Raw genomic sequence first — 47238 nt, 5'->3', positions numbered from 1 at the left:
GGCAATCCGCCGCGCCGCCGGGGCGACCTGCCGCCGCCGCACCCCCAGCCCAACGTCCGCTACCGCGAACGGGATTCGAGCCGCACCGACCGACGCAGGCCCGAGAACCTCTAGCCGCGGCCACTCAGTTACTCAGTCCGCCTGCGAACGGCATCGACCGCCAGTACTCGATGGACGGTGTCAAAGCCTCGGCGAGCATCGGCAGCTGCGGCACCACCGCGAGACAGGCCAGCGTTCTGGCCATACCTACGGCGTTGATGAAACGCATCAGGCGTTCGTCCAGCGGGCGCAAGCCGCGCTGCTGCGCCGCGGCGTTGTACGCGGCCTCGCATTCGGGGCCGAGAAACGCCAGATCCCATTCGACCGGCCCGAGCGTGGTCAGCTCGAAGTCGGCATACAACGGTCCACCCGGGGTGGGCACGACGTTGACCGCCGGAGCGTCCCCGTGGATCGGCTGGAGGTCGATACCGGGGAACTCCGCCTCGAACGCCGCGCGCGAGCGGATGACCGGCTCCAGGATCTCCCATTCCCGCTGCGCACGGTCCAGATCTGCGGCGTCGATTAGGTCGGGACTCTGCGCGAGGGCGGCCAGGCTCTCCGTGACCACCGCCGGTTCGGCCGAGGACAGGAACGGCAGCTCACCCGGGTAGCCGCGCAGCGCGGCGTGCAGGTCGGCGATCAGGCCGGAGTTGTGCACATAGTCGGGCTCGACACTCGCGTCCACCTCGACGAACTGCCAGAACGTCATCGAGAAACCGTTGCGTCGCACGGGTTCCCGCGGCACGAGAGGGCTCGGTGGAATCACCGGGACGCCCTGTTCCGCGAGCCACGCCACCACCTCGAGCTCCGAACGCTGGCGTGTCGTTTGCGGATCGAGGTCGGGCGAGAGCAGGACCGTGGGCACCCGAACCACCACCGGTGTCGGAGCGAGGTGCACAACGACAGAGAACGCGTCGTGCAGGACCTTCGGGTCGGCCACCGTCAGTCCGAGGTCACGGCCCGCGTCGACCGCCGCAGCAACCGCTCGGGTGGTGCGGGCGGCGAGCTGGTCGGATGTCATGGCTGCTGGCATGCGGCGATGGTGTCAGGCCGGGCAGCCACGGCGCGACATATTTATCGTGCCGCGCGCCCGGAAGCGGCTTCCGACGCTGATCCGACACAACGCAGCCGCGCTTAGTCGGCCGAATGGCTAGGCGCAGCTCAACTCCGGACGGTTCAGCGCAGCTCACCACCGGGCGGCCCGCCGCGGCTCAGCGCCGGATGGTCCGCCGCAGCTCAGCGCCGGATGGTCCGCCGCAGCTCAGCGCCGGATGGTCCGCCGCAGCTCAGCGCCGGGCGGTCTACCGCAGCTCAGCGCCGGGCCGTTCGCGCGTAGCGGCAGGCGTCAGGCGCTTACGCGACCAACAGCGGCACCGAGCCGGGCCATGCCTCCGCCACGTCCCCCTCGCGCATGCCACCAGCGGCCAACGGGACACCACGGCGGCAACCACCGAGTGACGCCGCCACCTTGTCCCATTCGTGCGCAGCGCCGGTGGCGACGGAGACATGGCGGCGCGCGTCAGGCGCTTACAGCGATCAAAGCGGACACAACGGTCGGCATCGAGCGGGTCGGCCGCGACCACTTCCCACCCGCGAACACCGTCCACCCCACGGGACACCACAGCGGCAACCACCGAGTCGACCCGCCACCACGTCCCCCTCACGAACGCCACCAACGGCCAAAGGGACACCACGGCGGCGATCACCGAGAGATGCCGCCACCACGTCCCGTTCGCACGCAGCGTCGATGGCGGCGGGGACATGGCGGCCGCTGTCAGGCCCTTACGGCGATCACAGCGGACACCGCGACGGGGACCGAGTGGGTCGGGCCGCCACCACGTCCCACCCGCAAACGCCATCCACACCAACGGGACACCACAGCGGCAATCACCGACTCGACCCGCCCCCATGCCCCCCCTCACGAACGCCACCAACGGCCAAAGGGACACCACGGCGGCGATCACCGAGTGACGCCGCCGCCATGTCCCGTTCACGCGTAGCGCCGGTGGCGGCGGGGACATGACGGCGGGCGTCAGGCCCTTACGGCGATCAAGCGGACACCATGGCGGCATCGAATGGGTCGGCCCGCCACCACGTCCCATCCGCACACGCCATCCACACCCAGCTCGACGCCGAATGGTTCGGCGCAGTTCGCCGCCGAATGGTTCGCGGCAGCTCAACACCGCATGGTTCGCCGCAGCTCAGCGGCGGGTGGTCCAGCGAGGGACCCGCCCCGGATGGTCGGGCGGAGGGTCAGCGCCGGGTGGTGCGCAGTTCGCGCGGCAGCGAGAAGACCAAGGTCTCGTTCGCTGTGGTCACCGGCTGAACATCGGCATAACCGTGCTCCTCCAGCATGTCCAGCACACCGCGGACCAGGATCTCCGGCACCGAGGCACCCGAGGTGATGCCGACGGTGCGGACGTCGGTGAGCCACGCGGGGTCCACCTCGCGGGCGTAGTCGACCAGGTACGAGGCTTTGGCACCGGCATTGAGCGCGACCTCGACCAGGCGCACCGAGTTCGAGGAGTTGCGCGAGCCGACGACGATCACCAGATCGCATTCGGGCGCCATCGCCTTCACCGCGACCTGACGGTTCTGGGTGGCGTAGCAGATGTCGTCGCTGGGCGGATCCTGCAGCGCCGGAAAGCGCTCGCGCAGCCGCTGCACCGTCTCCATCGTCTCGTCGACGCTCAGTGTCGTTTGTGAGAGCCAAATCACCTTCGACTCGTCGCGGACGGTGACCTTGTCCACCGAGGCGGGGCCGTCCACCAGCTGCACGTGCTCGGGCGCCTCGCCCGCCGTGCCCTCGACTTCCTCGTGGCCTTCGTGGCCGATCAGCAGGATGTCGTAGTCGTCGCGGGCGAACCGCTTGGCCTCCTGGTGCACCTTCGTCACCAGCGGGCAGGTCGCGTCGATGGTGTGCAGGTTGCGGGCGGCGGCCGAGGTGTGCACCGCAGGTGAGACACCGTGTGCGGAGAACACGACCACCGAGCCCTCGGGCACCTCGTCGGTCTCGTCTACGAAGATGACGCCCTGCTCACGCAGCGTTTCCACGACGTGGCGGTTGTGCACGATCTCCTTGCGCACGTAGATCGGCGCACCGTGCTTCTCCAGCGTCTTCTCGACGGTTTCCACCGCTCGGTCCACGCCGGCGCAGTACCCCCGCGGCTCGGCGAGCAGCACCCGCTTGCCGCCGACGGGATCGACGGTTCCGGCACCCGCTGAGCGGGTGATTCCGACGTTCAAGGGTATGGCCGAGGACATGCCGACAGCTTACGTGCGCCGACCGACTATCCGCCGCCCGGGCAGTACGCCGAAGTCGCTACCGTGCGGCGAGGCGAGGTCCGCGCGCGCCGTGACATACGCCAGAATCACTCTCGTGAGCCCCGACCTTTGCATAGCACACCATTTCGGGCAGGCTAGGACCATGTTTCGACCACCGTTCCTGGCCCGGGTAGCCGCCGGGGCCGCCGTTTACGCCGTTGAGGAAACTCGTCGGCTACCCACGGCCGCAATGAATTTACCGATCACCGCCATCAGCCAGCTGCTGCAGACGACGATGCACGTCCAGCAGTTCGTGACGAGCCTCGCGCTCAAGGGCGACGCGGTCTTCGATCGATTGGCCAATTCTCCGGAGGAACAGCCGGAGTGGGCCACCTTCGACGAGGACCTCGACGCGGAGCCGACCCAGAGCGGCAGCACGACGCGCACCAGCCGCTTCGACCTGTACGCCACCGACGAGCCCGAGCCTGCCACCTATACGGCTCGCGAGACACTGCCCGCCGAAGCCGCCGCCCGTGCTGCCGAGGGCAACGGCCACAGCACCTCGGTATCGAGCACCGACGAGCCGGAAACCACTGAACCGGTGTCGGAGACAAAGCTGGAGATCGTCCCCGCGGCCGACCCCGCGCCGGAGATCAGCGTGCCCGAAGTCGCCACCCGCTACGACTACGGCGGCATGACCCTGGCTCAGCTGCGCGCCCGCCTGCGCATGCTGACCGTCGAAGACCTCACCGCGCTGCTGGACTACGAGCAGCAGACCCGCAACCGGGCGCCGTTCGTGACCATGCTGACGAATCGGATCGCCACCGTGCAGGCGCAGTGACCGAAACCATGCGCGTGCGCCTCCTCGGGGTGCCCAACCTCGGGTGCCACGCACACCTTCGTCGACGGTTGGCCGGGTGACCCCCGGTCAACCGGAGCGCACCGGCCAACCGCCCGCGCAGGCCCCCGCCGCGCCCGCGAGTTCCGCCGCGCCCGCCAACTCCGCCGAGCAGCCGTATCCGGTGCGCTCCGTCGCGATCAAGGTCGCGCAGTGGATCGACCGGCTCGGCAGCATCTGGGTCGAGGGCCAGATCACCCAGATCAATCTGCGACCGGGCACCCGCACGGCGTTCCTGGTGCTGCGTGATCCGTCCGCGGACATGTCGTTGTCGGTGACCTGCGACCCGGACCTCATCCGCAAGTCCCCGATCCCGCTGCAGGAAGGCAGCCGGGTCGTGGTCTACGGCAAGCTCTCGTTCTTCACCGGCCGGGGCACACTGTCGTTGCGTGTCATCGAGATTCGCCCGGTCGGCATCGGCGAACTGCTCGCCCGCATCGAGCGGCTGAAGGCCCTGCTCGCCGCCGAAGGCCTCTTCGACGTGCGACTCAAGCGGCCGCTGCCGTTCCTGCCCAAGACCGTCGGCCTGATCACCGGCCGGGCCAGCGCCGCCGAACGCGACGTTCTGACGGTGGCCAGAAACCGCTGGCCCGCAGTGCGTTTCGAGATCCGCAATACCGCTGTGCAGGGTCCGACCGCGGTGCCGCAGATGCTCGAGGCCCTCGCCCAGCTCGACCGCAACCCGTCCGTCGAGGTGATCGTGCTCGCCCGCGGCGGCGGCAGCGTGGAGGACCTGCTTGCCTTCTCCGACGAGGCACTGTGCCGCGCCATCGTCGCCGCGACCACCCCCATCGTGAGCGCGATCGGCCACGAGCCGGACAACCCGCTCAGCGATCTCGTCGCCGACCTGCGCGCCGCCACGCCCACCGACGCCGCCAAGCGCGTGGTGCCCGACGCCGCCGCGGAGTTGGCCGGTGTGCGCGATATGCGCGCCCGCTCCGCCGCCGCGTTGCGCGGCTGGGTCGACCGCGAGACCCGCGCGCTGACCCAACTGCGTTCGCGCCCCGTGCTCGCCGATCCGCTGCGCGAAATCGACCGGCGCCGTGAGGAAATCGAGCGCCTGCGCGCGTCGACCCGCCGCTGTGCCGAGCAGTTCATTCGCACCGAGGCCACCGCGACCCGCCACCTGCGCGAGAAGCTGACCGCGGTGGGCCCGGCCGCCACCCTGGCCCGTGGCTACGCTGTCGTGCAGCGCGTCGCCGGCCCGGAACGGCACGTGGTGCGCACGATCGAAGACTCACCCGCGGGCAGCCAGCTACGCATCAGGGTCGCCGACGGCGCGGTCACCGCGGCCGCGCTGGGCACCCAGGCACTAGGCCCCCGCCAGGACAAGACCGACGACACCGCAACAAGGAGGAGCTGACCTTGGCCGAGCCCGGCAAGGATGCCGAGACCGAATTGGCTGAGATCGCCACCTTCGGTTACGAGCGTGCCCGCGACGAACTGGTCAATGTCGTGAAGATGCTCGAACAGGGCGGCCTCGACCTCGATGAGTCGCTCGCCCTGTGGGAGCGCGGCGAAGCGCTGGCCAACCGCTGCGAGGAGCACCTGGCCGGTGCCAGGAGACGCGTGGAGGACGCGCTGTCACGCACCGACCTGGAGGCCGAGAAATGACGATCCGCCGGGCGACGCCGGACATCCACACCACCGACATCGAGCGCAGCCGCGACTTCTATCGCCTGCTCGGCTTCGAGGAGGCGATGGACCTCGGCTGGGTCGTCACGATGGCCTCCCCCGCCAACCCCACCGCCCAGGTGCTGCTCATCGGCCCCGGCGCGGAGAAGTTGCAGCCGAATATGAGCGTCGAGGTCGAAGACGTGGATGCGGTGCACGCGGCGATGACCGCCGCGGGCGCCGACATCGTCTATCCGCTGACCGACGAACAGTGGGGCGTGCGCCGCTTCTTCGTCCGCGACCCCAGCGGCACCATCGTCAACGTGGTCAACCACCGCTAGGGAAACGTGCAGGCGGGGCCGCCGCCGGAGCTGTCGACCCACCCGGCGCGCAACATCTTCAGCAGTCTGCACAGGTATTCGCCGGCCGAACCGGTCGCGGCGGAACCGCTGTCGGCGACGAGCGTCGCGGGAGGGTGATCGAGCGGAGTGGCGGCGGTCGCCGTCGCCGGTGCCAGCAGCATGGTGGCGACCGCAAGGCCTGCAATGGTTTTTTTCATAGCTCTGTCCGAGTTCGTCCGAATCCCCGCCCAGCAAGCAGTATTCGACGACTTCGTCCGCTGCGCACGACCCCATTCATCAGGGCTCGATGCGCACGCGGGGTCAGGGCTTGATCGGCGGTGCCGCGGTGATGGCCTGTGCGAGCGTGACGAAAGACTCACGCTGACCGGCGCCGGTGATGAGCACCCGCGCCTGGCCGAGGTCGGTGATCCAGGCCGATTCCGAGCCGGGCTCGGCGTAGACGATCCATTTCTGGTCGCCGATCTGCTCGGTACCGGTGGCATAGCGGGAGCCCAACACGAATCGGGACAGGGCTTCCTCGGTCGCGCTGCTCTGGCTGAAACGCATGTAGGCGCCGTGGTTAGTGATATAGCCGACAGTGCTGATCGGTCCGCCGCCGTTGCCGCTGATGTTCTCGCGGCTGCCGGAGTTGGGGGTCCAGTCGGTGGGCACGGCCGGGTTCCGGATGGGGAACGGCAGGCTGCGCGCGTCGGAGGTGAGCGCTGCCTTCGCATCGAAGTGCGGGATCTGCCCCTGCGTCGGACCCTTTGCGGCGAAACTGCATTGGCTCGCCAGGCCGGCGAAAACCACGGCGATCAACACGAGGGGGATCAGCGACCAGAACAGATCCCGGTAGTCGTTCATGATGCGTGGCTTTTGCGGGGACACGCACTCAGTATCCACTCGCGCGTCCGGTCCGTCCGCACGCACCCCGATCGACCGAGCAGGGTGTACGCCCGTCTCAGTTCGAGTGAGACAATCGTCCGGACCGACGCGCGCGGTCATGCAGCTTGCGTAACCACCCAGGACCCCGCGCGCGGCGCACAGCTTTTGTACCGACGCACAGGAGGCACCCCGCAATGACGGCATCTTCCCCGACACCGAGCCGCCGCGAGGCGCCGGACCGCAACCTCGCGCTCGAGCTGGTCCGCGTCACCGAGGCCGGTGCGATGGCCGCAGGGCGCTGGGTCGGGCGCGGAGACAAGGAGGGGGGCGACGGCGCCGCGGTCGACGCGATGCGCCAGTTGGTCAACTCGGTCTCCATGCGCGGCGTGGTCGTCATCGGCGAGGGCGAGAAGGACGAGGCGCCCATGCTGTTCAACGGCGAGCTCGTCGGTGACGGCACCGGACCCGAGGTCGATTTCGCGGTCGACCCGGTCGACGGCACCACGCTGATGTCGAAGGGCTCCCCCGGTGCCATCGCGGTGCTCGCGGTCGCCCAGCGCGGCGCGATGTTCGACCCGTCCGCGGTGTTCTACATGAGCAAGATCGCGGTCGGCCCGGACGCCGCCGACGTGATCGACATCTCGGTCCCCATCGGCGAGAACATCCGCCGGGTCGCCAAGGCCAAGGGCCTGTCGAAGTCGGACCTGACCGTCTGCATCCTGGACCGGCCCCGGCACGCCGAGCTGATCCAGCAGGTCCGGGACGCGGGCGCGCGCATCCGGCTGATCTCCGACGGCGACGTCGCGGGCGCCATCGCCGCGGCCAGGCCCGACTCGGGCACCGACATCCTGGTCGGCGTCGGCGGCACCCCCGAGGGCATCATCGCGGCCGCCGCGATGCGCTGTATGGGCGGCGAGCTGCAGGGCATGCTGGCCCCCACCGACGACGACGAGCGGCAGAAGGCGATCGACGCGGGCCACGATCTGGATCGGGTACTCACCACCGAGGATCTGGTGGCGGGCGACAACGTCTTCTTCTGCGCCACCGGCGTCACCGACGGTGACCTGCTGCGCGGCGTGCGCTACTACGGTGGCGGCGCGTCCACCCAGTCGATCGTGATGCGCTCCAAGTCCGGCACGGTCCGGATGATCGACGCCTACCACCGGCTGACCAAGCTGCGCGAGTACTCCTCGGTCGACTTCATCGGTGACGAGCACGCGGTGCCGCCGCTGCCCTGATCCGGCACCATCGAGAACACCGAGACGCGCAGGTATCCCCTGCGCGTCTCTGCTTTTGCGGGCACATCGAGGCAAGCCGAACGGTCCCGCGCCGCGACCTGTCGACCACCCCGCGGATATTCCGGGTGCGACGCAGCCGCGGATGTGCGAATCACTACAGGCGTGGCAGCCCCATGACGGTCGTCTCGGGCATATGGTCGGAAACATGACGGAGGAGACGCAGTACCGCATCGAGCACGACACCATGGGCGAGGTCAGGGTCCCGGTGGACGCGCTGTGGCGGGCGCAGACCCAGCGGGCCGTGGAGAACTTCCCGATCAGCGGACGCGGCCTGGAGCGCGCGCAGATCCGCGCGCTCGGCCTGCTGAAGGCCGCCTGCGCCAAGGTGAATCGGGATCTGGGGCTGCTCGACCCCGCGAAGGCCGACGCCATCATCGCCGCCGCCGACGAGATCGCCGCGGGCAAGCACGACGACCAGTTCCCGATCGACGTTTTCCAGACCGGCTCGGGCACCAGCTCGAACATGAACGCCAACGAGGTGATCGCCTCGATCGCCAAGGCGAACGGCGTCACCGTGCACCCCAACGACGACGTGAACATGTCGCAGTCGTCCAACGACACCTTCCCCACCGCGGTGCATCTCGCCGCGACCGAGGCGATCATCACCGACCTGGTGCCCGCGCTCGAGCACCTGCGGCTGGCCCTGCTGGACAAGTCGACCGAGTGGCGGACCGTGGTCAAGTCGGGCCGCACCCACCTGATGGACGCGGTGCCGGTGACCCTCGGCCAGGAGTTCGGCGGCTACACCCGCCAGATCGCCGCGGGCATCGACCGTCTCATGGCGACCCTGCCGCGCCTCGGCGAGCTGCCCATCGGCGGCACCGCGGTGGGCACCGGCCTCAATGCGCCGGACGGGTTCGGCGGCAAGGTCGTTGCGGAACTGATTCGTTCGACCGGCCTCGACGCGCTGCGCGAGGCCACGGATCACTTCGAGGCGCAGGCGGCCCGGGACGGACTGGTCGAGGCGTCGGGCGCGGCGCGCACCGTCGCGGTGAGTCTCACCAAGATCGCCAACGACATTCGCTGGATGGGCTCGGGCCCGCTGACCGGCCTCGGCGAACTCCAGCTGCCCGATCTGCAGCCCGGCAGTTCGATCATGCCCGGCAAGGTCAATCCCGTGCTGCCGGAGGCGGTTACGCAGGTCGCGGCGCAGGTGATCGGTAATGACGCGACTGTCGCGTTCGGCGGCGCGAACGGCGCCTTCGAACTGAATGTCTATATCCCGGTGATGGCGCGGAATCTGCTCGAGTCGATTCGGTTGCTCGCCAATGTTTCCCGGCTCTTCGCGGACAAGTGTGTGCGCGGACTGGTCGCCAATGTCGATCATCTGCGCACCTTGGCGGAGTCCTCGCCCTCCATTGTGACCCCGCTGAATTCGGCGATCGGTTACGAGGAGGCGGCGGCCGTTGCCAAAGAAGCATTGAAGCACAAGAAGACAATTCGCCAGACGGTTATCGATCGCGGTCTGCTCGATGAGAAGCTCACCGAAGAAGAACTCGACCGCCGATTGGATGTGCTGTCCATGGCGAAGGTCGAAGACAAGAAATAGCAATTACTTTCGACGCCGCGCGAGCGCCACGTCGGACACCCTCATACTGGTCCGACGTGACGCTCGGCGGAGCGTGGGCGTGGGTAGCTCGGCGTGGCCGAATACCCACGCGGGGGACATCAGAAGACGATGCCGAGTGCTGCGAGGAACGCCTTAGCGCCGACACCGAAGAGGGCGACCATGCCCTCGACAATTGCTTCAACCATGATTCTTTCCTTTCTCGCTTCCGCATAATGCGGATGTACACAGCTAATCGCTGGCGACATCGCGTGTGTTTCATCACAACTACGCGAAAAAGGAAAAAATCCGGTCGGCGCGGTAAATCCACGCGCCGACCGGGGGTAATTCAGTCGCGCAGATGCGCGAGTTCGGCGCGAGCCGCTTCGCCCGCTTCACCGAGGTCGGTCCGAGTGAAGACGTTCCACCGCTTCAGCAGCGGCTTGAAGACCAACTCGTTCTCCTTGGCCGGGTCGTAGATCCCGGCTACGGCGAGCACCTCGTCGCTGGTGCGGCCGTCGGCCAGCGTCACCGAGGGCACCTTGAAGTCGGCGACCTGGTCGGCGATGGCGCGCATCGCCTGATCGGGCGCCACGTTCAGGCCTGCCTCGACCAGCTCGGCGAACACGACCGCCTGCATCTCGTCATCGAGCGCGATGCGCTCGGCGATCGCTGTGACCATCGGGCTCTCGCCGAGCGCCGCGGTGTTGCGATGCCGGATGGCGGCGGCGACCTCTTCGAAGGCGCAGGCGGCCAGCACGTCGAGCAGGTGCATGCCCGGGCGGCGGAAGCCGTCGGTCATGTGCTTCATCCGCATCCGCTCCAGCTCGACCGGGTCCACCGCCCGAGTCACCATGAGGAAGTTGCGGATCATGATCTCGTGGCGGTTCTCCTCGGCGGTCCACCGGCCGACCCAGCGCCACCACGCGCCGGTGCGCAGGTACTTGCCCAGCTCCCGGTGGTACGAGGGCAGGTTGTCCGCGATCAGCACGCTGACGGTCAACGCCAGCTTGGCGACCTCGCTGAGCTCGGACTGCTCCGGCGCCCAGTCGGTCCCGTGGAGGAACGCGAAGTTACGGCCGTCGTCCCACGGCACGAAGTCGTGCGGCTGCCATCCGTCGGCGGCGTCGATGTGGCGACGCAGAATGGATTCCACGTCCAGCGCGAGGGATTCGAGCAACTCGCGATCGGTCAAGAGAGTTTGCACCTAGCCAACCTAGCGGTTGAGCCCGAAATACGGGCATTCATTGGATAAGACTGGACGGGCGCCCGGGACCGGCTCAGCCGCCCCGGGCGCCGAACCGACTACCTACTTCGGCGTGACGGTCGTCTTGCCGTCGACCCAGGTGATGGTGCCACCGGAGAAGTCGCTCTCCTTGCCGCCCGCGATGTCCTTCTCGTCGCTGGTGGGGTAGCCGAGCTTGCCCTTGGCGCCGCCGTTGTCTTCCCACGCCTTGCGGATCTCGCCCCAGATGATGTGCGGCTGGCCGTCCTTGGCCTTGTAGATCGTGCCGCCGACGAAGTCCTGGTACTTGCCGTCGTCGGGTCCGTCTTCCTGCGCTTCCAGCGGAGCGCCGAGCGGGCCGGTCGGGCCGCCGGTCTGCACGTACTTGTCGAAAATGTGCCCGGAGACGGCGATGTCACCACGCTGCGTCGCGATCTTGGTCTCCTCCGCGGCACCGGAGGTGTGCTCCTCGGTGGTGCCCATCGGGACCGTGGTGGTCATCAGCGCCGAGGCCGCCGACGCTCCCGCCGAGGCCGCGCTGTCGTTCTTGTCGTCGTCGTCATTGCTGCTGCAGCCGGCGATGATCAGGCCGGTGGCGGCGAGCAAGGCAGTGTATCCAGCCGTTCGTCGAGCGAAGTGGTGCATTTCCATCCTCTCGAAAGTGGCTACCGAAAACGTCGCCGACTCGGTGACGCCGCTGGCAGCCTAGGCCGATGTTCAGCAATGACCCGGCGAATCCACCAGGGACACGCCGGGTCATACCGAACAGCTATCGCCGGGATATTACCCGGCAACTGTGCGGGGAAACACACCAACCGACTCAGGCGTTGGGGCCGTACTCCTCCAGCATCTCGGTCACGAGCGCCGCGATCGGCGAGCGCTCACTGCGGGTCAGCGTGATGTGGGCGAACAACGGGTGACCCTTGAGCTTTTCGATCACCGCGGCGACACCGTCGTGCCTGCCGACCCGCAGGTTGTCCCGCTGGGCGACATCGTGGGTGAGCACCACCCGCGACCCGGTGCCGAGCCGGCTGAGCACCGTGAGCAGCACATTGCGCTCCAGCGACTGGGCCTCGTCCACGATCACGAACGAGTCGTGCAGCGACCGGCCGCGAATGTGGGTGAGCGGCAACACCTCCAGCATGTCGCGGGCGAGCACCTCCTCCATCACCTCACGGCTGGCCAGCCCGTCGAGGGTGTCGAAGACCGCCTGGGCCCACGGCCCCATCTTCTCGCTCTCGCTGCCCGGCAGGTAACCGAGCTCCTGACCACCGACCGCGTAGAGCGGACGGAAGACAACCACCTTTCGCTGAGTTCGCCGCTCCAGCACCGCCTCCAGGCCCGCGGTCAACGCGAGCGCGGATTTGCCGGTACCGGCCCGGCCGCCGAGCGAGACGATGCCGATGCTCTCGTCCAGCAGCAGATCGAGCGCGATGCGCTGCTCCGCGGAGCGGCCGTGCAGGCCGAACGCTTCGCGTTCGCGCACCAGCTGAACCCGCTTGTCCGGGGTGACCCGGCCGAGCGCGCTGGAGCTGCTACCCAGCAACCGGATTCCGGTGTGGCAGGGCAGTTCCCGGGCGTCGTCGATGTCCAGCACCGACTCCGAGTAGAGCTGGTCGATCTGCCCCGAGCTGACGTCGAGCTCCACCATGCCGGACCAGCCGGAGGTGACGACGTCCTGCGCGTGATATTCGTCGGCTTGCAAGCCCACCGCACTCGCTTTGACCCGTAGCGGAATGTCCTTGGACACCAGCACCACCTGACGGCCCTCGGCCGCCAGATTGAGTGCACAGGCCAGGATTCGGGAATCATTGGTGTCGGTGCGGAATCCGACCGGAAGGACCGCGGGATCGGTGTGGTTCAGTTCCACCTGCAGCGTTCCACCCTCGGTGCCGATCGGCACCTGCTGATCCAGCCTGCCGTGCAGCAAGCGCAGATCGTCCAGGTTGCGCAGGGCTTCCCGCGCGAACCAGCCCAATTCGTGGTGATGCCGTTTGCCTTCGAGTTCGCTGATGACCACCAGCGGAAGCACCACATCGTGTTCGCCGAACCGGGTGAACGCCCAGGGATCGGACAACAGGACCGACGTGTCGATGACGAAGGTGTTGGCGAGGGAATGCGAGGGGTGTGCACCCTTCGCGGCGGTTCCGCCTTTCGCGGAACGGGATTGCGCCGAGGGAGCGGGAACGGAGCGTGAAGCAGTCACGGTGGGCTCCTCTTTGTCCGCACGGCACCCGCACGAACGATCTCGCTGGACCGGTCCGTCCTGATGGGACCTGACGTTGCCGTCAGATGCCACGAGGGCCGGGTGCCGGCCCCCTCGTACTGAATAGCTCAGTCACGGTCAGGACCTCCCGTACGAGCCACACCGCCGCGGCCCGCACCATCGACGCTACCGCCGAACTACGCTTCCCCGCTCCCGCACAGGTAGGCGTGTCCGTGAATTTGTCGTTAACCTCACTCGCCGACGCGAACGACCGGGCCGTGGCCGCCGCGCCGGGGCGCCGGTTAGAGTCGCTGGCATGGCCGGTAACGAGGACCTGGAGAAGCTGTCGTCGAAGGAACTGCACGATCGCGCGGTGAAGCTCGCCGTGCGGCACGGGGACGTCAAGTTCCTGTGGCGGTTGCTCACCTCGATCCCGGCCGCCGAGGCCGCCGCGGGCAACCTCGGCGAGAGCGAAGCCGACATCAAGTACGTGCTGCCGATGATCGACGACTACATCCACGCTGGCGACGGTGAGGTCGCCGAGGTGCTGCGGCCGTTCTATCTGGAGTATCTGAACGAGCACAGCTGAGTCACCGGTCAGGTGTGATTTATCCCACCCGACCTGCGATTACGATGCTCCGTCCGGAACGATGTCGATGGCGCCGGACGGGCAAGCGTGCTCCGCCTCTCGTGCCACCGCATGCCGAGCGGGCTGCGGCGCGGGGTCGAGCAGCCGTACCTTTCCGTCGTCGGTGTCCTGATCGAAAACCTCGGGTGCGAGCAGTGCGCACATGCCCGCACCGATGCAGCGGTGCCGGTCGATCGTGATCTTCATCGGTGCCCGCCCCTTACCAGGTGACCGGGAGCCGGTGCACGCCGTAGATGTCCATGTCGTGCCGCAACGGGACCTCGTCGGCCGGGACGGCCAGCCGCAACGTCGGGAAGCGACGCACCAAGGCGGGCAACGCGACTCGCATCTCGACGCGGGCGAGTTGCTGACCGAGGCACTGATGGACGCCGTGCCCGAAGCCGACGTGTCCGACGGCGTTGCGCCGGATGTCGAAGGCGTCGGGATCGTCGAACTTGGCCGGGTCGCGGTTGGCCGCCTGGGTCGACAGCGCGACCGTCTCCCCCGCCTTGATCAGCTGACCGTCCAGCTCGACATCCGCGAGCGCCACCCGCGACGAGGTGTGCACGATGCTCAGGTAGCGCATGAGTTCCTCGACGGTCTGGTCGGCGAGTTCGGGCCGGGCGCGGAGCTCGGCGAGCTGGTCGGGATGCGACAGCAGGGCGAAGGTGCCGAGCGCCAGCATGTTCGCCGTGGTGTCCAGGCCTGCGCCGAGCAGCAGGGTGCCGATGACGGCGAGCTCGTCATCGGTCAGATCGGTGTCGGTGAGGTCGCTCAGCAGGTCGTCGGCGGGTGCGGCGCGCTTGGCCAATACCAGTGTGCGCAGGTACTTCTCGCCGTCGGCGAAGGCCGCCACCCGCTCGTCGACGGACGCGGCCATGTCGTTGGCCACGGCGACGAACTCGCGGAAGGTGTCGCGCTCGGCGGACGGAACGCCGAGCAACTCGCAGATGGTCAGCGCGGGTACGGGGAAGGCGAACGCTTCGATCAAGTCGACCGGTCCGCCGTCGCGGGCCATGGCGTCCAGATGGTCGGTCGTGATCTCCTGGACGCGCTCGGTGAGCATGGCCATGCGGCGCACGGTGAACTTGCCGGACAACAGTTTTCGATAGCGCGTGTGTTCCGGCGGGTCGACACCGAGCAGGTCACCCGGCGTGGCGGGCGGCATCGGGCCGCCATCGGCCAGCGGGTTGTGCCCCAGTTCGTAGCGCACGCTGAAGCGCGGGTCGGCGAAGACCGCGCGGACGGTCGCGTGCCCGGTGGCGAGCCAGCCTTGATGGCCGTCGGGGAAAGTCATACGCACCAGCGGGCGCAGCGCGGCCAGTTCCGCGGGCGGGTCGAAGGGGCAACCGGCTGGGCGCGTGGTGGGGAGTTCGACGGATTCGGAGAGTGGTCGATGCACCATGATTCCTACTTCGTTCGAGTTTTGGATATGCCCGAACGCTACGTTGCATTCAATTGTTCTCCAACGATGAGAGCAGGCTATCAAGCCATATCAGCAGGTAGATTCCAGAATTGAATTGCAATGAATATGCCACTGAATGCACCTCGCTGAGCGAGGTATTGCAATGGCCTGCCACTGAGCGCAATACTCGCGGAATGGTTCGGCACGACGAACCATTCGATCGCGAGGGAGGCGGCGGCTCATGCCGGGTGGCAGGTTGACCCAGGACGATCGCAGGCAGATCGCCGAGGGCATCGCGGAAGGTCTCGGGTACGCCGAGATCGCCAGGCAGCTGAACCGGCCGACCTCCACCGTCAGCCGGGAAGTCATCCGCAACGGCGGACCCGGTCGCTACCACCCTGGGCGAGCGCACAGAGCGACCGAGTTGCGCGCGCGTCGCCACCGATCGCGCGGCGCGTCGGCCGAAAGCGCCCCGGCGGCAGGCGATGTGGTGCTCGACGAATTCGTGACGCAGTTCGTCGCGCAGATCACCAGGACCGGAGTTCCGCGCACCGCGGCGGCCGCGCTGGCCTGCCTCTACACCACCGACAGCGGCAGCCTCACCGCCGCCGAACTGGCGCAACGACTTCGGGTCAGCCCGGCCACCATCTCCGCGGCCATCAACATGCTCGAAACCCAGGGGCTCGTGCAACGGGAACGCGATGCTCGCAGCCGCCGGGATCGCTACTTCGTCGACGACAACATCTGGGTCCACGCGACAATGGTCAGCGCACGACAGGTATGCGAGCTGGCCGCGGTGACCCGGCGCGGCGCCGAGTTGCTCGGCAGCGACACACCGGCTGGCGTGCGCGCGTACAACACCAGCCGATTCCTCGACTTCGTCGGACACGACATGGTCGAATCCGCCGAACGCTGGCGGAAACTGCTCCAGCAGCAGCGGACTCAGGACTAGGCCTGCCGGTTCAGTCGCGGGAGAACACGGCGCGCCATACCCCGACGGCGGTGCCGCGCAGGAAGTTCTCCCAGCTGAAGTGATCGTGCCACAGGATGATTCGGCCGTCGCGCAGCTCGAAGGTCCCGGTCACCCAGAACCCGATCTTCAGCGGACCGAACTGCAGGAAGTCGGTGCGGTCGGTGAGCACGATGCTGCCGTCGGCGGCGATGTGGTGCACGTCGACCTCGAAACCGAACGGGTCCCGATTCAGGTTCCGCAGGATCTTGCGCGCCAGCCCGCCGCCGACGTCGGGCAGCGAGGTGTTCTTCCATACGACGTCCGGGTGCAGCAGTTCCAACGCCTCGTCGACGGCGCCGAGTTCGAGCGCGGAAAGGAACTCCCGCACCGTGGTGATCGCGTCTTGCTGAAGTTCCAGGTCCTGGGTCATGGTCCGACGATAGGCCCTGGCCGGGGGCGATGGGGAGTCCCCGTTGGTCGATTCAGCGGCCGGTTCGACGGGCGATCAGGACGCCCAAACCGTCCAGCACGCGTTCGATACCGAAGTGCAGGGCGTCGTTCGGACCGCCGGAGTTCGGCGGTGCGCCCATTGCCGCCGCCTCCGCCGCGAAAGCGGCGGTGACGGCCGGGTAGCGATCGCCCGCCACGCTCATCATCTCGGCGATCTGCCGGGTCGGGTCGTCGCCCAGGGGTTGGGTCTGCTGGACCAGGCTGCGGACGTGGCCGTTGACCAGCACGATGCTGTCGAGCTGCTCTGGACCGGTGAGTCCGGTGTCCGCGAGCGCGACGAGGGCGCTTTCCAGCCAGCCCATTTCATTGGGGCCGAACGGACGCGCACCGACGGTCAGTTCGATCACCCAGGGATGCGCGCTGTAGCGCTGATAGATCTTCTCGGCCCACCGGCGCAGCCCGGCTCGCCAACGTTCGGCGGACGGATCATCTTGCACCGCAGTGACATCCGGCGGTGTGCCCATCGCGGCGTCGAGCATCAGCGCGGTCAGCTGCTCCTTGCCCGGCACGTATCGGTACAGCGACATCTTGGTGAAACCGAGCCGCTCGGCCAGCCGCTGCATGGACAGGTTCGCCAGGCCTTCGGCATCCACGAGGGCGATCGCCTCGGCCACGATCCCGTCTAGTGAAAGCGAGGGCTTCGGGCCGCGCTTGGGCCGCTGCTGGGTGCCCCACAGCAGCTGCACGGTGGTCGGGGTCGGCATGACCGGATCCTTTCGAGGCAGCTTGACTCGGAAACTGTGTCTACCATACGCTGATCTGCGTCCGACGGAAACAGAATCCTATAGACACAGATACTTGTGGATGGAGCACTCATGCGTAACCAGACCGTTCTCATCTCCGGCGCCAGCGTCGCGGGCCCTGCCCTCGCCTACTGGCTGCACCGCTACGGCTTCGCCGTCACCGTGGTCGAGCGGGCCCGAGGCCTGCGGTCGGGCGGTCAAGCCATCGACTTCAAAGGCCGCACCCAGGTGACCGTGCTGGACCGCATGGGCCTGCGCGACGACCTCGAGCAGCGCAGGACCGGCACCACCGACACCGTCTTCGTCGACGCGAACGGCAACCGGCTCGCCACCATGTCCGGCGACTTCACCGGCGGAGACCTGGAGATCCTGCGCGGCGATCTCGCCGAAATCATGTACAAGCACACTGCGGAACACTGCGAATATCTGTTCGGCGATTCGATCAGCGCGCTCACCGAGTTCGCCGACGGCGTGCACGTCGAGTTCGAGCACGGGCCCGCGCGCACCTTCGACCTGGTCTTCGGCGCCGACGGCATCCATTCCCGGGTGCGCGGACTCGTCTTCGGACCGGAAAAAGACTTCGTCGAATACCTCGGCCACTACTACTGCATCGCGGGCGCGGCCCCGGCCAACGCCGACACGACCGGACCGAAGGCACGCGCCACCTCCTACGGCCACAACGCGCCGGGCAAGCTCGCCATCAGCGGCGGTCCGAAAGCGCAGCAGTTCTACATGTTCGCGTCCCCCGAACTCGACTACTCCCGCGACGACACCGCCGCCCAGCGGCGCATCATCGAGCAGGTCTTCGCCGACGTGCGCTGGGACGTACCGCAGATGCTCAGCGAATTGGCCGACTTCGACGACATCTACCTCGATTCGCTCAGCCGGATGCGGTTGACGGGCGGCTACACCAAGGGGCGGGTCGCGCTGGTCGGCGACTCGGCCTACGGAAACACGTTGGCGGGCTTCGGCTCCGGGCTCGCACTCATCGGCGCGTACGTCATCGCCGGCGAACTCGCCGTCGCCGACGGCGATCACGCGGTGGCCTTCGCCCGCTACGACGAGATCATGCGGAGCTACGCCAAAATCGCCGACAACAACAACACGGGCAAGTTCCTCGCGCCGAAGACGGCCCTCGGTATCCGGGTGCGCAACTGGTTTCTCGGATCGTGGCTGTTCACCCTCATGGCGAAGTACGCCGACAAGGCTGCCAACGACATCGACCTGCAGGACTACCCGGCCATGGTGCGGCAACGCGAGATCAACTGAAAGCGTTGGCCGCAGGGAGTTTTCGATCTTTCACACGGATTCGAGGCCGACCGGTATGCGCAGTCGATGCGCCGATCCGGTCGCACCGGAGAATCCGCTGTGTTTCGATGGAACCGAAGTCGGGCGGGGCGCGTCTATAGGGTCAGAGGCACTCATGAAAGGGGACGGTGATGGCGGTGGACAGCCCGTTTCCCGGGTACATCGAGGATGCGAAGGCCGGGGCGTTGACGGTGCGGATGGATCCGCAGGGGTTCATCGATATCGACAAGGCGTGTCAGGAGTTGATCAATCAGCTCACCGGCATCCGGGCCGACGCGCGTGACCTCGGCGAGAAAACCTCCTGGGGACTCGGCGAGAGCAATCCGCGCCTGTCGTCGGCCGTCGAGCTCGTACAACTGTTCCGCGAGAAGGCATTCGGTGGACCGAACAACGCCTACGACACCCTCAGCGACTACGTCACGGTCGCCGAGGAGATCCGGGCGATGTTCAAGACCATCTGCGAGACCTACCAGCGCACCGATGCCGAATTCGCGGCAAAGTTGCGGGAGATCAGCGCATGAGCGTTGTCCAGCATGGGAGCCGTTCGCCAGGAATTGGTTTCGCGGCTGCGGCACTCCTGGCGGCGCTGCTGGCGGGATGCGGCACCGAGGCGAAGACGTCCGGCACACCGACAACGCCGACGGCGACCGCGCCATCTACCACCGAGACAACGGGATCCGATCCACAAGCCGCCTTCGATCCGTGCGCCGCGCTCACACCGCAATTCCTCGGCACGCACCAGTGGGACGCGTTGCCGCCCTCGCCGAAGCAGAACACCGCGGGCGGCATCAGCTGGAAGGGCTGCCGCTACGTCGCCAAGGCCGGCTACGGCTTCACCGTCGAGACCACCAATGGAACCCTCGATCAAGTACGCGACAAGTTCCCTGCCGCCGTAGACATCTCGATCAACGGCCGCAAGGCGCTGCGCTATGCAGCCAGACCGGACGTTCCCGGTGGATGCTCGATCAACGTCGAGATGAAGAGCGGCTCGCTGTATCTGCTCGTCGACGACCCGACCGGCAAGCATCCACGCAAACTGTCGCCCTGCGACACCGCCACCGAAATCGCCCAAGCAGTCGCACCACTGCTGTCCGCGGGCAGCTGAACAACCCCACGGGGGAGCGATCATGAGACAGACCGACGGCCGCGCGATCACCAATCCCGAGAACGCGCAGAGCTTCACGCACGCCGAGATCAAGCAGGCGGCCGACGAGATGAACCCGGCCGGGCTCGGCAGCGCGTTCGACGCCTGGTCGAAGATCGCGGCGGCGGTGACGAATGCCGGTCACCAATTCGAGACGGCCATCAAGCAGGCGGTCGAACAGCATTGGGAGGGTGCGGCGGCCGACAATGCGGTGCGCGGCATCCGGGACTACGCGACCAGGGTCGGCGAGTTCGGCGAGACGCTCAACGCGCAGAGCACGCCCCTGTCGCAGGCGGCGAGTGCGGCCGCGAAGTTCAAGATGTCGGTGCCCGACGTGGTGGACACTTCGACCAATCCCCGCGGAGCCGAGTTGCGAAACTCGAGCGAAGAGCAGGCCCGCGACGAGATGACCACCCAGTACATCCAGCCGTACGGGACCACCGCCCCCGCCATTCCGACACTGCCGCCGCCGATCAGCCCGATCTCCATACCGACGCCCGGCGGTGACAGCAGTATCGACCCCGGTACCACCCCCGGCACGAGCACGAGTCCCGCCGAGAACGGCTCGGGCACCGGGGATTCCGGCAAGCAGGCCGCGACAGCCGAGGCCGCCGACCCCACCGAAGCCGGTACGCCCGAAACCGAGCCCACATCGGAAGAGACCACTCCGCAGGCGGTTTCGCCGGAGCAGGGCAACAACGGTGCGCCGACCACCCCGGCTTCGACAACGACGGCCGCGTCCACCCCGAACTCCCCGATCGCCACCCCGGCCAGCACGGCGAGTCCGATCACCTCGGCGTTCCCCACCAGCACGCTCCCGTCCACCCCGACGACGGTCGCGGCTGCCGCGGCCAACGGAACTCCGAGCAGGACGGGCACGCCGAGCACCTCCGCCAACCCCAGCACCTCCGCGAGCCCCAGCACTTCGGCGAGTCCGCGCAGCGAAGCCCAGCCCGGCACCTCACGCCCCGCACCACCGGCCACCACCACCGGTGCCGCCGGCCCACAACCCGCCGCCACCCCCAGCCGACCGGGCACCCCGGGTGTAGCGGGCTATCCCGGCATGTTTCCGCCCGGAGCGCGCAGCCGAGGCGAGGACGACGACGAACACAAGTCCCCCGGCTACCTGCGCACCGCCGAGCACGCCAAAGAACTACTGGGAGAAAGGGAGAAGACTGTGCCGCCGGTGATCGGCGAGAAATGACGGCACAGTGGTCGCTGTCCGCTGAGCAGTTCGCGGCGGCCTGGTTCGGCACCGGCCTCGACCGCTTACCTTTTCCGTTCCGCTTCACCAGCCGCTTCCCCGGCCTACGCGAATACCAGACCTACCAGCAGGAATTCCGGGACGAGCTGGCCCGCCCGGAACGCCTCCCGCTCGCGCGTGCCCTCACCGTGCTCGCCCGACCCGATTGGCGCATCGAGCTTTTCGGCTACGACAACTCCCGCGACGGCGTCGAGCTGCGCGCGATCGGCTGCGCCACCCGTGGCGGAGCCGGCGTGATCGCGCAGCAGACACCCGCCCCCACCGGCGGCCGGGTTCAGTTGCGCCGCTGCCGAATCGAGCAACTCGCGTCCGAGCTGGTGCGCCTGCTACCGAACACCGGCGCGGGCACCACCGGCGAAAAGTCGTTTCTGCTGGACGATCTCACCGATGAACGCCCCGACCTCTTCGGCAACGCCGAGGCCAGCGAGGTGAAGGAACGCTACCGCCGCTTCTGGCGCCAGCCCTGTACCACCCGAGGCGCAGCGACGGTCCTGCTCGGCCCACGCAACGCCGAACCGCTGCGCACCGGCCGCCTCCGCTGGATAGATGCCGCCGACGGCCGATACTACGAGGTCCCGGCCAACCGCGCCTTGATGCTCCGCCCCGGCACCAGCGCCGACATCATCCGATATCTGGACGAGGCGATCGTCCGCGCCAGGACCAGAATGGAATCGGCCTGAATGCGGCCGCCGACGAGCGCATCGGAATGCCGGCGGGCCGACGCCGCTCGCCCGGTCAGCTGTTGTCGCGAATCGCGGCGGTGAGCAGCTGTGCTTCGTGCTGGTGACCGACGGCGTTGGCGTGCAACGGTTGTGCGGGCGAGCTCGGGAATATGCCTTCGACCCAACGGATTTCTTCCGGGGCACAGGCGTCATGGCCGACGCTCGCCGGGTAGACGTCGACGAAGATTGCGTCATGGGCGGCGGCCCGTGCGGCCAGTACCGCGTTGACAGCCTCGATGCCGACGAAGATTTGGTCGGCTTGCGCGGGGAGCAAGGGCACCGCGGGGAAGCAGCCGCCCGCGCGGATCCGCTGAATCTTGCCCATCACGAAGATCTCGGCCCGCGGTGCGCGACCGCGGATATCGTCCAGCAGTGCGGATATTTTCGGCGCGAGGGCGGTGGCGGTCCAGCCGTCGTCGGCGTAGTCGTTGACGCCGAAATCGACCGACACGATCGTCACGTCCTCGGTCACCGCGTCGATCTGCGGACTGTTCGAGCCACCGAACGGAACAGGCTGTGCCACATACATGTTCGCGATTTTCGCGCCAGAACACGCCGGGTCACGCAACGTCAGCCCGAGCGCTTCGGCGGCCAGGTGCGCATAGTTGTGGTCGGAACGAAAGCAGCCGAGCGGGTCGAGCTGAACGGCGATGAAAGGCCCCGCCGCGCTGGACTCCCCGACGGACACATAAACGCCGGACGATTCCCCGGCCGCGGTAGGTGAAGCACCCACCGCCAGCACCGTCAGCACGCAGACCACCCGGTACACCAGCCTGCCGACCACCAGGTTGCCTCCGCGTCGAGTCGAGTCACCTACCTGAGCAACCGCACAACTTCAGACTGCGCCGCCAACCCTGCGACGAGGGGTGATCTGCGCAAACCCTAGCGGGACCGCTCGCCGCTGCTCCGCGACGACACGCAGACGAACGATTTCGACGCGGCACGTGCAAAGACGGCTCCAGGTATTCGAGCGTGCAGATGGCTCAGGCTCGCACCTCCGGCGGATATGACCGGAAGTACGAGCCTGTGCTGTGCATTGATTCGCGGGGACTCAGCCGAGCAGGCGCCAGTCCTCCAGCCCGTCGTACAGCGGAACGCTCTGGGCGAGCTTGGTCACCCGGCCGCGCAAGGTCTCGACATCGGAGGTACCGGCGAGCGCGGTGCCGATGATGTCGGCGACCTCGGTGAACTCGGTGTCGCCGAAGCCACGGGTGGCCAGCGCGGCGGTGCCGATGCGCAGGCCGGAGGTGACCATCGGCGGGCGCGGGTCGAACGGAACGGCGTTGCGGTTCACCGTGATGCCGATTTCGTGCAGCAGATCCTCGCCCTGCTGGCCGTCGAGCTCGGAGTTGCGCAGGTCGACGAGCACCAGATGCACGTCGGTGCCGCCGGTGAGCACGCTGACGCCCTTGTTCTTGACGTCGTCGGCGGTGAGCCGCTCCGCCAGGATCTTGGCGCCGGACAGGGTGCGCTCCTGGCGCTCCTTGAACTCACTGCCCGCGGCGATCTTGAAGGCAACGGCCTTGGCGGCGATGGCGTGCATGAGCGGCCCGCCCTGCTGGCCGGGGAAGACCGCGCTGTTCAGCTTCTTGGCGAACTCCTGCTTGGCCAGGATCACGCCGGAGCGCGGACCGCCGAGGGTCTTGTGCACGGTGGAGGACACCACGTCGGCGTGCGGCACCGGCGAGGGATGCAGGCCGGCCGCGACCAGACCGGCGAAGTGCGCCATGTCCACCCACAGGTAGGCACCCACCTCGTCGGCGATCGAGCGGAACGCGGCGAAGTCCTGCTGGCGCGGGTAGGCCGACCAGCCTGCCACGATCACCTTCGGCCGGGCGTCGAGCGCGGTCTTGCGCACCTCGTCCATGTCGATGCGGTGGTCTTCTTTGCTGACGCCGTAGAAGTGCGTCTCGTACAGCTTGCCGGAGAAGTTCAGCCGCATGCCGTGGGTCAGGTGCCCGCCGTGCGCGAGGTCGAGGCCGAGCAGCCGGTCGCCGGGGTTCATCAGCGCCATCAGCACGGCGGCGTTCGCCTGCGCGCCGGAATGCGGCTGCACATTGGCGAATTCGGCGCCGAAGAGTTCCTTGACGCGGTCGCGGGCGAGGGTCTCGACGACGTCGACGTGCTCGCAACCGCCGTAGTAGCGCCGACCGGGGTAACCCTCGGCGTACTTGTTGGTGAGCACGCTGCCCTGCGCCTGCAGCACCGCGCGCGGCACGAAATTCTCCGAGGCGATCATCTCGAGCGTGTCTCGTTCGCGGGCGAGTTCACCCGCCATCGCGGCGGCGAGCTCCGGATCGAGCTCACCGAGAGACTGAGTATTGACCGAGGCCGTCGTCTGCGTCACGGCCTCAGTCTATTGGCCGCCGCTGTGCTGTTCGGCACGGGGTTCGCCCGATGTCGCGACCGCGCCATCGCCTTCGGCCGGGGCCGGGAGGTAGTGGTCGAGCAGAACCGAGAGGTGCTTTTGCGCGTCGGTCAGCGGCTGGGTCGACTTCACCGCGCGCGACTGCACGATGGCGCCCTCCATCGCGCTGATCACGAAACTGGCGAAGGACTTCGCTTCCGCGTCAGGTATGCCCGCGGCGGCGAAGCCTGCCCCGAGTTTGTCGTGCCAGTCGGCGAAGGCCGCGCCTGCCGCGGCTTGGATGTCGGGCTCGGATTCGGCGAGCGCCGCGCCGACGATCGGGCAGCCGGCGCGGTACGCGCTGGCCTGCAACGTGGTGACCCACCAGCCGATCAGCGACTCCAGCCACCGATCGGGCGACCGGGACGCGGTGATCTTCTCGATCACGGTCGTGAGGCGAGCACCGGCGATGGTGGTCGCGGTGGCGACCAGCTCGCTCTTTCCGGACGGAAAGTGCTGGTAGAGCGAGTTGCGTGAGGCCTTGCTCCGGTCGAGCAGCGCGGTCAGGCCCGCCGCGTGCACGCCCTGTACACGCACCAGTTCGATGGCGCTCTCGATCAGCCGCGCGCGTGGGCCGGTCATGCCAGCTCCCTCCGGTACCTGCTTGCGTGAACCGATCGGTTCATGCTCCAATCATGACAGATGTGGACCGATCGGTTCACCGAAAGGACGAATCAATGTCGGAAACCACGCTTGATCTGGCGCAACTGTCCGGTCTGGAGCTGCTCCGGACCGCGATGACGATGGAGGGGCGGCCGCCGTTCATCGGCGACCTGCTCGGCATGGAGGTGGACCTGCTCGAGCAGGGCAAGGTGGTGTTCGCGCTGCGCACCCGTCCCGACTTCGCCAACCCGCTCGGCACCACGCACGGCGGCATCTGTGCCACCCTGCTGGACTCGGTGATGGGCTGCGCGGTGCACTCGACGCTCGAGGCGGGCGTCGGTTACTCCACGCTGGAGCTGAAGATCAACTACATCCGCGCCGTGCCCACCGACGGCCAGCGGCTCACCGCCACCGGCACCACCATCCACGTCGGCCGCACCACCGCGACGGCGGAGGGCCGGGTCGTCGACGAGCAGGGCCGCCTGGTCGCGCACGCCACCACCACCTGCGTCATCTTCCGTGGAAACCGTTGAGACACAAGGAGTACCGCCATGCGTGAACGCAGCACCAGCGCCGCCGTTCGCAAGTTCCGGCGCGAACGCCTCGTCGGCCGCTATCTGGCGAACCCCGCGGTGGGCCTGCTCGACCGCCTCGGCATCCGCTCCGCGCTGCTCGCGGAGTTGGAGACCACCGGTGCGAAAACCGGTCAGCCGCGCCGCGTTCCGGTCACCGTCTCGATAGACGAGCAGGGCGCCTGGCTCATCTCGCAGCACGGCCGCCGCTCCGGCTGGGCCCGCAATATCGTCGCGGATCCGAAAGTTCGACTGCGCCAAGGCAAACGCTGGTACACCGGCACCGCCGCCTTCGTCCCCGACGACGACGTGGTCGCCCGCGCCCGTAGTTTCGCCAAGGGCCGCGTGCCCGAGTCCGCCGCGGAATGGACCATGAAAGCGCTGGAAAGCGACCCGATCTCGGTGCGCATCACCTTTGCCGACGCCTGAAGCAACGCTGCCACTCCGTCGGCAATGCTTCTCCCGACACCGGATTCCGGGGCACACGGAGCCGTAACAGGCGCCCGAACCCGACCGGTTTACCTCGTGAGGTTGTCCATCTCAACATCACGAGGTTGTTTATATGCTCAGTCTGATCGCGGTTCCCACCAACCCGCTCGAAGGCCTGCTCCGTCAGCTCGCCTTCATCATGTGTTCCATCTCCTCCGGCACCAACTGCGCGGTCATCCAGTAAGACCGTCGCGGTACGCGCCGAAGATTCGCCCCCGTTGCCACTGCCCGGCAGCGGGGGCGAATCCGTTCCGGATCAGCCGCGGCGCACCGCGCCCGGTGTCAGTGGTTCGTCGAGCAGGCGACGGAAGCGATCGGCGCGCTCGTCCGCGTCGATGGCGCGGTCGAGCCAGTCGCCGAGCAGTCGGTAGCCCTCCACATAGGTGGAGATGTAGGCGCGCCAGAGCGGCGAGGACAGGAAACGCAACGACTGGCGGGCGCGGATCGGGGTGACCAGGCTCCAGGTCTGCAGGAACTCGGCGACCTCGTCCTCGCTGCGGTGTCGATCGTGCAGCAGCAGGGCCGCATCCTGCCGGACGCTGATCAACCCGGCCGCCGCGGTCGAAAGTCGCTCCGCGCGTTCACCATCGAAGCGCAGGCCGAGGTCTGCGTAGATCTCCTGGGCCCACTTGCCCCAGCCGGGACCGACGATGGAATGCAGGGCCAGGTCGGCCAGGCCCTCGGCCATCAGGCACTGGGGCGTGTTCACCAGGAACAGGGTCTGCTCGGCCTGGCCTGCGGCGACGAGCCCGGCCTCCTTGCGGCAGTGCTCGGTGTGGTGCCCCGGATACGACTCGTGCGCGATCAGGGTCGGTAGATGGGTCATGTGCTGCTTGAGGTCGGAGTTGATCGCGACGCGGGAGTGGAAGTTGCCGAGGTAGTAGTTGAAACCGGACCAGGGCTTGTCGCCGACCACCTCGTAGGTGACGTGTTCGTGGTCGGGCAGTGGATAGCGCTCGCGGACCAGTTCACGCAGCGCGCTGGAGAAGGCTTCGACGCAGGCGGGCAGCCGCTCCGGCGGGATCTCGTCGGCTTTGCGGTGCGCTGCCATCCGTTCGGCCAGCGAGCCGTCCCCGGCCAGCACCTCGTCCATCTGCCGGTGCGCGTCCCGGTAGTCCTCGACGTCGCCCGGCGCGATGTCCACGTCGAAGTAGGCGCGGACCTCGTCCACGAAACCGATGTCGTCCCCCGCGAACTTGCGGCCGGAGCATTCCAGCGCGCGCAGGTGCACGTCGAGGAATTCGGTGCGCTCCGCGCTCAGCCCGGCCTCGGGCAACTCGGCGCGTAGCTCGGCGGCCCGGCGGGCCAGCTGCCTCGGCTCCGGCGCGGGGGCGTTCTGCACGTCACGACGCAGCGCCGGATCGCCGGTGTACGCGTCGACGAATCCGTCCTCGAGCCGGTCGAAGGCCAAGCCGAGCCGCAGGTACTCGGTCACCAGTGGATGCGCTGCCATCCGCCCGACATTAGTCGCTCAGCGGGCGCCCGCGCGCGGCATAATCGCGTGCGGCCGCCCCGTCCTCGCCCGGGTGAAAGCCGTCGGCATCGTCCCGGATAGGCCCTTATCGGTACCCCGCTTTTCGCACGCTGTTGAGGCAGAGCAGAATTCGGTTATGCGGCGAGAGTTAGACCGAATCACACGGAGCCGGCACGGTATGTGTACGCGTTTGCCGAACTGGAGCGTCGGGTAAGTGGGACGAATGAGCGAGCCCAGTCCGTATGTGGAATTCGACCGGAAACAGTGGCGCACACTGCGAAAGTCGACTCCCCTGGTGCTCACCGAGGAAGAACTGCGGGGCCTGCGCGGTCTCGGCGAACAGATCGACCTCGAAGAAGTAGCGGAGGTCTATCTGCCGCTCGCTCGACTCATCCATCTCCAGGTCGCCGCGCGCCAGCGGCTCTTCGCCGCGACCGCGACCTTCCTCGGCGAGACCCACCCCGATCAGCAGGTGCCGTTCGTGATCGGTGTCGCGGGCAGCGTCGCGGTCGGCAAGTCCACCACCGCCCGCGTGCTGCAGGCGCTGCTGGCCCGCTGGGACCACCATCCGCGCGTCGATCTGGTCACCACCGACGGATTCCTCTATCCCACCGCCGAACTCACCCGTCGCGGCATCATGCACCGCAAGGGGTTCCCGGAGAGCTACGACCGCCGCAAGCTGCTGCGATTCGTCACCGAGGTGAAATCCGGCGCGGCCGAGGTGTGCGCGCCGGTGTATTCGCACATCTCCTACGACATCGTGCCCGGCAAGTTCCACTGCGTGCACCAACCCGACATTCTCATCGTCGAGGGCTTGAACGTGCTGCAGACCGGGCCGCGGCTGATGGTCTCGGATCTGTTCGACTTCTCCATCTACGTCGACGCCCGCATCGAGGACATCGAGAACTGGTACGTGCAACGGTTTCTCGCGCTGCGCAAGACCGCGTTCGCTGACCCGAACGCGCATTTCCACCACTACGCCGCCTTCACCGACGACCAGGCGACCGGCGCGGCCCAGGAGATCTGGAACAACACCAACCGCCCGAATCTGGTGGAGAACATTCTGCCGACCCGGCCGCGCGCCACCCTGGTCTTACGCAAGGACGCCGACCACAGCATCAATAGACTGCGCCTGCGTAAATTGTGATCCCGCTTACAATTTCCAGGCTTCGTCGAGGCGTTTCGCCACATTGATATCGCGGGCCGCGGCAATGTGCGGTTTGTCGATCTCCTTGGCGATATAGCGGGCAATGAATCGCCGGATCTCCTGGTCGACGCTGGCGAGGATGCGCAGCAGTTGCCCGCGAATGGTGTCGGTGGCGACATTGATCCGCACGTCGCTGGAGCGCGGAGTAGCGATGTCGATGACCACGCGCAGCGGTTCGGCGGCGCGCACGATCAGCTGCAAATGGATGTGGCCGTCCACCTCGAAGCGGTGCTTGTCCAGCGCGAGGTCGATGAGCATGTCGACGCTCAACGGGATCTTCAGCGCGAAGGAGATCACCTCGTCGAGATCGCGGCGCACCTGGGCCTGACCGAGCTGCACCTGCGCGCTCGCCTTGGCCAGCCGGCCTGGGCCGACCCCGATCGGGCCGAAATCGAAGGCGGCGCCGGTCAACTGGTCGAAGGCCCCGAGGATGCGCTGTTCGGTGGCGGCGTATTCGAGGAACCGCCTGCCGAACTCCTCGTAGCTGATGTAGGGCACCGGCTCGTTCGACTTGGCGGGTGCCTGTTGTCCGCCGGAGCGGCTGTCGAGCTCACTCATGACGCGCCCCGTGATGTTTCGAGGCGGGCGTCAGATCCCGAAGCGGCGGTGCCGTGCCGCGAAGTCGCGCAGTGCCCGCAGGAAGTCCACACGCCGGAATTCCGGCCAGTATGCCTCGGTGAACCATATCTCCGAGTATGCGCTCTGCCACAGCAGGAATCCGGAGAGTCGCTGTTCTCCGGAGGTGCGGATGACCAGGTCCGGGTCCGGTTGACCGGAGGTGTAGAGGTGCTGGCCGATGGCGTTCACGGTGATCGACTGCACGAGATCCTCGCCGGTCTCCCCCGCGGCGATCTCCTGGCGGACGAGCGAGCGCACCGCGTCGGTGATCTCCTGCCTGCCGCCGTAGCCGATGGCCACGTTCACGTGCACCCCGTCGCGGCCCTCGGTGCGTTCGGCGGCGGTGCGCATGCGCTTCGCGATCAGCTCCGGGAACCCGTCGAGCGAGCCGACGATCCGCACGCTCCAATTCTCTTCCGGCGCCGAGAGTTCCTCGACCACGTCGGTGATCACCTCGAACAGCGTCTCCAGCTCGTCGGGGTCGCGCTGCAGGTTCTCGGTGGAGAGCAGGTAGACGGTGACCATCTCGATGCCCTCGGCCTGACACCAGCCGACCAGCTCGGCGATCTTCACGGCGCCGACCCGATGTCCGTGGCTCACATCGGTGAATCCGTTTTCCCGGGCCCACCGCCGATTACCATCACACATCACCGCGACGTGTCGGGGATGTTGTTTGCCGGCCAGCTGCTTCATGAGCCGGGCTTCGTAGATGCGATACGGCAAACCCCGCACCTGAACCGGAAGCTCCACGCGGCCACCCTACGCCCCACCGGCACGATCCCGGCAGCGACCGGATGCTCCCGGTACAGTGACGAAGAGCCGAAACCTACGGTTCCGTAGGTTACCGGTGAGTTCAACCAGGAGGTAACTCGTGTCCGAATCGGTCGGTGCGGCAGACACCGGAGTGACCGAAGGATCGGGGTCAGCCGCCGAGTCGGCGCCCGACGCGCTGCTCAAACCCAGGATGCGTGGCTGGATCCACACCTGGGCGGTCGGCATCGCGGCGATCGCCGCGATCGTGCTGGTCGCCAGGGCCGCCACCCTCTCCGCGACGGCAGGCTGGTCCACCGCCATCTACGGGCTGACGGTATGCGGGCTGTTCGGCATCAGTGCCATCTATCACCGGGTGACCTGGCCGACACCGCAGGCCCGGATCCGGATGAAGCGCGCGGATCACTCGATGATCTTCCTGTTCATCGCGGGCAGCTACACACCGTTCGCACTGCTCGGTCTGCCCGGCCGCACCGGACAGACGCTGCTCCTAGTGGTATGGGCAGGCGCGCTGGCGGGTGTCGCCTTGAAACTGTTGTGGCCCACCGCCCCCGTCTGGGTCGGCGTGCCGCTCTACCTGCTGCTCGGCTGGGCGATCGTGCCGGTCGCCGGGCAGCTGAACACCCAGATCGGCATCGCGCCGCTGATCCTGCTGCTGGTCGGCGGGCTGCTCTACAGCGGTGGCGCGATCCTCTACGCCACGAAGTGGCCCAACCCGTGGCCGACCGTTTTCGGTCATCACGAGTTCTTCCATGCCGCGACCGTGCTCGCTGCGCTCACCCACTATGTGGCGGTCTGGCTCGTCGTCCTCCGGTGACCAGCACCAACGGCTAAGCTGCTCGATCGTGTTCCTAGTCACTGCCGTTCGCAGCGTCGCGCTGCCCGGACGGGCCGTCGTGCGCGTGCGAACGCCATGATCGCCCGGCTGGTCATCTGGGCCCTCAAAGCCCGCGCGGGGCTGGCGGCGGTGGTGATCACCGCCAATCTCAGCGGTCTGGCCGTCATCATCACCGAGCTGTGGCTCAGCGGCTCGCTCAGCAGGCTCGGCCCCGACTGGATCCGCTCCACCGCGCTGGTGGGTATCTATCCCTCGATCGGCTTCGTGGCCGGGGTCGCGCTCGCCATCCGGGACCGCTCCTCGCATTTCGGCTGGCTCGATCAAGGGCGGAAACCGACCGAGGAGGAGGCGCGGCAGCTGCTCCGGCTGCCGATCACCATCACCGCACGCGCGTTCGTGGTATGGATCACCGGTGTCATCGTCGCCACGGTGATGCTGATGCGGCTGACGCCGGACAACGATCCCGCGGTGATGGCGGCCCTGTTCACCTTCGGCGGGTTCGAATCGGTAGGGATCACGTTCCTCATCGTCGATCGGCTGATCCGGCCGACCATTCCGATCGTGGCTGCGGTGCTCGGACCCACCATGCACTGGAGTTCGTCGGTGCTGGTCCGGGTGGTGGTGAGCTGGGCGGTCGCGGCGGCATTGCCGCTGCTGATGCTGATCGTGGTGCTGGCCAATCCGGTGGCCGACCCGTCCGACCGGGTGCGCACCGCCATCTACCTCTCGGTGGTCGGCCTCGGGGTCGGCGCGCTGGCCACCGCCTTCCTGGCCCGTGCGGTGGCCACGCCGATGCGCACCTTGCGCCGGGCGCTGGACCGCATCACCCGGGGCGACCTCGATGTGCGCGTCCCGGTGGGCAGCACCAGCGAGATCGGGCGGCTGGAGAACTCGGTCAACGAGCTGGTCGCCAATCTGCGTGAGCGCCAACGGATGCGGGACCTTTTCGGCAGGCACGTCGGCACCGAGGTGGCCGAGCGCGCGCTGGCCGGCGGGGTGGATCTGACCGGTGACGTGCGGGTGGTGACCGCGCTGTTCGTCGACGTGACCGGCTCGGTCGAACTGTCCACCGGGTTGCCGCCCGAGGAGTTCGTCGCCAAGCTCAATCGGTTGCTCGCGACCGTTGTGACGGCGACAGAGGAGAACAACGGGCTGGTCAACAAGTTCGAGGGTGATGCCGCGCTGTGTATCTTCGGCGCACCGATCGCCCTGCGGGACAACGCGACTCCTGCTTTGCGCGCGGCTCGACGGATCCGGGACGAGGTGGTCGCGGCCGGTGAACTCGATATCGGCATCGGTGTCGCGCACGGTCGGGTGTTCGCGGGCGATGTCGGCACCGACACTCGGTTGGAGTACACCGTTATCGGTGATGCGGTCAACGAGGCGGCCAGGCTCACCACCGAGGCCAAAGAGGTGCCACACCGAATTCTGGTGAGCGGCGCGGTCATCGAGGCCGCTGCGGAGCACGAGCGCACGAAATGGACGCTCTACGAGACGATCCTGCTGCGCGGCATGAAGAAGCCGACCGCATGCTGGACCGATCTGGACCACCCGGCCGCCGCCGTACCGGGGGCCGACATGGCACCGTCCGGGACCGCCGACCCGACGATCGAGCGCAGCGCGGTCGTCGAGGTTCGTACCGCCGCAACGGAAACCGACTGACGCCGCGCCGCTACGGCCGTGCCAAGGCTTCCTGCAGCTCGGCGACGGTGGATACCGGCAAGTCACAGACCGAGCCGCGGCAGACGTAGGCGGCAGGCTCGCCGTGCACCAGCGGTCGGTCGGCCAGCAGGGGAACCGAGTTCGGCGGGGCGGCAATGACTATCGTGCCGCCAGGTGCCGCGGCACGAGCGGCGGCGAGCAGTGCACTGGACTCGCCCGGAGCTTCGGCGGCGATGGCGACCTGAAGGGGACCGCGGAGCGCGGCCTCGGCGACCGTGAGCCACTGGCCCGCCGACCGCGGCGCGCGTGCCAGGACGACGGCGCCGCGCTGCAGGGTTTGTTCGGCCAGCGCGAAGTACGGGACGGCTCGGTCCGCCTCGCTGACCGCGGCCGCGGTGAGCAGCGCCTCGGCGAGCGAGGACGCACCGGCGGGGGTGGCACCGTCGATGGGATCACGGGGACGGGTGACCAGGATTTCGGCATCGTCGGCGGTATCGAACCAGCTGCCCGGGATGTTCGGGTCGGCGAAGTGCTGGATTGCCGTGTCCAGCAACCGTTGTGCCTCATCGAGCCAATCGAGTTCGCCGGTGGCCTGATGCAGGGCCAGCAGACCGGTGACGAGCCATGCGTAGTCCTCCAGCACGCCGGGCGACGCACCCGCGACACCGTTGAGCGAGGCGCGGCGCACCCGGCCGTCGACCACGTGCTCGGACAACAGGAATCGGGCGCAGCGGACTGCGGCGGACACCCAGTCAGCCGCGCCGAGTGCGGCTCCCGCTTCCGCCAATGCCGTTATGGCCATTCCGTTCCAGGCGGTGACCACCTTGTCGTCGCGGTCCGGTTGCGGACGGCTGTCACGCGCCTTGCACAGCGCGGCGCGGACTTGCTCGAGCCGATCGGTATCGGCAGGCGCGGGATCGGTGTATCGGGTGAGCACCGAGGTGCCCTGCTCGAAGTTTCCCGCGGTGCTCACGCCGAAAAACTCTGCGGCCCAGGCACCGTCGATCGGCCCGAGTTCGCCGACCAGCTCGGCTGGTGTCCAGACGTAGGTCGCCCCCTCCACACCGGGCTGGCCGGGTTCGAGGTGGGTGTCCGCGTCGAGGGCAGAGGCAAAGCCGCCGTGCTCGGTCCCCAGGTCATCGAGCAGGAACTGCACGGTTTCCCGAGTGACCCGGCGCGCCAACGACCCCGGCTCGTCAACCGGCGCGCGCCGAGCCAAATGCCCATAGGCACGCAGCAATTGGGCATTGTCGTACAACATCTTCTCGAAATGCGGTATCACCCAGGCCGGATCGACAGAGTAACGCGCGAAACCCCCGCGCAACTGGTCGTAGATCCCACCCCGCGCCATAGCATCGGCCGTCCGAGTCACCGCCGCGAGAACAGCCGGATCACGGGTCCGTTCCCAACTGCGCAGCAAACCCTCCAGCAACGCCGACGGCGGAAACTTCGGCGCCCCACCGAATCCCGCATGCTCGGGATCCTCATCCCGCAGCACCGCCGCCACCGCATGATCGAGCAGCTCCGCACTGAGCGTGAGATCCGAGTCCGGCAACCCCCCGGCCTGCGCCCGCAGCGCCTCGGTCACCTGCGCCGACGCCTTGTGCACCTCATCGCGCCGCTGCTGCCAAGTCTCGGTGATCGCGGTGAGCAACTGCGTGAACGACGGCATCCCACCCCGCGGCAACTTCGGGTAATACGTACCGCAGTAGAACGGCTCCCCCTTCGGCGTGAGGAAGCACGTCATCGGCCAGCCCCCCTGCCCCGTCATCGCCACGGTCGCATTCATGTACACCGCGTCCAGATCAGGCCGTTCCTCCCGATCCACCTTCACACACACGAAGTTCGCATTCATCAACTCCGCAGTAGCGACATCCTCGAACGACTCGTGCGCCATCACATGACACCAGTGACAGCTCGCGTACCCCACCGACAACAAAATCGGCACATCGCGCTCCCGCGCCTCCCCCAGCGCCGCCGCATCCCACTCTTGCCAATGCACCGGATTGTCCGCATGCTGCCGCAGGTACGGAGAGGTCGCGTTCCCGAGCCGATTCATGACTCCACCGTGCCACAGCGCCCCGGCGTCGGCGCGGCAAGACTCTCCATACTGCCATTTTGCACCCGTTACAGGCGAGCGTCTCGCTCGGGCGTCGGGATCGTCAGCAGCCGAAGGAACTCCACCGTCACTGTCGTTCACATCCGGATGCCATGTGGCACGGCGCATTCGAACGCTGCATAGAATGCAGCCGGTACCTCCTGCGGTGGGGAACACTCTCCAGTCTGATGCGCCTTTCGGAACAGGGGTTTCTCAATTTTACCGACGAGCTTTAATGCACTGGTACAAACTCAGATGAGTGTATCGACGCGGAAATTTACTCGGAGGTGAGGACTCCTGGATTGTCTTCATTCCCCCTTGGCGGGTTGGCGGCCAAATACTCTTCCAATGAGGTCTTATACATCGGAAAATCTGGCAGTTTAGACCACGAAGTCGTCTCACCCACCTGGGCCGCTATGAGTCTTCCGAGATGCTCAGCGGCCGCCCTGTAGACCCGCGCGCAAGTAATCGCCCCATGAAGGACGAGTGAGTGTTTGCCATCTTTCATAGGCTTCAGGACCGCTGAAGCGGGTGTCGCGTTCGCTTTCACCGGGCCGGGCCACACCTCACTCTGCCAGCCACTGGCGAGCCCGTGAGCCAAGCAGTGCCGCACCTGCATCCAGCCTCCAGCAGTGTGTCGGGCTTGAGGCCAGCCGACCCGCGCGGGCTCCCACAGCCGGGTGCCGACTTCGGGTGGATCCCAGACGTCAACCGAGAAGTCGTCTCCGATCATTGGTGCTAGGATTGGAAACTCTTTCTTGACTAGAGCTTCAAATTGCTCAACGTCGGGGTTACTAAAGTTCACCTTCTTGACTATTTGCCCGAAGCTTCGCCCTTGCAGGTGGAAAGCTGTCGCGGAAAAGTCCTCCACAAACCCTTCGAATGCCGAGATCACGCCGAGCACGATCGCCGGTGCCAGGGCAGCGGCATTACCCGCCCCACCAGCCTTCCTGGGATGTAGGGCGAGTAGCCGCGACGGTACGATTAGCGCACGCGCGTATCGATTCACACTGTCCTGCAAGCAAGGCGCGAGCACCGCCGTAGTCACTAGGCTCCTTGTTGTCTAAGAGTATACGAGTTGCTAAAGTAAATATACGAGCTCCCGCCGCTCGCGGCACGTGCTCGTCCATGTGAAACAGCCGCTAACACGGTCAGCTGCCCTGCCCTCTCCGGATACGTTTGATCCCGCCCTCCGGCGGATACTGGTCGATCACCAATGACGCACCATTTTGGCAGAATCTACTAGCGATCGACGCCCGACGCCACCTTCCGCTCGTATCATGCCCACGAAATGTCTACCCGCCCAGCGGTATTCGGCTTCACGGGAGCTGGATACTGCCTACGCGCGCTGGGATACGGTCCTGGCTTCGGGTACATGATCACATACCCCGGCAGTGCCGTGATCCGCCACTTGGGATCCGCTTTGTTGATGGCGATACCCACGGCGGCGAAGAGCTCATCTGCCGTCGGATCGTCGTGGTCAACTCGGACCTCAACCTGTCTGTGGAAACTCGCTGACTCATAGCGGAACAGATAGGGCAGAACGGCTTTGATCTGCTTTAGCAGCAGATCAGCTCTGTATACGTTAGCCCTGAGGCCCTTGCATACGTGAGCCAAATCCGCAGGATGAAGGGAGTCGAAATGGTTCGACTCGAAGAGCGTTTCATCTCTATTCCTCCCTGGATCATTACTTCCGAATCCATTAAAGTTCCATTGAGCAAGCCCTTGATCCTTCTGGCGTTGAATCAACAGACGCTCAGGCGCGACCGCGTGCAAATCCTCATCGACATAGAGACATGTAAAGGTCATAGGCCCCAGGGCCAGCCGTGCCGTCAGCTTTACATAGTGTTTAGTCAGCCGCTGGGGTAGAGATTTATCAGCTTTACCTACGTATACGAGACAGCCACCTTCGTAAAGCTGGTAGACACCCGGACGGGCCTCTAATTTCCCGATTCTAGTCATATCGAGGGGTGCTGGCGTCAATCTTCGTAGCCCGTCCGCCAGCTGGTCCCCCAGCGCCCTCATGATGCTGAGCCTGAATTCACCACTCTCCGACACCCGACTTGCGCCCTCCCATACGTGATTGCCTTCTCGACCGATGAGCGTACCCGGCGGCTCAAGGATGGAGGACTCATCCGAGACGCTAACGCATCGGGAAACGGGCGGCGCCGCCTATCCGGACCACAGATCCGCAGAACGCGATCGACTCGCCGTGTCGCACGTGCGTTCGAGCATGCCCCGCGGTATGGTTCCCGCATGCCTGAGCAGCAAAGTGAAGCCACCCCCCTACGTACGAGTGTGGAGCTTTTTGCTGGTGGGGGCGGGCTGGCGATGGGGGTCCATCGAGCCGGTTTCCGCCCACTGCTGTTCAACGAGTTCAACAGTCGGGCGTGCGAGACTCTGGAACGCAGCGATCCGAAGACCTTGGGTATGGATGGCATCGAGCGCATTCACGATGCCCGCCCCATGGGCTCGGTCGAACGCGTCCGCCCTGTCCCCCCGGAACCAGGCCAGCCGGCGCCACTATATCCCGGAGATGTCCAGGATCTCGACATGTCCGCCCTGTGCGGCAAAGTCGCGGTGCTTGCCGGTGGCCCGCCCTGCCAGCCGTTCAGCGCCGGGGGGGTCGCCAAGGGTGACGAGGACAAACGAAATATGTTTCCCGCGATGTTCGAGGCAGTCCGTCAAATTAGACCGAAGGCGGTGATCTGCGAGAACGTCCGGGGACTACTTCGGCCGTCGTTCGCCGAATATTTCGAGTACATACAGAATGAGCTCAGGCTTCCCTTTGAGCAGAGGGATCCCGAGGACCGGTGGCAGGACCACAATAGTAGGCTGACCAAAATCCTTCGACAGCCCAATATTGCCGACGACGAAGACTCGGAACACTACAAGGTCGTGAAGGTTGCGGTAAATGCTGCCGAATACGGCGTCCCTCAAGTCCGTAACCGCGTCGTTCTGGTGGCCTTCCGAGCGGATCTCCGCGTCGACGTTCACGCTTTTGAGAAATATGTAGGCACCCCTCAGTACTCAGAGGCGGCGTTGTTCCGTTCGATGCGTAAAGATGACGGACCCTACTGGCAGCGCCACGAGGTTCCCCTACATGTGCGCCGAAAAGTACAGGACCGTATACCAAAAATCATCAAGGATGATGACCTCAAGCCGTTCCGCACGTTGCGAGATGCGATTCAAGGTTTTGGCACAGATTCAAAGATACCCCTTCCCGCCCTGCCACCAGTCGACTTGAGCCGACTCCATGAGAAGTTCAATTTTGGAGAGTCGAAGGGGATATCTGATCATATCGGATGGCCAGGTGCGCGAATCTATAAAGGGCACACCCCGAATGAATTGGATCGTCCCGCTAAGACCGTGAAAGCAGGCGTGCACGGCGTGCCTGGAGGTGAGTCGGTAATGCTTCTGGACGAACGAGAGAAGGACGGCCAGAGCTACAAGCATCGGTACATGACAGTTCGTGAGACAGCGCGAGTGATGACGTTTCCTGACGACTGGCGTGGATCTGGACCTCGGGGTGAACAGATGCGACAACTCGGCAATGCCGTGCCAGTCGCCCTGGGGGAGTTTTTCGCTCGAGCCGTGGCGGACGCACTCGCATCTGTGGGACATTAAGCACATGCGGACCAGCCCGCGCGATACGGGACGTTGGAAGGACCGGCTACCGCCGGAACAAGCTTACAAAAGGCGCATCGATGCGGCGGTCCCGGCGATTGAGCAGGATCGGGCGGCTGGCGGGCGGCAACGTCGCACGATAGTTCTCGGCAACGGACGTTTAGCGCGCGCTTCAGTTAGTCTCCGACTCTACCGAAGGACACGTCGCGTCCGCGCATATCTCAGATGGTCTCAGGGCGGGAGGACTATCGAGCGATACATCTGTGAAGTCGAGCATGAGACTCGCGGCAAAAACCTCGCGGCCGCCTGGCGTCGTGCGAGGGAACGAGGTCTTCTGACCGAGGCACCGCTTCCGCCGGATTCGACCGCCTCATCTAAGGCAGTCCGAGCCTCTATGCAGGGAAACCGAAGTAAGAACACAACCCCTGAACTGGCTCTTCGGCGCCTGCTACACCAGCGCGGCCTGCGCTACAGGGTTGACTCTCGACCGATACCAGAATTCCGACGGCGGGCAGATCTTGTGTTCCACAGTGACCGAGTCGCGGTGTTCGTCGACGGGTGCTTCTGGCATGGATGCCCAGACCACTACCGGTCCGCTACGAGAAACGAGCAGTTCTGGCGGGAAAAAATCGTCGGCAATCAGGCACGCGACCACGAAACCACCGGTCGATTGATCGAGGCAGGCTGGGCAGTCGTACGAGTCTGGGAACACGAAGATGTCGGGAAAGCAGCTAATCTCATTGAACAACTCCTTCAAGAGCGGCGCGCAGCGCAAACGCGGCAGCAAGCGGCACATACGCCCAATGTGCCCGCCCTCCGCAACCAGACAAGGCAAGAAGGCGACTCGGTCTACTGAAAGATGTTGTGCGGACGAGTTTTAGCCTCGAGACATCATCTGGCACCAGTGAGACGACGCATACCCCACCGACAACAAAATCGGCACATCGCGCTCCCGCGCCTCCCCCAGCGCCGCCGCATCCCACTCTTGCCAATGCACCGGATTGTCCGCATGCTGCCGCAGGTACGGAGAGGTCGCGTTCCCGAGCCGATTCATGACTCCACCGTCTCACAATCACGATGCACAGGTCGGTAGGTGGTAGATCCGCCGGGGATGCGCGGCACTGCGGCCGATCGTCCCGTCAGGTGACCGGGTCCAGATCGGCCGAGAACAGGTCCGGATTGTAGGTCTCGGTCAGGTGCAGCCGAGGTCGGCCGTCGATACCGACGAGGTAGGTCTTGCCCGCGGCGGCCCGGAACTCGGCGGCGAGGGGCCACGGATGGTGACCGGTGGTCAGAACTTGTCGATACTGTTCGACACCGGCCGACAGCAGGGTCCGGCCGAGTGGCGTGTGCCGGTCGTCGCCGAGAGCGGAAAGCGGACTATCGAGTGCCGCAGCGATGATTGCCCGGTTGCAGGAGACCGGGCGCTGGTCAGGCGTCATCAGGATCGAGTGCCGCACCAGTACTCTGTGCTGCCCCTGCAGCTGCAGGGCCCGACCGACCTCCGGCGGCAATTCGCCTGCGCTCTGCAGGTATTGGTCGTGGACCACGACGGTGACCGAGGTGCGCAGGGCGGCCTCCAGCAGGAGTGTGGTGGTGCCGTTGTTCGCCAGCAGAGCACGGGTACACGGGTCGGCGAAATCCGTGACAGGAATAGCGCTCGCCGGCGACAACGGGGTTGGAATCTTCATGACACGACTCCTCGGAGCAGCAGATCGGTAGAGACTGCCAGGAATGCCGGCATCACGAGGACCGTAGGGAATTCGATCCACCCATCCCCCGCCGGGGCACCACTGCCGAGCAGCAACAGCGAACGGCTACTGGCGGCAACCCGGATCAGACGATGGCCCAACGGTTTACCTCCGCTGGGCCCCCTGTCCGCGCTCAGTAGCGGGCGCGCGTGTTCGGTGCCGGGGTCAGGGCAGTGAGGTGAGTAGGGCGGCGCCCATGCGCTGTACGTCGGCGCAGGAGTCGAAGGCGTCGGTTTGGATCTTGGTGGTGCGTACTGCGAGTTCGGTGCTGCCGAAGGGGGCGGGGGTGCCGACGTTGCAGGTTCGTTTGTGGGTGTCTTGGACTGAGCGGTAGAGGACTACCTGGCGGCCGTAGTATTCGGTTTGGCGGAGGTCTTGGAATGTTCCGGGTTCGAGTAGGTCGTCGATGGTGCGGTCGGAGGTGCCGATCACCAATTCGAAGGATCGGTCGATGGCTTGCCACTGGCACATTTGCCACGTTGGGTGATTGGGGTGGGTCAGCCGCTTCTTAGTGGAAGTGTCCAGTGCGGCGGCGGAGATCTTGGATTCCGGGAGTGAGCAGGGGTCCCAGAGTGCGCCTGCCACAGGCTGTTCGACCTTGGGTGGGCTCTCGGGTGCAGCGGTCGCCGCAGGTGCGGGTGCAGGCGCTTGTGCAGGTGCGGGTGCCTGGCCGGGCGCAGGTGCAGGAGCAGGTGCGCCGGCGTCCCCCGGAACCGGCGCGGGCACCGCGGGGGCGCTTGTCGCCGAGGCGGTCGCGCCGGGCTTCGGCGCAGTATCCGCGGAGTTGGCATCACAGCCGGCGAGCAGCATGGCCGCCCCACAGGCCAGTGCCGCGACACTGCGGGCGGTATTCCTTGTGAACATCTCGAAGTTCCTCACTGCCAAGGGATTTCCCCACCGATTGGCTGTTCTCGCCACTGCATCCGCAGCGCGTGCTTCTGATATCGGTAGAACGACCAGTTTGTTAACCCATCTAAGGAAATGCAGTCACACTGTTCGGTCGCCACCGCAAGCGCGCCAGAACCGCGCACCGCCGGGCGCGAAAGTCCTGTGCAGCAAGGGTTCAGAGGCTCAGGGCAGATCGCGGAGCAGGCAGTAGTCGCGCTCGTAGATTCGAGGTGCTGCCAGCCGGAGCACCGCGTCACGGACCACCGGGGCCATGCTCCTGGTGCTGTCGCGCCGCCGCGCCCGCGCCTGTACCCACCGGGTACGCGGGAGACGCCGCAGCCGATAGCGCGCCAGCATGTGCTCGACTTCGCCGGGGCCACCGAGGGATTCGGCCAGGACCAGCGCGTCCTCCACCGACATCGCCACGCCCTGAGCCATATTGGGCGAGCTCGCGTGCGCGGCGTCACCGATGAGGATGATTCGCCGGGTCCGCCAGGTCGAGTCGATGACCTCCTCGATGGCGGAGAAGTGGGCGTCCGGGATCGTGAGCAAATCTCGAACTTCCCTGTCGAAATGGGAAAAGTGTTCGGCCAGTGCCGTTCCCGCCGGTGCGACGGCAGCCGGTTCGGACATGGACAGATCGGCGTAGCAGTACAGCCGATCCTTGCCGACCGGAACGGCGAGGAAGGTCGCGCCCCGCCCGAGCCAAACGGTCCAGTCATCGATACCCGAGGCATTGCTGGTGACGTACCGCCAACAGACCTGCCCCGCGTAGCGGGCTTCGGCATGCGGACGCACCGTGCGCCGCAGCTCGGAGTGCACCCCGTCGGCACCGACCACGACGTCATAGCGGCCACTTGTCCCATCACTGAACGCCACCTCCACGCCGTCATCGGATTCGGTGATCGTGCGCACGGTGACACCGGTCCGGATGGGCAGCCGCAGCTTGTCCGCCAGCGCCGACCGCAACCGGTCATAGGTGATACCCACGGGCTGCCCGACGCCTCGCCACAGGGCGGCCATGTCGATGTCGGCGAGCGTGCGACCCCGGTGGTCCCGCAGGCGCTGTGTGCGGATCGGCACACCGTCCCGCAGCGCATCCCCGAGTCCGAGCTCGGCCAGCGCCCGAACTGCATTGCCCGGCAAGAAGAGCCCCGCCCCGACCGGGCTGTGCGTCCGCCGCTCGATGATGTCCACCGACAGCCCGCGCCGATCCAGCGCGCCTGCGGCGGCCATCCCGGCGACACCGGCCCCGACGACAAGAACGTGCAGCGGATTCGGCATGTGATCTCCTCGTGGTGGGTTGTCCGGCCCACCCGAGCCGGTACGGCACCCACCTTCCGCCCCGGCAGAGCCCATGTGCCAGACCAGAAACTGCTCACTTCACCAGCCGTGCACCTCAGGCGTGAAGGTCTCCAGGTGATCAACTGTGACGAACTTGCTTGCCGGGCCGGCCGCAGCGACCGCTTTGCGCAGCGCCTCGAGCCCACCCCAGTCGCGCGCCGGTTCGGCGAGCGGATAGTCGAAATCATCCCAGTGCGTGGGCAACACGTAGCGCGGTCCGCCGGTCACCTGGAGTAGCCGCGCGACGTAGTCGACGATCTTGCCGCCACCCGCAGGCAACAACAGCACGTCCGGGCGCAGACCCGCCAGCTCGGATTCGATGTAGTTGGAGCCACCCAGGTTCAGCACGCTCACCTCGCCACCGCTCACCTCGTAAGCCAGCGTGCCACCCTCGACCAGATCCCGAATCACCTTGGGCTCCGGCAGCTTTTTCGCACCGAGGCCCGTCCGGGTACCGGCGAACGCCACCGCGGCCCTGGCACCGGAGGCCGAGTGCAGCGAGCGCAGCACGCGAATGGTGTACCCGTCGAAGCGCAGGTGCTCACCGCCGGTGGCGATGGCGAGCTGATCCTCGGGTGCGCCGAGCGCGGCCATCAGATTCAGATGGGTCTCGGTGCCGAGCACCGTCGCACCGGTCTTCTTCGCCAGGTACGGCACATCGGTGAGATGGTCGTAGTGACCGTGCGTCACCAGAATGTGGTCGGCCCGTAGTTCACCGCTGTCCACGTAGCGGTCGATCAGCGCCGTATCGACGGTGATCGGAGTATTCGGATCGGCACCCGCGGCGGTATAGGTTCCGGTATGAAACCTGGTCAGCCAGGGGTCGATCAAAACCGTCTTGCCACCGGGCAACCGAATTTCCCAGCCGTTGTTGCCCCACCAGCGCAGGGTCATTCCACTCGGCGCCGGAGCGCCGGAGACCGCCGCCGGGCTCGCGGATTCCGTTCCGCCACAGGCGACTACACCCGCGAGCACCGAGGCGCCCGCCGTCATACCGAAGAATTCTCGCCGTCCGAAACCTGTCATGCGGGCACAAGAACACAGGACCGTCGCCGCTGTCCAAGACCGACGGGTCTGCTCGGCGATATCGAAAACGATATCGTCGCAGCGTGGACATGCTGCGTCAGCTGCGGTACTTCGTTGCCGTCGCCGAAGAATTACATTTCGGCCGGGCCGCCGAACGCCTCGGCATCGCTCAGCCGCCGCTGAGCCAACGCATCCGCAAACTGGAGAACGATCTGGGCGCGCGGCTGTTCGACCGGGACAGCCGCCGGGTCGAGCTCACCGAGGCGGGCCAGATCCTGCTCGCCGAGTCCCGCGACCTACTCGCCCGCTGGGAGCGCACGACCTCGCTGGTCGGCAAGGCGCATCGCGGCGAGATGGACGCGCTACGGGTCGGCGTGCCGCCGGAACTGGCGGGACGGGTACTCGCCGCGATCCTCACCGCGTTCGAAAGTCGCGAGGTGCGCGTGGATCTGCAGGAGCTGACCACGGCCGAACAGGTCCGCCTGCTCGCCGACCGCCAGCTCGACGCGGGTCTGCTGCAACACCCGGTGGATGTGGTCGGCCTGGAACTGGGTCCCGCTGTCGACACACCCGTCGGGGTCGTGCTGCCGCGCGATTCGCCGCTGGCTGTGCGTGCTTCGCTCACCCTCGCCGATCTGGCCGGACTCGGACTGGTGATCTTCCCGCGCGCGGCCGCACCCGGTCTCTACGACGCGACACTGCGCACCTGCTGGGAGCACGGCTTCCGGCCCACCCGGGTGCAGCACGCCCGTAACCCCGAATTCGTGCTCGGCATGGTGCTTTCCGGCCGCGGCGTCGCCTTCGACCAAGGCCTGGTGGCACAGAAGGAGCCGAGGGTCGTCTGGCGGCCGCTACCGGCGGGCACGATGCAGTGGCGGCTCTCGCTCGCCTGGCCCGCGCACGCGCCGCACCCCTTGGTAACCGAGCTCGCGGAGCTGATCGTGCGAGTTGTCCAGGGCGACGGCGCCTCTCGGCCCGCCGCCGTTCAGGACGTGGCGCAGCGGCCGTGGAACGTGGTGTACGGCAGGCCGTGAACAATGCGGTCGACCGCGTGCGCGGCTGCGGCGCCGATCGCGCGATCCACCTCGGGCAGCCGCTGGGCGAGCGTGCCTGCCCTGGTGAAAACCGCGACGGCATAACGACTTCCGTCGGGATATTCGAGCACACCGATCTCGTTGCGTACCCCGGGTAGCGTGCCGGTCTTGGCCCACACCCCCACCTCGGGCGGGAACGCAGCCGCGAGGCGATGCCAATTCAGCTGCTGGCGCATGAGATCGCGCACCCAGCGGCAGGCCTCGGCCGATCCCGCGCGATCCTCGCCGATCAGGGTGAGCAGCCGGGTCATCTCGCGCGGCGTGCTCGCGGTGGTCCGCTGCGGATCCAGCGCACGACTGCTCAGGATCTCCGACGCCGCGAGCGCCGGAAATCGCTCGGCGAACTCGGCCGCGTCCCGCGCGCCGATGTCGTCGACCATGCTCTGCACGATATGCCTCGGCGCACCGACGATCCGGGTCCCGGCGAGCCCGAGTTCGCGGACCAGCGAGCGCACATTGTCGATACCGACCCGCTCGAACAGCAGGTCGGCGGCGGTGTTGTCGCTCAGCGTGATGGCGAAGAAGGCGGCATCACGCAGGCTGAGGTCGACGTCGTCGTGGCAACCCGCCGTGCCGACCCCGCCGAGCCGGTCCAATGCCCCCGCACGCACCCGATCGGTCGGATCCAGCTGTCCCGCCGCCACCTGCCTGGCGAACTCCAGCACCAGCGGCACCTTCACCACCGACGCGAGCACCACCGGCTCGTCGGCGCCCGAGCCCACCTCCGCGCCGCAGTCGAAACACCGGGCGTGCACCCAGCCCTGCACGCCGACGTCGCGAAAGATCTCCTGCACGACAGCCCAAACTGCCATATCGGGCGCGACCGAACGCAACCGGTGCGGCGCTACCTCGCCAGGTCGCCGAAAAATAGGATGCGCCGGTCGAATTCGACCCGATACAGTTCGTAACGCGCCCGGTGCGCGGACAACGGTCGATTCGACCGAATCGACGGATTCGGTAGCTCGACCGGTAGCGCTACCTGCCGTCGGCTCGAATTCGCGTGGAGCCGATGGTGTCCGTTTCGCGAACCACCGGCGCGTAGGAACGCGCACGCACCCTATCCGGCTACGTTTCCGACGTGTGCCGAAATGCGGTGAGCGCGCAGGAAATCGGACCGAATACCCGCCATGAAGGAAAGGACGGAATTGCCATGCGCATTTTCACCTTCGCACGTCCGAACGACGACGCAGCGCGGAATATCGGTGCGGCGACGTCCTCGGTGCATGCCGAGCAACACGCACTCCACCGCAACCACGCAGGCAGGCTCGACTACCAGCAGGTCGCAGCCCGCGAGCTGTTGCTGCTGGCGGCCTCGACCGTGGTGCGGATCCGCTAGCGCGCTAGGGCGTCCGGGCCAGCACTTCCCGGCCGACATAGCCGAGCAGTCGACGATGCCCGGGCTCCCCGTCCGCGACGGGGATCTCGGCATCGAAGACGCCGGGACCGCGGAACTGGTCGATCCCACCCCGGCTCCGCATGGTGGCGAGAAGTTCGCCGCACAACTCGTCGTCCGCCAGATCGGGCCTGCCGATTGCCACCGCGAGATCGACGCCGTGCACCACCAGCTCGGTGAGGTGCACCAGGGCCGCCGCCGACGCGGGCAGCGCACCCAGCGAACTGTGCACCGTGTTGTCCAGCGCGTCGGGCCGATGCCAGGCCGCGCGGTCCACCTCCGCCGCCGCCGCGTAGGCGCCCTGCGGATCGCCGCCGAGCCAATCGGATTCGTGATCGGCCCCGGAATCCGTGCCGCTCAACGCGGCCGCGAAGACGTGCATGCCGCCCACCGTGTGGTTCAGCACGGTGCGCACATCCCACTCCCGGCAGGGCGTCGGCGCGGCCAAGGTGCTGTCGTCCAAGGCGGCGACGATCACGCTCGTCGCGTCGAGAGCACGGTCGATCTGTCCGATCACGTTGTCCATGAGCTTCCTTCGGTCGAGCGGTCTGGCTGAATTGGTAACACAGGCGGGCGACATACGGAGGCCGTTGCGAAAGCTGCTCGCGGCGAAATAGGTTGCCAGCAGTGTGCTTCTCGGTGGCCAGGGGATTAAGCGGATGCGCGATCCGAATACATCTCGGATACAGTCTGCAATGCGGCGAGAGCGCATGCAACGCTCGTCCCTCAACGTTTGAAAACTGTTGCGCAGACACCCTTGCGACCGTAGAGCGCGCTATGTAGTGGGCGTCCAGATGACAATCACTTCCGATTTCCGCCCCGGTCGTACAGATTTCGGTAACCAGTTCAGGCGCGGTTCAAACCTGTTACTCCCGGTTGAAACAACTTGTCACGCATTGCCGGTTCGCGCCGCGCGACCAGCCGTCTTCGGACATGCGCGGCCTACCATGTCGTGACCATGCGCATCGACCTCTGCACCCTCGTCGTCGCGGACTACGACCCGGCGATCACCTTCTTCACCGAGGCACTCGGCTTCGACCTGATCGAGGACACCCCGTCCCGGACCAACGACGGGCGACCGAAGCGCTGGGTCGTCGTCCGCCCGCCCGGCGCCCACACGGGGCTGCTGCTCGCCCGCGCGGACGGCACCGCGCAGGCCGAGGTGGTCGGCAACCAGACGGCGGGCCGAGTCGGATTCTTTCTCCAGGTAGACGATTTCGACGCGGCCTATAGCCGCATGACCGCACACGGCGTCGAATTCGTCACCGCGCCACGGCAAGAGCCGTACGGCAAGGTGGCGGTATTCCGCGATATCTCGGGCAACCGGTGGGACCTGCTGGGCCCCAACTGATCCGAGGCCGTCAGTCGACGTTCTGACACTCCA

General features: G+C 66.7%; 50 protein-coding genes and 1 pseudogene (1 of these 51 only partly in view). 23 read left to right on the top strand and 28 right to left on the bottom strand.

All coding sequences use genetic code 11. From position 1 onward, the window contains the following. Positions 1-124 precede the first annotated feature (124 nt). Both NN4_RS21065 and NN4_RS21060 read right to left on the bottom strand, forming a co-directional pair. A complete protein-coding gene (locus tag NN4_RS21065) occupies positions 125-1072 on the bottom strand; it encodes a phosphotransferase (protein ID WP_147133999.1) in 948 nt (315 codons plus the stop codon). 1220 nt (positions 1073-2292) lie between these two features. After that, entirely contained in the window at positions 2293-3303 is a 1011-nt protein-coding gene (locus NN4_RS21060; protein WP_147133996.1) for a 4-hydroxy-3-methylbut-2-enyl diphosphate reductase, read from the bottom strand. 163 nt (positions 3304-3466) lie between these two features. Here NN4_RS21060 and NN4_RS21055 point away from each other — a divergent pair, with 163 nt between their 5' ends. The 4 genes from NN4_RS21055 (at position 3467) to NN4_RS21040 (ending at position 6156) form a co-directional block, all read left to right on the top strand. Beyond that, a complete protein-coding gene (locus NN4_RS21055) occupies positions 3467-4144 on the top strand; it encodes a lipid droplet-associated protein (RefSeq protein WP_147133993.1) in 678 nt (225 codons plus the stop codon). Positions 4145-4325: 181 nt separating this feature from the next. Next, positions 4326-5564 (top strand): exodeoxyribonuclease VII large subunit, encoded by a 1239-nt coding sequence (gene xseA / locus NN4_RS21050; protein ID WP_222595122.1) that lies wholly within the window; start codon positions 4326-4328, stop codon positions 5562-5564. 2 nt (positions 5565-5566) lie between these two features. Then, positions 5567-5815: an exodeoxyribonuclease VII small subunit gene (locus NN4_RS21045; RefSeq protein ID WP_147133987.1), complete on the top strand. Its 249-nt coding sequence runs from the start codon at positions 5567-5569 to the stop codon at positions 5813-5815. Beyond that, positions 5812-6156, top strand: a complete 345-nt coding sequence (locus tag NN4_RS21040; RefSeq protein ID WP_135233209.1) for a VOC family protein — start codon at positions 5812-5814, stop codon at positions 6154-6156. The genes NN4_RS21045 and NN4_RS21040 overlap by 4 nt, the downstream gene beginning before the upstream one ends. Here NN4_RS21040 and NN4_RS21035 read toward each other — a convergent pair. Continuing rightward, positions 6153-6374: a hypothetical protein gene (locus NN4_RS21035; protein WP_147133984.1), complete on the bottom strand. Its 222-nt coding sequence runs from the start codon at positions 6372-6374 to the stop codon at positions 6153-6155. The genes NN4_RS21040 and NN4_RS21035 overlap by 4 nt on opposite strands. Before the next feature lie 103 nt (positions 6375-6477). Then, the gene (locus tag NN4_RS21030) at positions 6478-7044 is read right to left on the bottom strand and encodes a DUF4245 domain-containing protein (RefSeq protein WP_147133981.1); all 567 of its coding nucleotides are present in this window, start codon (positions 7042-7044) and stop codon (positions 6478-6480) included. A gap of 191 nt (positions 7045-7235) precedes the next feature. Here NN4_RS21030 and glpX point away from each other — a divergent pair, with 191 nt between their 5' ends. After that, positions 7236-8279 (top strand): class II fructose-bisphosphatase, encoded by a 1044-nt coding sequence (gene glpX / locus NN4_RS21025; protein ID WP_107659175.1) that lies wholly within the window; start codon positions 7236-7238, stop codon positions 8277-8279. 205 nt (positions 8280-8484) lie between these two features. Beyond that, complete coding sequence (locus NN4_RS21020; protein WP_147133978.1) at positions 8485-9888, top strand: class II fumarate hydratase; 1404 nt, start codon at positions 8485-8487, stop codon at positions 9886-9888. A 346-nt stretch (positions 9889-10234) separates the two neighbouring features. Here NN4_RS21020 and NN4_RS21015 read toward each other — a convergent pair whose 3' ends face one another. The 3 genes from NN4_RS21015 to phoH2 form a co-directional block, all read right to left on the bottom strand. Continuing rightward, positions 10235-11092, bottom strand: a complete 858-nt coding sequence (locus NN4_RS21015; protein ID WP_107659176.1) for an acyl-ACP desaturase — start codon at positions 11090-11092, stop codon at positions 10235-10237. 102 nt (positions 11093-11194) lie between these two features. Beyond that, complete coding sequence (locus NN4_RS21010) at positions 11195-11761, bottom strand: LGFP repeat-containing protein (RefSeq protein ID WP_246180986.1); 567 nt, start codon at positions 11759-11761, stop codon at positions 11195-11197. Between the two features lie 169 nt (positions 11762-11930). After that, a complete protein-coding gene (gene phoH2 / locus NN4_RS21005) occupies positions 11931-13316 on the bottom strand; it encodes an RNA 5'-3' helicase PhoH2 (protein WP_147133975.1) in 1386 nt (461 codons plus the stop codon). Positions 13317-13632: 316 nt separating this feature from the next. Here phoH2 and NN4_RS21000 point away from each other — a divergent pair, with 316 nt between their 5' ends. Further along, positions 13633-13905 (top strand): hypothetical protein, encoded by a 273-nt coding sequence (locus tag NN4_RS21000; RefSeq protein ID WP_107659177.1) that lies wholly within the window; start codon positions 13633-13635, stop codon positions 13903-13905. Between the two features lie 39 nt (positions 13906-13944). On the opposite strand, the gene NN4_RS20995 is transcribed toward NN4_RS21000, so the two are convergent. Beyond that, complete coding sequence (locus NN4_RS20995; protein WP_147133972.1) at positions 13945-14151, bottom strand: ferredoxin; 207 nt, start codon at positions 14149-14151, stop codon at positions 13945-13947. Positions 14152-14164: 13 nt separating this feature from the next. Beyond that, a complete protein-coding gene (locus NN4_RS20990) occupies positions 14165-15346 on the bottom strand; it encodes a cytochrome P450 (protein WP_415842847.1) in 1182 nt (393 codons plus the stop codon). Positions 15347-15590: 244 nt separating this feature from the next. Here NN4_RS20990 and NN4_RS20985 point away from each other — a divergent pair, with 244 nt between their 5' ends. Next, positions 15591-16301: a GbsR/MarR family transcriptional regulator gene (locus NN4_RS20985; protein WP_147133965.1), complete on the top strand. Its 711-nt coding sequence runs from the start codon at positions 15591-15593 to the stop codon at positions 16299-16301. 10 nt (positions 16302-16311) lie between these two features. On the opposite strand, the gene NN4_RS20980 is transcribed toward NN4_RS20985, so the two are convergent. Together NN4_RS20980 and NN4_RS20975 are read right to left on the bottom strand one after the other, a co-directional pair. Then, a complete protein-coding gene (locus NN4_RS20980; RefSeq protein ID WP_147133962.1) occupies positions 16312-16731 on the bottom strand; it encodes a limonene-1,2-epoxide hydrolase family protein in 420 nt (139 codons plus the stop codon). Between the two features lie 52 nt (positions 16732-16783). Then, positions 16784-17515 (bottom strand): TetR/AcrR family transcriptional regulator, encoded by a 732-nt coding sequence (locus NN4_RS20975; protein ID WP_147133959.1) that lies wholly within the window; start codon positions 17513-17515, stop codon positions 16784-16786. 111 nt (positions 17516-17626) lie between these two features. On the opposite strand from NN4_RS20975, the gene NN4_RS20970 reads away from it, so the two are divergent. From NN4_RS20970 to NN4_RS20950, 5 genes are all read left to right on the top strand, one after another. Continuing rightward, complete coding sequence (locus tag NN4_RS20970) at positions 17627-18823, top strand: FAD-dependent monooxygenase (RefSeq protein ID WP_147133956.1); 1197 nt, start codon at positions 17627-17629, stop codon at positions 18821-18823. Positions 18824-18993: 170 nt separating this feature from the next. After that, positions 18994-19383, top strand: a complete 390-nt coding sequence (locus NN4_RS20965; RefSeq protein WP_147133953.1) for a hypothetical protein — start codon at positions 18994-18996, stop codon at positions 19381-19383. Then, positions 19380-19967, top strand: coding sequence for a DUF3558 domain-containing protein (locus tag NN4_RS20960; RefSeq protein ID WP_147133950.1), 588 nt, complete (start codon positions 19380-19382; stop codon positions 19965-19967). The genes NN4_RS20965 and NN4_RS20960 overlap by 4 nt, the downstream gene beginning before the upstream one ends. 22 nt (positions 19968-19989) lie before the next feature. Then, on the top strand, positions 19990-21210 hold the full coding sequence (locus NN4_RS20955; protein ID WP_147133947.1) for a hypothetical protein: 1221 nt from the start codon (positions 19990-19992) through the stop codon (positions 21208-21210). Then, on the top strand, positions 21207-21950 hold the full coding sequence (locus NN4_RS20950) for an ESX secretion-associated protein EspG (protein WP_147133944.1): 744 nt from the start codon (positions 21207-21209) through the stop codon (positions 21948-21950). Before NN4_RS20955 ends, NN4_RS20950 begins: the two co-directional genes overlap by 4 nt. A 55-nt stretch (positions 21951-22005) precedes the next feature. Here NN4_RS20950 and NN4_RS20945 read toward each other — a convergent pair whose 3' ends face one another. The 3 genes from NN4_RS20945 to NN4_RS20935 form a co-directional block, all read right to left on the bottom strand. Beyond that, positions 22006-22776, bottom strand: a complete 771-nt coding sequence (locus NN4_RS20945) for an SGNH/GDSL hydrolase family protein (RefSeq protein WP_186818539.1) — start codon at positions 22774-22776, stop codon at positions 22006-22008. A gap of 267 nt (positions 22777-23043) precedes the next feature. After that, positions 23044-24339, bottom strand: coding sequence for a serine hydroxymethyltransferase (gene glyA, locus NN4_RS20940; RefSeq protein WP_147133938.1), 1296 nt, complete (start codon positions 24337-24339; stop codon positions 23044-23046). Positions 24340-24348: 9 nt separating this feature from the next. Next, the gene (locus NN4_RS20935) at positions 24349-24981 is read right to left on the bottom strand and encodes a TetR/AcrR family transcriptional regulator (protein ID WP_147133935.1); all 633 of its coding nucleotides are present in this window, start codon (positions 24979-24981) and stop codon (positions 24349-24351) included. Between the two features lie 95 nt (positions 24982-25076). On the opposite strand from NN4_RS20935, the gene NN4_RS20930 reads away from it, so the two are divergent. Continuing rightward, the gene (locus tag NN4_RS20930; protein WP_147133932.1) at positions 25077-25535 is read left to right on the top strand and encodes a PaaI family thioesterase; all 459 of its coding nucleotides are present in this window, start codon (positions 25077-25079) and stop codon (positions 25533-25535) included. A gap of 18 nt (positions 25536-25553) precedes the next feature. Then, positions 25554-26003, top strand: a complete 450-nt coding sequence (locus tag NN4_RS20925) for a nitroreductase family deazaflavin-dependent oxidoreductase (protein WP_135233228.1) — start codon at positions 25554-25556, stop codon at positions 26001-26003. A gap of 316 nt (positions 26004-26319) precedes the next feature. Here NN4_RS20925 and NN4_RS20920 read toward each other — a convergent pair whose 3' ends face one another. Then, positions 26320-27516, bottom strand: coding sequence for a DUF885 domain-containing protein (locus tag NN4_RS20920; protein ID WP_147133929.1), 1197 nt, complete (start codon positions 27514-27516; stop codon positions 26320-26322). A gap of 235 nt (positions 27517-27751) precedes the next feature. On the opposite strand from NN4_RS20920, the gene coaA reads away from it, so the two are divergent. Then, positions 27752-28684 carry a type I pantothenate kinase gene (gene coaA, locus NN4_RS20915; protein ID WP_107659191.1) on the top strand — a complete coding sequence of 311 codons (933 nt, stop codon included), beginning with the start codon at positions 27752-27754 and terminating at the stop codon, positions 28682-28684. Between the two features lie 6 nt (positions 28685-28690). Here the strand turns inward: coaA and NN4_RS20910 are convergent, their stop codons facing one another. Together NN4_RS20910 and NN4_RS20905 are read right to left on the bottom strand one after the other, a co-directional pair. Then, positions 28691-29302 carry a hypothetical protein gene (locus tag NN4_RS20910; RefSeq protein WP_147133912.1) on the bottom strand — a complete coding sequence of 204 codons (612 nt, stop codon included), beginning with the start codon at positions 29300-29302 and terminating at the stop codon, positions 28691-28693. 30 nt (positions 29303-29332) lie between these two features. Beyond that, positions 29333-30112: an isoprenyl transferase gene (locus tag NN4_RS20905; RefSeq protein WP_147133907.1), complete on the bottom strand. Its 780-nt coding sequence runs from the start codon at positions 30110-30112 to the stop codon at positions 29333-29335. Positions 30113-30326: 214 nt separating this feature from the next. Here NN4_RS20905 and trhA point away from each other — a divergent pair, with 214 nt between their 5' ends. Then, on the top strand, positions 30327-30950 hold the full coding sequence (gene trhA, locus NN4_RS20900; RefSeq protein WP_147134020.1) for a PAQR family membrane homeostasis protein TrhA: 624 nt from the start codon (positions 30327-30329) through the stop codon (positions 30948-30950). Positions 30951-31046: 96 nt separating this feature from the next. Further along, positions 31047-32633: an adenylate/guanylate cyclase domain-containing protein gene (locus NN4_RS20895; RefSeq protein ID WP_147133904.1), complete on the top strand. Its 1587-nt coding sequence runs from the start codon at positions 31047-31049 to the stop codon at positions 32631-32633. A gap of 10 nt (positions 32634-32643) precedes the next feature. Here NN4_RS20895 and NN4_RS20890 read toward each other — a convergent pair whose 3' ends face one another. From NN4_RS20890 to NN4_RS20880, 3 genes are all read right to left on the bottom strand, one after another. Beyond that, positions 32644-34692: a thioredoxin domain-containing protein gene (locus NN4_RS20890; RefSeq protein WP_147133901.1), complete on the bottom strand. Its 2049-nt coding sequence runs from the start codon at positions 34690-34692 to the stop codon at positions 32644-32646. Positions 34693-35008: 316 nt separating this feature from the next. Then, positions 35009-35779: a hypothetical protein gene (locus NN4_RS20885; RefSeq protein WP_186818538.1), complete on the bottom strand. Its 771-nt coding sequence runs from the start codon at positions 35777-35779 to the stop codon at positions 35009-35011. Positions 35780-36009: 230 nt separating this feature from the next. After that, entirely contained in the window at positions 36010-36756 is a 747-nt protein-coding gene (locus tag NN4_RS20880; RefSeq protein ID WP_147133898.1) for a GIY-YIG nuclease family protein, read from the bottom strand. A gap of 231 nt (positions 36757-36987) precedes the next feature. Here NN4_RS20880 and NN4_RS20875 point away from each other — a divergent pair, with 231 nt between their 5' ends. Together NN4_RS20875 and NN4_RS46775 are read left to right on the top strand one after the other, a co-directional pair. Further along, on the top strand, positions 36988-38358 hold the full coding sequence (locus NN4_RS20875; RefSeq protein ID WP_222595120.1) for a DNA cytosine methyltransferase: 1371 nt from the start codon (positions 36988-36990) through the stop codon (positions 38356-38358). After that, on the top strand, positions 38285-39214 hold the full coding sequence (locus NN4_RS46775; protein WP_308633331.1) for a very short patch repair endonuclease: 930 nt from the start codon (positions 38285-38287) through the stop codon (positions 39212-39214). Before NN4_RS20875 ends, NN4_RS46775 begins: the two co-directional genes overlap by 74 nt. Before the next feature lie 30 nt (positions 39215-39244). On the opposite strand, the pseudogene NN4_RS20865 reads toward NN4_RS46775, so the two are convergent. From NN4_RS20865 to NN4_RS20845, 5 genes and pseudogenes are all read right to left on the bottom strand, one after another. After that, positions 39245-39412: pseudogene (locus NN4_RS20865) on the bottom strand (DUF255 domain-containing protein); the annotation flags it as partial. Positions 39413-39497: 85 nt separating this feature from the next. Further along, positions 39498-40049, bottom strand: a complete 552-nt coding sequence (locus NN4_RS20860; RefSeq protein WP_147133892.1) for a chorismate--pyruvate lyase family protein — start codon at positions 40047-40049, stop codon at positions 39498-39500. A 225-nt stretch (positions 40050-40274) separates the two neighbouring features. Beyond that, on the bottom strand, positions 40275-40973 hold the full coding sequence (locus NN4_RS20855) for a DUF3558 family protein (RefSeq protein WP_147133889.1): 699 nt from the start codon (positions 40971-40973) through the stop codon (positions 40275-40277). A gap of 207 nt (positions 40974-41180) precedes the next feature. Next, positions 41181-42281: an FAD-dependent monooxygenase gene (locus NN4_RS20850; RefSeq protein ID WP_186818537.1), complete on the bottom strand. Its 1101-nt coding sequence runs from the start codon at positions 42279-42281 to the stop codon at positions 41181-41183. A gap of 99 nt (positions 42282-42380) precedes the next feature. Continuing rightward, a complete protein-coding gene (locus NN4_RS20845; RefSeq protein ID WP_246180984.1) occupies positions 42381-43367 on the bottom strand; it encodes an MBL fold metallo-hydrolase in 987 nt (328 codons plus the stop codon). Between the two features lie 89 nt (positions 43368-43456). Here NN4_RS20845 and NN4_RS20840 point away from each other — a divergent pair, with 89 nt between their 5' ends. Beyond that, positions 43457-44401, top strand: a complete 945-nt coding sequence (locus NN4_RS20840) for a LysR family transcriptional regulator (protein ID WP_246180987.1) — start codon at positions 43457-43459, stop codon at positions 44399-44401. Here NN4_RS20840 and NN4_RS20835 read toward each other — a convergent pair. Continuing rightward, entirely contained in the window at positions 44353-45273 is a 921-nt protein-coding gene (locus NN4_RS20835; RefSeq protein ID WP_147133879.1) for a serine hydrolase, read from the bottom strand. The genes NN4_RS20840 and NN4_RS20835 overlap by 49 nt on opposite strands. Positions 45274-45611: 338 nt before the next feature. Here NN4_RS20835 and NN4_RS20830 point away from each other — a divergent pair, with 338 nt between their 5' ends. Then, a complete protein-coding gene (locus tag NN4_RS20830; RefSeq protein ID WP_147133876.1) occupies positions 45612-45797 on the top strand; it encodes a hypothetical protein in 186 nt (61 codons plus the stop codon). 4 nt (positions 45798-45801) lie between these two features. On the opposite strand, the gene NN4_RS20825 is transcribed toward NN4_RS20830, so the two are convergent. Next, positions 45802-46380: a TIGR03086 family metal-binding protein gene (locus NN4_RS20825; RefSeq protein ID WP_147133869.1), complete on the bottom strand. Its 579-nt coding sequence runs from the start codon at positions 46378-46380 to the stop codon at positions 45802-45804. Positions 46381-46812: 432 nt separating this feature from the next. Here NN4_RS20825 and NN4_RS20820 point away from each other — a divergent pair, with 432 nt between their 5' ends. After that, on the top strand, positions 46813-47205 hold the full coding sequence (locus tag NN4_RS20820; RefSeq protein ID WP_147134010.1) for a VOC family protein: 393 nt from the start codon (positions 46813-46815) through the stop codon (positions 47203-47205). Positions 47206-47215: 10 nt separating this feature from the next. Here NN4_RS20820 and NN4_RS20815 read toward each other — a convergent pair whose 3' ends face one another. Next, a protein-coding gene (locus tag NN4_RS20815) for a hypothetical protein (RefSeq protein WP_147133866.1) crosses the window boundary here: on the bottom strand, positions 47216-47238 show its final stretch. Its footprint extends 268 nt past the window's final position; the window shows 23 of its 291 coding nt (coding positions 269-291); the start codon falls outside the window, past its right edge; it ends in the stop codon at positions 47216-47218.

The organism is Nocardia ninae NBRC 108245, from assembly GCF_007990755.1.
GTDB lineage: Bacteria > Actinomycetota > Actinomycetes > Mycobacteriales > Mycobacteriaceae > Nocardia > Nocardia ninae.
The sequence above is the reverse complement of the archived record's forward strand: the minus strand, read 5'-3'. Positions and strand labels throughout refer to the sequence as shown.

Bases quoted from the DNA above. Each gene is read 5' to 3' on its own strand.
- NN4_RS20975 (WP_147133959.1), bottom strand. From the start codon at position 17,515: ATGCCGACCCCGACCACCGTGCAGCTGCTGTGGGGCACCCAGCAGCGG.
- NN4_RS21020 (WP_147133978.1), top strand. From the start codon at position 8,485: ATGACGGAGGAGACGCAGTACCGCATCGAGCACGACACCATGGGCGAG.
- NN4_RS20860 (WP_147133892.1), bottom strand. From the start codon at position 40,049: ATGAAGATTCCAACCCCGTTGTCGCCGGCGAGCGCTATTCCTGTCACG.
- NN4_RS20910 (WP_147133912.1), bottom strand. From the start codon at position 29,302: ATGAGTGAGCTCGACAGCCGCTCCGGCGGACAACAGGCACCCGCCAAG.
- NN4_RS20880 (WP_147133898.1), bottom strand. From the start codon at position 36,756: ATGAGGGCGCTGGGGGACCAGCTGGCGGACGGGCTACGAAGATTGACG.
- NN4_RS20935 (WP_147133935.1), bottom strand. From the start codon at position 24,981: ATGACCGGCCCACGCGCGCGGCTGATCGAGAGCGCCATCGAACTGGTG.
- NN4_RS20930 (WP_147133932.1), top strand. From the start codon at position 25,077: ATGTCGGAAACCACGCTTGATCTGGCGCAACTGTCCGGTCTGGAGCTG.
- NN4_RS20925 (WP_135233228.1), top strand. From the start codon at position 25,554: ATGCGTGAACGCAGCACCAGCGCCGCCGTTCGCAAGTTCCGGCGCGAA.
- NN4_RS20970 (WP_147133956.1), top strand. From the start codon at position 17,627: ATGCGTAACCAGACCGTTCTCATCTCCGGCGCCAGCGTCGCGGGCCCT.
- NN4_RS20845 (WP_246180984.1), bottom strand. From the start codon at position 43,367: ATGACAGGTTTCGGACGGCGAGAATTCTTCGGTATGACGGCGGGCGCC.
- NN4_RS20840 (WP_246180987.1), top strand. From the start codon at position 43,457: ATGCTGCGTCAGCTGCGGTACTTCGTTGCCGTCGCCGAAGAATTACAT.
- NN4_RS21055 (WP_147133993.1), top strand. From the start codon at position 3,467: ATGTTTCGACCACCGTTCCTGGCCCGGGTAGCCGCCGGGGCCGCCGTT.
- NN4_RS20920 (WP_147133929.1), bottom strand. From the start codon at position 27,516: ATGGCAGCGCATCCACTGGTGACCGAGTACCTGCGGCTCGGCTTGGCC.
- glpX (WP_107659175.1), top strand. From the start codon at position 7,236: ATGACGGCATCTTCCCCGACACCGAGCCGCCGCGAGGCGCCGGACCGC.
- NN4_RS21040 (WP_135233209.1), top strand. From the start codon at position 5,812: ATGACGATCCGCCGGGCGACGCCGGACATCCACACCACCGACATCGAG.
- NN4_RS20995 (WP_147133972.1), bottom strand. From the start codon at position 14,151: ATGAAGATCACGATCGACCGGCACCGCTGCATCGGTGCGGGCATGTGC.
- NN4_RS21000 (WP_107659177.1), top strand. From the start codon at position 13,633: ATGGCCGGTAACGAGGACCTGGAGAAGCTGTCGTCGAAGGAACTGCAC.
- NN4_RS20875 (WP_222595120.1), top strand. From the start codon at position 36,988: ATGCCTGAGCAGCAAAGTGAAGCCACCCCCCTACGTACGAGTGTGGAG.
- NN4_RS20855 (WP_147133889.1), bottom strand. From the start codon at position 40,973: ATGTTCACAAGGAATACCGCCCGCAGTGTCGCGGCACTGGCCTGTGGG.
- NN4_RS20985 (WP_147133965.1), top strand. From the start codon at position 15,591: ATGCCGGGTGGCAGGTTGACCCAGGACGATCGCAGGCAGATCGCCGAG.
- NN4_RS20835 (WP_147133879.1), bottom strand. From the start codon at position 45,273: ATGGCAGTTTGGGCTGTCGTGCAGGAGATCTTTCGCGACGTCGGCGTG.
- NN4_RS20895 (WP_147133904.1), top strand. From the start codon at position 31,047: ATGATCGCCCGGCTGGTCATCTGGGCCCTCAAAGCCCGCGCGGGGCTG.
- NN4_RS20955 (WP_147133947.1), top strand. From the start codon at position 19,990: ATGAGACAGACCGACGGCCGCGCGATCACCAATCCCGAGAACGCGCAG.
- NN4_RS20850 (WP_186818537.1), bottom strand. From the start codon at position 42,281: ATGCCGAATCCGCTGCACGTTCTTGTCGTCGGGGCCGGTGTCGCCGGG.
- trhA (WP_147134020.1), top strand. From the start codon at position 30,327: ATGCGTGGCTGGATCCACACCTGGGCGGTCGGCATCGCGGCGATCGCC.
- NN4_RS21010 (WP_246180986.1), bottom strand. From the start codon at position 11,761: ATGGAAATGCACCACTTCGCTCGACGAACGGCTGGATACACTGCCTTG.
- NN4_RS20960 (WP_147133950.1), top strand. From the start codon at position 19,380: ATGAGCGTTGTCCAGCATGGGAGCCGTTCGCCAGGAATTGGTTTCGCG.
- NN4_RS21065 (WP_147133999.1), bottom strand. From the start codon at position 1,072: ATGCCAGCAGCCATGACATCCGACCAGCTCGCCGCCCGCACCACCCGA.
- NN4_RS20820 (WP_147134010.1), top strand. From the start codon at position 46,813: ATGCGCATCGACCTCTGCACCCTCGTCGTCGCGGACTACGACCCGGCG.
- NN4_RS21060 (WP_147133996.1), bottom strand. From the start codon at position 3,303: ATGTCCTCGGCCATACCCTTGAACGTCGGAATCACCCGCTCAGCGGGT.
- NN4_RS20980 (WP_147133962.1), bottom strand. From the start codon at position 16,731: ATGACCCAGGACCTGGAACTTCAGCAAGACGCGATCACCACGGTGCGG.
- NN4_RS21035 (WP_147133984.1), bottom strand. From the start codon at position 6,374: ATGAAAAAAACCATTGCAGGCCTTGCGGTCGCCACCATGCTGCTGGCA.
- NN4_RS20965 (WP_147133953.1), top strand. From the start codon at position 18,994: ATGGCGGTGGACAGCCCGTTTCCCGGGTACATCGAGGATGCGAAGGCC.
- NN4_RS20890 (WP_147133901.1), bottom strand. From the start codon at position 34,692: ATGAATCGGCTCGGGAACGCGACCTCTCCGTACCTGCGGCAGCATGCG.
- NN4_RS46775 (WP_308633331.1), top strand. From the start codon at position 38,285: ATGCCGTGCCAGTCGCCCTGGGGGAGTTTTTCGCTCGAGCCGTGGCGG.
- NN4_RS20830 (WP_147133876.1), top strand. From the start codon at position 45,612: ATGCGCATTTTCACCTTCGCACGTCCGAACGACGACGCAGCGCGGAAT.
- NN4_RS20825 (WP_147133869.1), bottom strand. From the start codon at position 46,380: ATGGACAACGTGATCGGACAGATCGACCGTGCTCTCGACGCGACGAGC.
- NN4_RS20950 (WP_147133944.1), top strand. From the start codon at position 21,207: ATGACGGCACAGTGGTCGCTGTCCGCTGAGCAGTTCGCGGCGGCCTGG.